General features: G+C 57.3%; 78 protein-coding genes and 2 tRNA genes (2 of these 80 running past the window's edge). 65 read left to right on the forward strand and 15 right to left on the reverse strand.

What is annotated here, in order from left to right; all coding sequences use genetic code 11:
- The 20 genes from NO877_RS14210 to NO877_RS14305 all read left to right on the forward strand — a co-directional run.
- Window positions 1-713, forward strand: partial view of a LamG domain-containing protein gene (locus tag NO877_RS14210; RefSeq protein ID WP_256397011.1) — the 3' portion only. The gene continues 103 nt to the left of window position 1, outside the view; only the last 713 of its 816 coding nucleotides appear in the window; the start codon falls outside the window, past its left edge; the stop codon is at window positions 711-713.
- 5 nt (window positions 714-718) lie between these two features.
- Window positions 719-1,447, forward strand: coding sequence for a hypothetical protein (locus tag NO877_RS14215; RefSeq protein WP_256397012.1), 729 nt, complete (start codon window positions 719-721; stop codon window positions 1,445-1,447).
- A 94-nt stretch (window positions 1,448-1,541) separates the two neighbouring features.
- Window positions 1,542-1,817, forward strand: a complete 276-nt coding sequence (locus tag NO877_RS14220; RefSeq protein ID WP_048076010.1) for a hypothetical protein — start codon at window positions 1,542-1,544, stop codon at window positions 1,815-1,817.
- Window positions 1,818-1,854: 37 nt separating this feature from the next.
- Complete coding sequence (locus NO877_RS14225; RefSeq protein ID WP_048076009.1) at window positions 1,855-2,151, forward strand: hypothetical protein; 297 nt, start codon at window positions 1,855-1,857, stop codon at window positions 2,149-2,151.
- 4 nt (window positions 2,152-2,155) lie between these two features.
- On the forward strand, window positions 2,156-3,145 hold the full coding sequence (locus NO877_RS14230) for a hypothetical protein (RefSeq protein WP_256397013.1): 990 nt from the start codon (window positions 2,156-2,158) through the stop codon (window positions 3,143-3,145).
- 35 nt (window positions 3,146-3,180) lie between these two features.
- On the forward strand, window positions 3,181-3,435 hold the full coding sequence (locus NO877_RS14235) for a hypothetical protein (RefSeq protein WP_256397014.1): 255 nt from the start codon (window positions 3,181-3,183) through the stop codon (window positions 3,433-3,435).
- Between the two features lie 60 nt (window positions 3,436-3,495).
- A complete protein-coding gene (locus NO877_RS14240; protein WP_256397015.1) occupies window positions 3,496-3,993 on the forward strand; it encodes a hypothetical protein in 498 nt (165 codons plus the stop codon).
- Between the two features lie 53 nt (window positions 3,994-4,046).
- Window positions 4,047-4,808, forward strand: a complete 762-nt coding sequence (locus NO877_RS14245) for a hypothetical protein (protein ID WP_256397016.1) — start codon at window positions 4,047-4,049, stop codon at window positions 4,806-4,808.
- A 28-nt stretch (window positions 4,809-4,836) separates the two neighbouring features.
- Window positions 4,837-5,328 carry a hypothetical protein gene (locus NO877_RS14250; RefSeq protein ID WP_256397017.1) on the forward strand — a complete coding sequence of 164 codons (492 nt, stop codon included), beginning with the start codon at window positions 4,837-4,839 and terminating at the stop codon, window positions 5,326-5,328.
- 122 nt (window positions 5,329-5,450) lie between these two features.
- Window positions 5,451-5,720, forward strand: a complete 270-nt coding sequence (locus NO877_RS14255) for a hypothetical protein (RefSeq protein WP_256397018.1) — start codon at window positions 5,451-5,453, stop codon at window positions 5,718-5,720.
- 92 nt (window positions 5,721-5,812) lie between these two features.
- Entirely contained in the window at window positions 5,813-6,013 is a 201-nt protein-coding gene (locus tag NO877_RS14260; RefSeq protein WP_256397019.1) for a hypothetical protein, read from the forward strand.
- Between the two features lie 112 nt (window positions 6,014-6,125).
- Window positions 6,126-6,527, forward strand: coding sequence for a nucleotidyltransferase domain-containing protein (locus NO877_RS14265; protein ID WP_256397020.1), 402 nt, complete (start codon window positions 6,126-6,128; stop codon window positions 6,525-6,527).
- 69 nt (window positions 6,528-6,596) lie between these two features.
- On the forward strand, window positions 6,597-7,376 hold the full coding sequence (locus tag NO877_RS14270; RefSeq protein ID WP_256397021.1) for a transcriptional regulator TbsP domain-containing protein: 780 nt from the start codon (window positions 6,597-6,599) through the stop codon (window positions 7,374-7,376).
- A 2-nt stretch (window positions 7,377-7,378) separates the two neighbouring features.
- Entirely contained in the window at window positions 7,379-7,543 is a 165-nt protein-coding gene (locus NO877_RS14275) for a hypothetical protein (protein ID WP_256397022.1), read from the forward strand.
- The gene (locus tag NO877_RS14280; protein WP_256397023.1) at window positions 7,543-7,812 is read left to right on the forward strand and encodes a hypothetical protein; all 270 of its coding nucleotides are present in this window, start codon (window positions 7,543-7,545) and stop codon (window positions 7,810-7,812) included. Before NO877_RS14275 ends, NO877_RS14280 begins: the two co-directional genes overlap by 1 nt.
- A gap of 199 nt (window positions 7,813-8,011) precedes the next feature.
- Window positions 8,012-8,635 carry a hypothetical protein gene (locus tag NO877_RS14285; RefSeq protein WP_256397024.1) on the forward strand — a complete coding sequence of 208 codons (624 nt, stop codon included), beginning with the start codon at window positions 8,012-8,014 and terminating at the stop codon, window positions 8,633-8,635.
- A gap of 315 nt (window positions 8,636-8,950) precedes the next feature.
- Window positions 8,951-9,241, forward strand: coding sequence for a hypothetical protein (locus NO877_RS14290; RefSeq protein ID WP_256397025.1), 291 nt, complete (start codon window positions 8,951-8,953; stop codon window positions 9,239-9,241).
- A 131-nt stretch (window positions 9,242-9,372) separates the two neighbouring features.
- The gene (locus NO877_RS14295; RefSeq protein ID WP_256397026.1) at window positions 9,373-9,993 is read left to right on the forward strand and encodes a hypothetical protein; all 621 of its coding nucleotides are present in this window, start codon (window positions 9,373-9,375) and stop codon (window positions 9,991-9,993) included.
- 2 nt (window positions 9,994-9,995) lie between these two features.
- Window positions 9,996-11,093 carry a hypothetical protein gene (locus tag NO877_RS14300; protein ID WP_256397027.1) on the forward strand — a complete coding sequence of 366 codons (1,098 nt, stop codon included), beginning with the start codon at window positions 9,996-9,998 and terminating at the stop codon, window positions 11,091-11,093.
- 46 nt (window positions 11,094-11,139) lie between these two features.
- Entirely contained in the window at window positions 11,140-11,583 is a 444-nt protein-coding gene (locus tag NO877_RS14305; RefSeq protein ID WP_256397028.1) for a hypothetical protein, read from the forward strand.
- A 43-nt stretch (window positions 11,584-11,626) separates the two neighbouring features.
- On the opposite strand, the gene NO877_RS14310 is transcribed toward NO877_RS14305, so the two are convergent.
- Window positions 11,627-12,040: a hypothetical protein gene (locus NO877_RS14310; protein WP_256397029.1), complete on the reverse strand. Its 414-nt coding sequence runs from the start codon at window positions 12,038-12,040 to the stop codon at window positions 11,627-11,629.
- A 147-nt stretch (window positions 12,041-12,187) separates the two neighbouring features.
- On the opposite strand from NO877_RS14310, the gene NO877_RS14315 reads away from it, so the two are divergent.
- The 6 genes from NO877_RS14315 to NO877_RS14340 all read left to right on the forward strand — a co-directional run bounded on the left by NO877_RS14315 (window position 12,188) and on the right by NO877_RS14340 (window position 16,578).
- Window positions 12,188-13,435, forward strand: a complete 1,248-nt coding sequence (locus tag NO877_RS14315; protein WP_256397030.1) for a phosphoadenosine phosphosulfate reductase domain-containing protein — start codon at window positions 12,188-12,190, stop codon at window positions 13,433-13,435.
- 129 nt (window positions 13,436-13,564) lie between these two features.
- Window positions 13,565-13,915 carry a DUF5658 family protein gene (locus NO877_RS14320; RefSeq protein WP_052334883.1) on the forward strand — a complete coding sequence of 117 codons (351 nt, stop codon included), beginning with the start codon at window positions 13,565-13,567 and terminating at the stop codon, window positions 13,913-13,915.
- A gap of 43 nt (window positions 13,916-13,958) precedes the next feature.
- Window positions 13,959-14,759 carry a LamG domain-containing protein gene (locus NO877_RS14325; RefSeq protein ID WP_256397031.1) on the forward strand — a complete coding sequence of 267 codons (801 nt, stop codon included), beginning with the start codon at window positions 13,959-13,961 and terminating at the stop codon, window positions 14,757-14,759.
- 52 nt (window positions 14,760-14,811) lie between these two features.
- The gene (locus tag NO877_RS14330) at window positions 14,812-15,063 is read left to right on the forward strand and encodes a hypothetical protein (protein WP_256397032.1); all 252 of its coding nucleotides are present in this window, start codon (window positions 14,812-14,814) and stop codon (window positions 15,061-15,063) included.
- 83 nt (window positions 15,064-15,146) lie between these two features.
- A complete protein-coding gene (locus NO877_RS14335; protein WP_256397033.1) occupies window positions 15,147-15,821 on the forward strand; it encodes a hypothetical protein in 675 nt (224 codons plus the stop codon).
- 25 nt (window positions 15,822-15,846) lie between these two features.
- Window positions 15,847-16,578 (forward strand): hypothetical protein, encoded by a 732-nt coding sequence (locus tag NO877_RS14340; RefSeq protein ID WP_256397034.1) that lies wholly within the window; start codon window positions 15,847-15,849, stop codon window positions 16,576-16,578.
- Window positions 16,579-16,615: 37 nt separating this feature from the next.
- On the opposite strand, the gene NO877_RS14345 is transcribed toward NO877_RS14340, so the two are convergent.
- From NO877_RS14345 to NO877_RS14380, 8 genes are all read right to left on the reverse strand, one after another.
- Window positions 16,616-17,254 carry a hypothetical protein gene (locus NO877_RS14345; protein ID WP_256397035.1) on the reverse strand — a complete coding sequence of 213 codons (639 nt, stop codon included), beginning with the start codon at window positions 17,252-17,254 and terminating at the stop codon, window positions 16,616-16,618.
- Between the two features lie 95 nt (window positions 17,255-17,349).
- Window positions 17,350-19,893, reverse strand: a complete 2,544-nt coding sequence (locus NO877_RS14350) for an ATP-dependent DNA helicase (RefSeq protein ID WP_256397036.1) — start codon at window positions 19,891-19,893, stop codon at window positions 17,350-17,352.
- Between the two features lie 116 nt (window positions 19,894-20,009).
- Window positions 20,010-20,813 (reverse strand): LamG domain-containing protein, encoded by an 804-nt coding sequence (locus tag NO877_RS14355; RefSeq protein WP_256397037.1) that lies wholly within the window; start codon window positions 20,811-20,813, stop codon window positions 20,010-20,012.
- Window positions 20,814-20,923: 110 nt separating this feature from the next.
- Window positions 20,924-21,664, reverse strand: a complete 741-nt coding sequence (locus NO877_RS14360) for a hypothetical protein (RefSeq protein ID WP_256397038.1) — start codon at window positions 21,662-21,664, stop codon at window positions 20,924-20,926.
- Between the two features lie 79 nt (window positions 21,665-21,743).
- On the reverse strand, window positions 21,744-22,535 hold the full coding sequence (locus NO877_RS14365) for a LamG domain-containing protein (protein WP_256397039.1): 792 nt from the start codon (window positions 22,533-22,535) through the stop codon (window positions 21,744-21,746).
- A 68-nt stretch (window positions 22,536-22,603) separates the two neighbouring features.
- The gene (locus NO877_RS14370) at window positions 22,604-23,431 is read right to left on the reverse strand and encodes a hypothetical protein (protein ID WP_256397040.1); all 828 of its coding nucleotides are present in this window, start codon (window positions 23,429-23,431) and stop codon (window positions 22,604-22,606) included.
- Between the two features lie 75 nt (window positions 23,432-23,506).
- Complete coding sequence (locus tag NO877_RS14375) at window positions 23,507-24,244, reverse strand: hypothetical protein (RefSeq protein WP_256397041.1); 738 nt, start codon at window positions 24,242-24,244, stop codon at window positions 23,507-23,509.
- A gap of 91 nt (window positions 24,245-24,335) precedes the next feature.
- Window positions 24,336-24,770, reverse strand: a complete 435-nt coding sequence (locus tag NO877_RS14380) for a TRAM domain-containing protein (RefSeq protein ID WP_256397042.1) — start codon at window positions 24,768-24,770, stop codon at window positions 24,336-24,338.
- Window positions 24,771-24,909: 139 nt separating this feature from the next.
- Here NO877_RS14380 and NO877_RS14385 point away from each other — a divergent pair, with 139 nt between their 5' ends.
- From NO877_RS14385 to tmk, 4 genes are all read left to right on the forward strand, one after another.
- Complete coding sequence (locus NO877_RS14385) at window positions 24,910-25,452, forward strand: hypothetical protein (protein ID WP_256397043.1); 543 nt, start codon at window positions 24,910-24,912, stop codon at window positions 25,450-25,452.
- 166 nt (window positions 25,453-25,618) lie between these two features.
- Entirely contained in the window at window positions 25,619-26,452 is an 834-nt protein-coding gene (locus tag NO877_RS14390) for a class I SAM-dependent methyltransferase (protein WP_256397044.1), read from the forward strand.
- A complete protein-coding gene (locus NO877_RS14395; RefSeq protein WP_256397045.1) occupies window positions 26,449-27,675 on the forward strand; it encodes a hypothetical protein in 1,227 nt (408 codons plus the stop codon). Before NO877_RS14390 ends, NO877_RS14395 begins: the two co-directional genes overlap by 4 nt.
- 2 nt (window positions 27,676-27,677) lie before the next feature.
- A complete protein-coding gene (gene tmk / locus NO877_RS14400; RefSeq protein ID WP_256397046.1) occupies window positions 27,678-28,307 on the forward strand; it encodes a dTMP kinase in 630 nt (209 codons plus the stop codon).
- Between the two features lie 12 nt (window positions 28,308-28,319).
- Here the strand turns inward: tmk and NO877_RS14405 are convergent, their stop codons facing one another.
- Together NO877_RS14405 and NO877_RS14410 are read right to left on the reverse strand one after the other, a co-directional pair.
- The gene (locus NO877_RS14405) at window positions 28,320-28,850 is read right to left on the reverse strand and encodes a dihydrofolate reductase (RefSeq protein WP_256397047.1); all 531 of its coding nucleotides are present in this window, start codon (window positions 28,848-28,850) and stop codon (window positions 28,320-28,322) included.
- A gap of 55 nt (window positions 28,851-28,905) precedes the next feature.
- Window positions 28,906-30,180: an IS4 family transposase gene (locus NO877_RS14410; RefSeq protein WP_256397048.1), complete on the reverse strand. Its 1,275-nt coding sequence runs from the start codon at window positions 30,178-30,180 to the stop codon at window positions 28,906-28,908.
- A gap of 173 nt (window positions 30,181-30,353) precedes the next feature.
- Between NO877_RS14410 and NO877_RS14415 the strand changes: the two genes are divergently transcribed.
- The 9 genes from NO877_RS14415 to NO877_RS14455 all read left to right on the forward strand — a co-directional run bounded on the left by NO877_RS14415 (window position 30,354) and on the right by NO877_RS14455 (window position 36,605).
- Window positions 30,354-31,814, forward strand: a complete 1,461-nt coding sequence (locus NO877_RS14415; protein WP_256397049.1) for a DUF6610 family protein — start codon at window positions 30,354-30,356, stop codon at window positions 31,812-31,814.
- A gap of 79 nt (window positions 31,815-31,893) precedes the next feature.
- The gene (locus tag NO877_RS14420; protein WP_256397050.1) at window positions 31,894-32,361 is read left to right on the forward strand and encodes a hypothetical protein; all 468 of its coding nucleotides are present in this window, start codon (window positions 31,894-31,896) and stop codon (window positions 32,359-32,361) included.
- Between the two features lie 2 nt (window positions 32,362-32,363).
- Window positions 32,364-32,723, forward strand: a complete 360-nt coding sequence (locus tag NO877_RS14425) for a hypothetical protein (RefSeq protein ID WP_256397051.1) — start codon at window positions 32,364-32,366, stop codon at window positions 32,721-32,723.
- Window positions 32,720-32,986, forward strand: coding sequence for a hypothetical protein (locus NO877_RS14430; RefSeq protein ID WP_048075977.1), 267 nt, complete (start codon window positions 32,720-32,722; stop codon window positions 32,984-32,986). The genes NO877_RS14425 and NO877_RS14430 overlap by 4 nt, the downstream gene beginning before the upstream one ends.
- On the forward strand, window positions 32,979-33,347 hold the full coding sequence (locus NO877_RS14435; protein ID WP_256397052.1) for a hypothetical protein: 369 nt from the start codon (window positions 32,979-32,981) through the stop codon (window positions 33,345-33,347). Before NO877_RS14430 ends, NO877_RS14435 begins: the two co-directional genes overlap by 8 nt.
- A 13-nt stretch (window positions 33,348-33,360) precedes the next feature.
- Window positions 33,361-33,918, forward strand: a complete 558-nt coding sequence (locus NO877_RS14440) for a hypothetical protein (RefSeq protein ID WP_256397053.1) — start codon at window positions 33,361-33,363, stop codon at window positions 33,916-33,918.
- Window positions 33,919-33,956: 38 nt separating this feature from the next.
- Entirely contained in the window at window positions 33,957-34,826 is an 870-nt protein-coding gene (locus tag NO877_RS14445) for a DNA adenine methylase (protein WP_256397054.1), read from the forward strand.
- 85 nt (window positions 34,827-34,911) lie between these two features.
- On the forward strand, window positions 34,912-35,238 hold the full coding sequence (locus NO877_RS14450; protein ID WP_256397055.1) for a hypothetical protein: 327 nt from the start codon (window positions 34,912-34,914) through the stop codon (window positions 35,236-35,238).
- Window positions 35,235-36,605 (forward strand): hypothetical protein, encoded by a 1,371-nt coding sequence (locus NO877_RS14455; protein ID WP_256397056.1) that lies wholly within the window; start codon window positions 35,235-35,237, stop codon window positions 36,603-36,605. Before NO877_RS14450 ends, NO877_RS14455 begins: the two co-directional genes overlap by 4 nt.
- On the opposite strand, the gene NO877_RS14460 is transcribed toward NO877_RS14455, so the two are convergent.
- Window positions 36,602-36,904 carry a hypothetical protein gene (locus tag NO877_RS14460; protein ID WP_256397057.1) on the reverse strand — a complete coding sequence of 101 codons (303 nt, stop codon included), beginning with the start codon at window positions 36,902-36,904 and terminating at the stop codon, window positions 36,602-36,604. The genes NO877_RS14455 and NO877_RS14460 overlap by 4 nt on opposite strands.
- Window positions 36,905-37,014: 110 nt before the next feature.
- Between NO877_RS14460 and NO877_RS14465 the strand changes: the two genes are divergently transcribed.
- The 11 genes from NO877_RS14465 (at window position 37,015) to NO877_RS14515 (ending at window position 43,045) form a co-directional block, all read left to right on the forward strand.
- A complete protein-coding gene (locus NO877_RS14465) occupies window positions 37,015-37,260 on the forward strand; it encodes a hypothetical protein (RefSeq protein WP_256397058.1) in 246 nt (81 codons plus the stop codon).
- Between the two features lie 136 nt (window positions 37,261-37,396).
- A complete protein-coding gene (locus tag NO877_RS14470) occupies window positions 37,397-37,885 on the forward strand; it encodes a hypothetical protein (protein ID WP_256397059.1) in 489 nt (162 codons plus the stop codon).
- 62 nt (window positions 37,886-37,947) lie between these two features.
- On the forward strand, window positions 37,948-38,325 hold the full coding sequence (locus NO877_RS14475; protein WP_256397060.1) for a hypothetical protein: 378 nt from the start codon (window positions 37,948-37,950) through the stop codon (window positions 38,323-38,325).
- A 122-nt stretch (window positions 38,326-38,447) separates the two neighbouring features.
- Window positions 38,448-38,726 carry a hypothetical protein gene (locus NO877_RS14480; RefSeq protein WP_256397061.1) on the forward strand — a complete coding sequence of 93 codons (279 nt, stop codon included), beginning with the start codon at window positions 38,448-38,450 and terminating at the stop codon, window positions 38,724-38,726.
- A gap of 379 nt (window positions 38,727-39,105) precedes the next feature.
- Window positions 39,106-39,348 (forward strand): hypothetical protein, encoded by a 243-nt coding sequence (locus NO877_RS14485; protein WP_256397062.1) that lies wholly within the window; start codon window positions 39,106-39,108, stop codon window positions 39,346-39,348.
- On the forward strand, window positions 39,345-39,620 hold the full coding sequence (locus NO877_RS14490; protein WP_256397063.1) for a hypothetical protein: 276 nt from the start codon (window positions 39,345-39,347) through the stop codon (window positions 39,618-39,620). Before NO877_RS14485 ends, NO877_RS14490 begins: the two co-directional genes overlap by 4 nt.
- Window positions 39,621-39,628: 8 nt before the next feature.
- The gene (locus NO877_RS14495; RefSeq protein ID WP_256397064.1) at window positions 39,629-40,246 is read left to right on the forward strand and encodes a hypothetical protein; all 618 of its coding nucleotides are present in this window, start codon (window positions 39,629-39,631) and stop codon (window positions 40,244-40,246) included.
- Between the two features lie 68 nt (window positions 40,247-40,314).
- Window positions 40,315-40,584, forward strand: coding sequence for a hypothetical protein (locus tag NO877_RS14500; RefSeq protein WP_256397065.1), 270 nt, complete (start codon window positions 40,315-40,317; stop codon window positions 40,582-40,584).
- Window positions 40,585-40,602: 18 nt separating this feature from the next.
- Complete coding sequence (locus tag NO877_RS14505; RefSeq protein ID WP_256397066.1) at window positions 40,603-41,442, forward strand: GP88 family protein; 840 nt, start codon at window positions 40,603-40,605, stop codon at window positions 41,440-41,442.
- Complete coding sequence (locus NO877_RS14510; protein ID WP_256397067.1) at window positions 41,439-41,657, forward strand: hypothetical protein; 219 nt, start codon at window positions 41,439-41,441, stop codon at window positions 41,655-41,657. Before NO877_RS14505 ends, NO877_RS14510 begins: the two co-directional genes overlap by 4 nt.
- A 2-nt stretch (window positions 41,658-41,659) precedes the next feature.
- Complete coding sequence (locus tag NO877_RS14515; protein WP_256397068.1) at window positions 41,660-43,045, forward strand: DNA methyltransferase; 1,386 nt, start codon at window positions 41,660-41,662, stop codon at window positions 43,043-43,045.
- 4 nt (window positions 43,046-43,049) lie between these two features.
- On the opposite strand, the gene NO877_RS14520 is transcribed toward NO877_RS14515, so the two are convergent.
- Together NO877_RS14520 and NO877_RS14525 are read right to left on the reverse strand one after the other, a co-directional pair.
- Entirely contained in the window at window positions 43,050-43,265 is a 216-nt protein-coding gene (locus tag NO877_RS14520) for a hypothetical protein (protein WP_256397069.1), read from the reverse strand.
- Between the two features lie 49 nt (window positions 43,266-43,314).
- Entirely contained in the window at window positions 43,315-43,809 is a 495-nt protein-coding gene (locus NO877_RS14525) for a PPC domain-containing DNA-binding protein (protein ID WP_256397070.1), read from the reverse strand.
- Window positions 43,810-43,948: 139 nt separating this feature from the next.
- Here NO877_RS14525 and NO877_RS14530 point away from each other — a divergent pair, with 139 nt between their 5' ends.
- The 9 genes from NO877_RS14530 to NO877_RS14570 all read left to right on the forward strand — a co-directional run bounded on the left by NO877_RS14530 (window position 43,949) and on the right by NO877_RS14570 (window position 48,442).
- The gene (locus NO877_RS14530; protein WP_256397071.1) at window positions 43,949-44,446 is read left to right on the forward strand and encodes a hypothetical protein; all 498 of its coding nucleotides are present in this window, start codon (window positions 43,949-43,951) and stop codon (window positions 44,444-44,446) included.
- A gap of 189 nt (window positions 44,447-44,635) precedes the next feature.
- Window positions 44,636-45,646, forward strand: a complete 1,011-nt coding sequence (locus NO877_RS14535; RefSeq protein ID WP_256397072.1) for a replication factor A — start codon at window positions 44,636-44,638, stop codon at window positions 45,644-45,646.
- Window positions 45,647-45,681: 35 nt separating this feature from the next.
- Window positions 45,682-46,359: a DNA-binding protein gene (locus NO877_RS14540; protein ID WP_256397073.1), complete on the forward strand. Its 678-nt coding sequence runs from the start codon at window positions 45,682-45,684 to the stop codon at window positions 46,357-46,359.
- A 2-nt stretch (window positions 46,360-46,361) separates the two neighbouring features.
- On the forward strand, window positions 46,362-46,640 hold the full coding sequence (locus NO877_RS14545) for a hypothetical protein (protein WP_256397074.1): 279 nt from the start codon (window positions 46,362-46,364) through the stop codon (window positions 46,638-46,640).
- Window positions 46,641-46,747: 107 nt separating this feature from the next.
- Window positions 46,748-46,852: transfer RNA gene (locus tag NO877_RS14550), tRNA-Gln, on the forward strand.
- Between the two features lie 161 nt (window positions 46,853-47,013).
- Window positions 47,014-47,331: a hypothetical protein gene (locus NO877_RS14555; protein ID WP_256397075.1), complete on the forward strand. Its 318-nt coding sequence runs from the start codon at window positions 47,014-47,016 to the stop codon at window positions 47,329-47,331.
- 9 nt (window positions 47,332-47,340) lie between these two features.
- The gene (locus NO877_RS14560; RefSeq protein WP_256397076.1) at window positions 47,341-47,667 is read left to right on the forward strand and encodes a DUF7964 domain-containing protein; all 327 of its coding nucleotides are present in this window, start codon (window positions 47,341-47,343) and stop codon (window positions 47,665-47,667) included.
- A gap of 74 nt (window positions 47,668-47,741) precedes the next feature.
- Window positions 47,742-47,825: transfer RNA gene (locus tag NO877_RS14565), tRNA-Ser, on the forward strand.
- Window positions 47,826-47,896: 71 nt separating this feature from the next.
- Window positions 47,897-48,442, forward strand: coding sequence for a response regulator (locus NO877_RS14570; protein WP_256397077.1), 546 nt, complete (start codon window positions 47,897-47,899; stop codon window positions 48,440-48,442).
- A 37-nt stretch (window positions 48,443-48,479) separates the two neighbouring features.
- Here NO877_RS14570 and NO877_RS14575 read toward each other — a convergent pair whose 3' ends face one another.
- Window positions 48,480-48,644 (reverse strand): DUF5786 family protein, encoded by a 165-nt coding sequence (locus tag NO877_RS14575; protein ID WP_256397078.1) that lies wholly within the window; start codon window positions 48,642-48,644, stop codon window positions 48,480-48,482.
- Between the two features lie 112 nt (window positions 48,645-48,756).
- Between NO877_RS14575 and NO877_RS14580 the strand changes: the two genes are divergently transcribed.
- The 6 genes from NO877_RS14580 to NO877_RS14605 all read left to right on the forward strand — a co-directional run.
- Window positions 48,757-49,416, forward strand: a complete 660-nt coding sequence (locus NO877_RS14580; protein ID WP_256397079.1) for a hypothetical protein — start codon at window positions 48,757-48,759, stop codon at window positions 49,414-49,416.
- A complete protein-coding gene (locus NO877_RS14585; protein ID WP_256397080.1) occupies window positions 49,413-49,946 on the forward strand; it encodes a Lar family restriction alleviation protein in 534 nt (177 codons plus the stop codon). Before NO877_RS14580 ends, NO877_RS14585 begins: the two co-directional genes overlap by 4 nt.
- A 170-nt stretch (window positions 49,947-50,116) precedes the next feature.
- Window positions 50,117-50,458 (forward strand): hypothetical protein, encoded by a 342-nt coding sequence (locus tag NO877_RS14590; protein WP_256397081.1) that lies wholly within the window; start codon window positions 50,117-50,119, stop codon window positions 50,456-50,458.
- A 28-nt stretch (window positions 50,459-50,486) separates the two neighbouring features.
- Window positions 50,487-50,888 (forward strand): hypothetical protein, encoded by a 402-nt coding sequence (locus NO877_RS14595; RefSeq protein WP_256397082.1) that lies wholly within the window; start codon window positions 50,487-50,489, stop codon window positions 50,886-50,888.
- Window positions 50,889-50,934: 46 nt separating this feature from the next.
- Window positions 50,935-52,065, forward strand: a complete 1,131-nt coding sequence (locus NO877_RS14600; RefSeq protein ID WP_256397083.1) for a hypothetical protein — start codon at window positions 50,935-50,937, stop codon at window positions 52,063-52,065.
- Between the two features lie 30 nt (window positions 52,066-52,095).
- Window positions 52,096-52,243 carry the start of a hypothetical protein gene (locus tag NO877_RS14605; RefSeq protein ID WP_256397084.1) on the forward strand. It continues 185 nt past the right edge of the window, so the window shows 148 of its 333 coding nt (coding positions 1-148); its start codon is at window positions 52,096-52,098; its stop codon lies off the right edge, out of view.

A 52,243-nucleotide genomic window follows, 5' to 3' on the forward strand; every position in this document is an offset into this window, starting at 1 on the left:
AGTACGTCACCGTCGCGAACGGAACTATCACTGCGGATCGTATTCGAGGCCCGACAGAGGGGCTCGTCGCACAGTGGACGTTCGAAGACCCGACCACCCCCGACGCAATCGACACTGTCGGGACCAACGACGGAGCGATCGACGGGGCGACGTACGCGGGAGCTGGGCGAGTCGGTGCGAACTCACTGCTGGTCGATCCCGGAAGTCGAGGGTCGGTCACGTTCACCAGCAGTGAGTTAGACATCCAAGGCTCATTCACGATCGCCGCATACGCCCGGATGGACGGAAGTGCCCTCGAAGGGTGGCAGCGGATCTATCAGAAGGGGCGGGGGAAGGATGACCGAACTGTTGAACTCTACGTCGCTGACAATAACAACAAATCGACAGGCCTCACCGGCTTTCGCGTTAACGAGGAAACGCCCTCCAAAGCCACACGCATCCACCACGAGCGCCCCGGATTTTCTTTCGGTACGTACTACCACTACACTGCCGTGTACGATGCGGTAAACGAATATCTCCGAGTATACATCGATGGAACGCTCCTCGACTCGGTCACTCATACAGATGGTATTGACTCGAACACACGACATACGATTGGAAACTGGGCAACCAACGGATCGCGCCCATGGAACGGAGGGATCGACGATGTTCGGATATACAACCGGGCGTTACCCAGAGCAGACGTCGAGAGCCTCTACAGCGCAGTCAGGTAACCGATATGGCAGATAAAACGCACCGTTACACATCACAAGCAAAACAGACCCTGCGGAATGGCGAGTTGCGATGGGGTGGCACCGCCGGGTGGGAACCAGAACTGGACCAACAAGAGGGCATCAAACTACAGGGTGGGCAGATCCTTCCCTCGGAAGCCAGAGGAGATCATACGTTCTCAGAAGATTTCGAGTCTGGTGACCTAGATGATTGGGACGTTGAGCAAAGGTCAAGCGGTTTTAGCTGGCAGCTCGCTTCTGAGCCCACCCACTCAGGAAACTTCGCCGGGCGTCTCCATACTGATGGCAAAGGCTCCGTGCGAAGGCCAGTTCCGGAAACAACGGCATCTGGCCCCTACGTTGCTTGGATCCAGCAGACAGCTGACCCCTACGACGATGTGAAACTCTACTGGAAGTCCGCCGCTGAGGAGACACTGTTCAGACTGAACTTCAACCGGGAGACCACACAGAACGTCCACGTGAACCACACGAACAGAGGGTGGAGATTCCCGTCTAACACTTGGGTGCGAATCACCGTCTCCAATGTGGATTTCGGTAGTGGAACCTACAACTGGAAAATCGACCGCGAGGATGGTCATGTATACGACTCAGCTGAAGCAACGTTCGACCCATTAGTCGCTTCGGAAGTGGGGCAGTTCTGTATCCATGCCTCCCACTACGGCAAAGGGACCGGCAACTTCTACGTCGACGATATCAGCATCAGCGACACCGCATAACCCCAACATAGGTCCACAACGACAGGGGTGTTTTTACCTCTCGGGGGTGGGGAGAAGAGTTAGTAGAGAAAGGCGACTCTGAGAAACCACCACCATGTCCACTGAAGATACTCACCACGACAGCAGCCCGCAGCGAGAGCTCGAACCAAACGAAGTCCCCCTCTCCACGCTCGACGTTGGAGACGTCTTCTCGTTCAACGACGACGACCCACGATACGAGCTGATCGACATGAAGTTCCTCGGCGAACACCGCGATAATGTCTGGGCGTACGCCAACGCAGAAACTGGCGAGTTCGAAGGACTCATCCGCGACGGCGCGTGCCCCGCTCACTTCCCCGAACCTGTCGTTCCCCACGACACCGAGCAGTAACACTAGATCGCGTCTCTCCTCCCCGTAGCAAGACCCTATGAACGGAACTACCTACCAGCAGGCAGAACAAGACGTGTACTACGTACACGGTATCATCGAAATAAGCGACGACGCTGCTCAACGAGGCGGATTCATCGACGAATTCGACGACGCACACACCGTCGAGCAGTCTCGACCTCGCGTTTTCGACATCGGGTACCACGTAGTAGCTCCAACGAGCAACGAAGCCTACCGCCGGGCAGCCAACCTTATCCACGCGAAAGCCGCTGTGGGTGGCTACTCCGGCGAGTACAACCTCGGATCGCTCCTCCCCCGAATCGCGGCCACCGACTAACACCATGCCAGACACCCACGACGCCGATCACGAGTTCAAAGGCACCTGGCGGTGGCCCGCGCCGTTCGAAGCGTGGGTCGAATCGCTCATTGCCGACGTCGACGGACCGATAGCCAACATCGCGGCTGGGCTCTCCCCCCTCGGGACCGTCCGGATCGACATGAAGACGCCAGTCGAACTCATCGAGAACCTCCAAGCCGAGTCCAGCACTACACTCCAAGATGCTCGCGAGTATCTCGCCGATCTCATCGTCGGGAACCCGCCGATCGACGTCGTCGGATCACTGTATACAGCCGACAATCCTTCAGAACACCCGGCAGCAGAGTACATCCTGACGAACAACACCGTCCGAGCAGACGTGCTAAGCGATACGCTCCCGTTCGACGACGACACATTCGCTTTCGTCATCTGTGACCCCCCCTGGCTCAAGTTGAATACTGCCCGGAGGGCTCGCCTCTTCGACGAGTTGATCCGAATCACCGAGCCCGGCGGGAGGATACTCTTCAATGCGTATTGGACGCCGACCGCCGACGGCCCTGTCACCCTCGACCGCCTCGTACCGAGACAAGACACCGATCGCTGGTCAGTCGGAACGCCGAACGTCAGTTGGGCCTCTCTCTACACCGTCCACGACTCCGTCCACACAGCGCGACATCTCTCGGCACCCCTCACCCAACGTGAGTTCACTCCATCTCCGTCTACTCTCGAGGAATCCACCCGCGCCCACCGACACTACGAGCTTACCCAGATTCACGGACACGACCCCGACAGCTTCGATCTCGATATCGTCGACCCCGCGACGACCGATCAGTGCTGTCCACAGTGTGGCCACACCGATCTGTATCCCGTCTCTCAAAGCGAGGTCAACACCAGTTCTGAAGCCCGACTCTACGAATGTGCCAACTGCCAGTTCCGTTCGTTCCCCGACGAAACGGACCAATCTCCGGCCCAAGCCACCATCTCAAGTGCCGCTCCGAAGCGAAGCGTCGCCTGAGAAATTGTTTAATAATAGGGGTGAGAGCGGGTAGTATGGACGATTCGCTGCTCACCAGCTACCTCGCCGTATGGAGTAAAGCCAGAGCAACACTCGAAGAGCAAACCGCCCACGGAGCATCGCTCTTCTACAGTAGCATCCTTTTCGTTGCCTCTCTATCTACTCTCCTGTTCGTCCTCAATATCGCAGAACTCGTAACCGGAACGACAGTTACTCTCTGGATACACGGGCTCGCATACCTCCTCGCAGGCTGCGCCGGACTTGTCGGCTGGCGGTATGGGAAGCTCTAGTCCAATAACCGGCACACCGCGTGAGTTTTTGAGACCCGATGGGGGTAGAGGATATAGATAATGAGCCACACGAAGACTCTGACCGCACGTGAAGCGTACCATGATTCGCTCCAGTTTTTCGAAGAGATCAAACAGAACATCGGCCACGGCATCATCAACGGCAAGTCCACCGTTAGCTTCACCGAAAAGCTCGAGCCGGAGGAAGACTTCCAGATCCGCCTCAAGGCGACCCACGCCACCTTAGCGATGTTCGTCAAGCGGTATCGCGCAGCCGAATTCACCTTCCACACCGAGCGGGCTCCCATCGATGGATACCCCGAAACAGCCCGCCAGAACAACCCACTCGTCACCCACTACGCTGAGTTCACCGTCGACTTCACCCCGTACGGGACCATCTTCGGAGGCCACAGCGACGACAACGGCGGCAACGCCACGAAGCAGACCTGTTCGTCACACCGAGATGGAAACGCCCTCACCGGCCCCACTGGACCGGCAACACCGGACACACCAACCGGCCCCATGGCCGAACAGACATCCGCTGTACAGTCGTTAGTATAAAACGTGTTGATAAACGAATAATATAAGAACGTCAACCACCCAAAATTTCTCAGATGGACATTAATGATATCTTTGCGCCTAATCGGTACCCCCGCGGCAACTACATCGAACGGGATGAGAAAATCGACCACAGTAAGCTCGATGAAACCCTCCCGGATGGGAACACCCACATCGTTGGCCCCTCCGATTCCGGACGGTCAGCTATTGTTCAACACCACCTCTCAGGCAGTCATCCTCTCGTCGTCGACGGCGTCGAAGTGACGACTGTTGGAGACATGTTCAGTCACTTCCTCAACAACCTGATCAGCAAGCCCGTTCCGCCAAGGCACGAAATAACCGAGCCCGACCTCCAGTCAATCACGAGATCTGAAAAACTCGTCCGAGGGGCAGTCAAAGACCGGATCGAGACTGGCCACTACACGCTCGTTTTCGACGACTTTGGGGAGATGCCCAGCGGAATCCAAGAATACGTCGCCGACTGGATCGAGGACTACGTCGACACCGAGATCGGCACCGCCACGATCGTCAGCGACGACAACAAGGACGCCGTGTACGAAGCGAACCCCAACCTTCGCGACCAGCTCACCGTTACCCACATCCCCGAGTGGGACCAACCGAGCCTCAAACAGATCGGGAAAAGCGGGTTCGAGACGGTCGGTGCCCCGATGGACGACCCCACTCTGGACAGTCTCGCAGACATGGCAGAGGGTTCGCCCACCCGAATGCACGAACTCTGTTTAGCGACGTTCATCGACATCGCGACAGAGCGGGAATACGACGTCGGCCAAGAATACCTGCCCAACGGAGTCAAGTAGATAGCCTGAGAACCAGCAAATAAGGAAGATGACCACCTCAGAAAAACAAATCGCAGATGACCTCCTCGAGTATCTTCGAGAGCACCCGTCAGTCTGCGCTGACGTAAGCGCACAGGGATACCATAGGCCGTGGGTCAGATACCGCGACGGTGCGTACCAGCTCGCCGGCTACGGGGAGATCGACCGAATCCACGCCACCACGCTGGACGAAGACCAAGCGATCACCCTGTTCAAACATCACCCCGTCCAGTTACTCCCGGTCAGTAAGGCCTACCGCTGGAAGCCCGCCACCAAGACCGTGTGGGACGACGCCGCCGAACAGGACGCATTTACGTCGCTCACACGCTGCTGGTGGTGTGGCTTCAGCGAGCGAACGACCGATCTATCCCTCTACGAAACCGTCGAGGACGGTAACTGCTGGATCTGTACAGACTGCTACGACACGTGGGACGACCAGGACGAACTGGTGAGAGAGCTCGACCCAGATCGCGTTCCAGACAGCGAAATCAGCCGGGCCTGACCCCGTAGAAGGTGGGGCTGAAGATCAGCTATTAGTTTCTATCCCCTGTGGGGGTGAAGGGTCAGAGAAACCAGCGTGTTAGTCCACTCTCTTCGTGAACTCTGCCCCCAAGACCACACATCATGGAAAACTGGACTGAAATGCCGAGCGAGCACCTGACGGGCAACGGCTACCGAAACATCATCCGCGGCTGGAAGAACACAGAAGCGCGCCTCAACAACGAAGTCCTCGTCTACCGCACGGAAGGGACCGACGTCGAGGCCACCGCCGAAGGCGAGTTCGCCGTCCAACATCCGCTCGACGAAGAGGGGCTGAACACCCACTTCTTCGATGACGAGGACGCCGCGCTCGACTACGCGAAGGAATACATGAAAGACAACCCGACGGTATAGAGCTACCAAGAGGCCGACACCAGTATCGGAACTATTGATAGCTCAGAAACACATTCGAAAACATCAATACTCCCCACATCAACTGACGGGGTATGAACCAGACGCCCGAGCCCGACATGCTCACCACTCAGTACGATTCGATCACGAGGGCACTCGACTCGCTCATCAAAGCCGGGACCTACGACAACTCGCTAGACGGAGACGACGACGAGCACATCTCAAGCGAAGCGTACACTGATGCCAAGTTCCGGTTTATGACGGTCTGCGACAGGCTCGCAGATTCGGACGAGTGACTTTCTTCAAAACCACAGCCAACCGGGCATCGCGATCGCACCAGATGTCGCTAGTGTCGATACTGGCCTCCGCAAGCGAATACACGAGGATAACCTAACAGAAACCGTCCTGATGTCAGGGCGGCCCACCACTCTCATAACTACCACCGGAATGGAAGACCACAACAGCGGAGTTGGTGTCGACAGCCTTGACGAACGGGAACTCGACCGCCTTTGCCATCGCCTCGTCCATGTGACCCAAGACGAACTCTCGACCAGTGCCGACTCGATACATATCACCGGCTCATTCGCACGCGGTGTCGCCACTCCCAACGAAAGCGACCTCGACATCCGTATCGTCACAGCTGGCTACGTCTCATCAACCGAGCTCTCCGATCTAACCGAACGAATCGAGTCTGAAGAAGATCCAGAACGTACCCCCGCAGAATGCGATTCGCTGGACATCCACGCGACCCCCTTCGAGTTACTTCACTCGGAACCAAGCGTCGAGATCTGGAGCAACGGGAACCGATAACAGCCCATTTTCTCAATACAAGGCAGGCACCAAATCCATTAAGTGCCCCCTCAGCAAGAATACAGAAATATGAGCCAACATCAGATCATCTCACAGGCACTCCCGAAAGGCGATACCCCAGTGTTGTGTGTCAACCTCCATTCAGAGCAGATCGCCACGCTCGCCGAAGACATGATCGCCGATGGGGATGAGCAGGTGGTTCACCTTCTGGCTGATGAGAGTCAAATCAAGGATGCGCTCTTTGACTTCATCACGGCCTCGAAAATCGCCGAACTGGTCGATCAGGGGCGGCTCGACATTCGGATACTTGACGAACCCGTCCAAAATGCCATCCTCACAACCGAATCCGAGGTCGTTGTACCGCTCATGAGCGGCCACACCGTCACGGGATCAGACGAAGACACCGCAACCTCGCTGTATACAGAATTCGAGACCACCTTCGAAGCCGCCGAATCCTACCACCTCCGGACACCAGCACTTTCGGAGGTGAAGGCTACCCTTCGCGAAGAGATCGGTGACGACACTGCCGACGAGTTCGAAGAAGTGCTCGCCCACGCCGAAGAAATCTCCAACACGAACGAGTACCTCGATATCGTCGAGGTCGCACTTCTGCTCGCTGCCCGGAACGAAGTCCTCTTGTACGACATCTCCCGGTGGGGCGAAGACATCGGCGTCGCCTCGAAGGCCACCTTCTCACGGACGAAGTCGGCGCTTGAAGAGGCCGGCTTGATCACGACAGAGAAGGTCCCCATCGACGTCGGCCGCCCACGACTCCGGCTCGTCGCTACCGAACAAATAGCCAACGCGGACCTAACAACGCTCTCCGAAGACATCACATCCCAGATCTAACCATGTCCGACACCAACGACACCGCGGAAGCAGAAGCCGCCGTGGGGAACGCACGAGCGTTCCTCTCGGACTTCGAAGACGAATCACTCGAGGTTCAGCATGGCGCTATTGAACACGCCATCAGCGAGTTACAGAACGCAAAACGCGCACTCCCGGACGAGAACTAATGTCTGATCCATATCTCTCGCAGTTTTCGACGGGAGATATGATCGAGGTCTCCTGCCGGAAGACCAGCATGGAGGTCCAGAAGGCAGAACCCACCCCCGACTGGGATGGTCGCGTCTACAAGGTGATCGCTGAGAACCGCTACGGGCGCTACCGGGTTACTGAAAACGAAGACGGCGAGTTCACGTTCTACGTGAGTTCGAGTAACTACTGGGGGAAGACATGGTCACCAGAGGAATCCGGCATCAGCGTTTCACGACCTGACGAGTAGCCCGATGTCCAACTCACGCGCCGAGAGGTGTGTTTTTAGACACCGACTGTGGATAGAGTGATGATAGATGTCGAGAGATAAGTTCACCCACAAGAGGCACGGAGACAGCGTTACTCTCGAGACCCGAGAGCATACCGACCACCCCGTCCTCGATTATTACGTCGCTGATCACTGCCCACGGGACGACTGCCGGTTCCGTGTGCTAACAGAGTACCAAGTCGACCATGACGTCGCCCTCTCGTTCGACCTCGATGAACGACTCGACGCCCTCCAAGCAGAGATCAGCCTCCCCGTCATCGACACCTACCACTCAGCGGGCGGCCACCAAGAAGGGCGAAAAGCCTTCCAGACGCTCAGAGAGGCGAAACTCTACATCTTCGGCCGATACGGCGGAATTGGAAACAGAAACGCAATCGGGAATCAGATCCGGAGGACCCACAGCCTGACTAGCGGGACGCATTCGCAGAACGCCCGAGAAGTCGATCACCCGATGATCTGCGCGATCGTCGACACCCACCAGGACAAGCCGGTCTACACGAATCTCGTCCCTCGCGATGACGACATCCCCTCGAACGCCCCCAGCTGGCGGAACTCCATCGAATCCCGAGTCAAATACCACCTCAACCCCCCGGAACACATCATCGAAAGCAAGCTCGGCGAAGACGACCAGTTCGCTCGGATCCCAGATGGCTACGAACACGACGCGCTCGCTTGGCACGTCGAGCAGGTGAGCCACTGGGAGTTCCAAATCCAAACGCCTGAGCTACTGCTTGAACAGGCCGATTACGAAACCGGCGTGGACTCCCTCAAACAACCAGCGTGAGCAAACGCGAACCCACCCCGTCACAGGACACCGCCCAGCGGATGAAGAGTCTCACAGAACTGTGGCGAACGCGCTGTCCGAACGGGCACTCTTCGTTCACTCACCGGCCCCAGGAAGAATTTTGGTACTGCAAGTCATGTCACGACAACCCGGATATCGACACGCACCGCCACACGTACCTCATCGATACGAAAAACGGGACACGGATCACCAAGTGAGCCAGCCCAACCACAGAGAATTCCCCATAGAACCACCAATACGGTGACGAGTTTAACACCCCATTAATTTTTGCCGAGGCGACACCAACTGAGCGTCATGGCCACACCAAACTACATCATCGTCCCCAAAGAAGACGGAAGTTACGTGGTTGGGGGTCGCGCATATCCTACCGAAGGCACGATCGGAGCCACGATTCTCCGGGAGCTAACAGACATCCCAGAGCGAATCGCCAACATCAGCGGGTTCGAGCCTGATGAATATGTGTTTTACTTCGATGGCCCGAGTGAAGGCTACATCAACCCAAGCAGCGTAGAGACCGTCATAAACGTTGAAACCCTCCTCGAGGAGGAACTCAACAAGTTGGACAAGTCGATCGAACACCCTTGACATCCTCCTCGCGCTGAAAGGGCGAGGCTTTCTCCTCGATTCTCCGTAACCCCGGCCCGGATCCTCTGTAGTGACGGGCACAGCAACCAGGCCCATCGAGTGGAGTTTGTAGCTACCATCTGGGGTAGAGTATGGATTCAGAAGGTACGCAGAGACGCCTCATCGATCAGCCGAGGCCAGATGTTGAATCGTTCACCCCGAACACGACTACCATCTCGACGATCGTGGAGATCGAAGCAGGTAGCGAGGCGAGGGCCAAGCAGGTCCTCGAGAAACTCCCTGCCGAGGTCAACAAGCTCGCGTTCAACGGGTGGCCCGTCTACAAATCTGACATGGAGCCGAACGACGACCCCGCAGTTGTTTCCCACTTCGATCACTCGATAGCGTGCTATCACGGCCACCCGCTGTATGAGTCGTCTCGGGGGCCGGGCATCCCCGAGGACTTCCCGGTCGAAGACAAGTGCGGCGGCCTCGCGTTCCATGTGACGAAAGACTACGACACGGCCATCTACCGATTCTTCGGCCCGTCGGTGACCGTCGCAGGAAGGCCCACCCACGATCAAATCGCCGGGACGTACGAGCTCTCCATCTCCGTGAAGAAGGACACAGAACGGACGAACCACATGCGGGGGCCGGGCAGGACCACCCACGATGTCCAGCTTCACCTCAACGGGATGCGTACTCGTGGAAGCATCTCCTACGGCGAAACCGTCATCGAACCCGTCAACAACACCGACACCGCCAGCGCGTAATCATGCAAGCAAAACTACCGGGAACTGACGACGTGGAGCAACCAGACCAGCCGAGGCCGCCAACGATCGAGAACTCCGAACAGTACGCACTTCCGAAGAAGGCGGATCTCCCCGACATTCCCGGCATCGTCTGGGGACTGTTCGACACTGACGGCGAGACGCGATACGTCAAAGGCGATACGCTAACCTCGCCAGCCGGCGTCGATACGGAACAACCACCACACGGAGAGCTCCCCGCGAACGCAGTAGTGGAAGGCGTCGGTGCCTACATCGAGTCTTACGGCATCGAAGAGATCGAGATCCCCGACTACTACAGCCGGTTCTCGGACTTCGAGCCCGTCATCAACACCTGGACAACGACGGCGACCGGGATTGGGTACGGAATCGAGCAGAACATGCTCCGGGGACTCGTCCGACTTGCCAACGGTTCCGGGCGAATTGACCACGACAAGACCCACGTCATCCTCTGTGAGAACGATACCGTCCTCGTCACCGGCCCCCGCGGTGCGTTCATCAAGGACCTCTGGGGAATCAAAGGCGACAGGACGGACGAGGAACCGCCAGCAGACGTGTATCAGAACGTCCGAGGGTTCTCCATGCCCGAAGAGAACGAAACCGCTCTCGAGAAGACTGAGGCGGTTCTCGACGCTCTCGAAACCTACACCGACTACGAAGTCAGCGAGTACCAGTTCAACCGTGACCGGGGAAAGCACATATTCCACACCACATGTGGACGCGAGTTCTACCCCCGAGGTGGCCCAATACTCGAAGCAGGACCCGCCTCATCGGTCGTCGGTGAGCACACTTACGACTACCGTGGAACCACCTACTCAGCAACGGTTGAGCCAGAAGACATCGATCACGGCATCGGAGACACCATCGCTCCAATGATTCAGACGACGAAGACCGTCCTCGGCTACACCGTCGATTGGAAGATCCGCGACTACGTCTTCTCCGGCAACGCCCGCTGCGTCGACGCCATCCTCTGTTACGTCACCCTCACTCACACACCCGCCGAGAACTCGGAGGGGGACGTCTACCTTGATTACGCCGTGAACTCACAAGGAGAGATCATCGAATCGTACGACCTCGACGACTAGCAACCACCAGCAGAGACACCCACACAACCACCACCCCACCACAACCATGGGAGCATACATCAACTTCAAACTGATCGACGAATCGCAAGCCGAAGAAGCCAACGAGTGGCTCAAAGAGCAACCAGAGCAGCAGGAACTCATCGAGATCGGACGGGGACAGATCCACTTCTGGTGCGAGGCAGATCGACAGCACGAACTCGCCAAAGAGGAACGCGGAGTCCCTGACTTCCACGACATCGGCGAAGCGCAACTGAAAGCCAGCGGCCTCGGCTACCACCGGTCAGACCGAATAAAGGGGCTCTGGGTCGACCTCTTCGAAAAACTCCACAACCACGACGAGTTCGGCGTGAAGCTTCTCAGCAACAGCTGCGGACTGAGTCACCACTACTTCTCCCATACGGAACTGCTGACGATCACCGATAACAAGGAAGCACTCTCGGATACTGGCTTCGACGACTTCGAAGAAGAGCTCGCTCAAGCGGCGGCGTGAAACGCCCTTACCGCAGTTCAAGTTATCCAGGCAGACCCTATTATTAGGGTTGTGCCTCACCTGGGTGCCGTGGATCGGCACCATCCGGGGGCCATTTTTGCTCAGAGCCTTGGTAGGCGCTTGGATCGTCGTCGGGGTGAAGTTGGTGCTGCCCGATCCAAGCCTCAAACATGATGTCCGGCTCTTCACCCTCATACCCGTGAGTGTGATGAACTCGGAAGTTCGTTCCGTTTTGGCCAGCAGGGGTGACCCGATCGCTTCTGATGTATCGCACATCGTCCGCTCGAAGAGCGACGTACTCAAAATCCATCGAACCGTCTTCTCCATCATCCGACGGCTGGACGATTTCTGCTGTAAGCCACTCCGCACCAACCAGCCGAACTACAGCGTCAACGTTGAGTTCATCACCATTTGTGAAGCAGACCGTCACCTCGTTTAGCATGTCGTCATCAGACATACTCTGATCGTATCATCATAGGGTTAAATACCTTCCCCGTCTTCACATATATACCCCTATATAAAGAAACGCCAAATTAGCAATTTTAGTATATAAACCACCCCCGCCAAAAGTAGGTTTGTACGGCTCGCTTGGAGTAGAAGACTGATGATTGAAATGGAAGAATACGGGATTGCACCACCTCCCGAAGCAATCCACTCAGAAACGATCGCGAAGCCACAGCCACAGTCAGAGCCGCTCGACATCCTCGAATCGGACCGGATCCTCGAAGTCCCGAACGGACGGGGTGAAAAGACAGATGCGGTCCTCTTCAGCGGCGGCGACGATTCGCTTGCGCTTACCCACCTCGCGATGGAGGAGGGGTGGGCTGACTTCGTTATCCACCTCGAAACGAACTCCTCTATCCCGGAGAATCTCGATTACGTTCGTGAGGTCTGTGAGACCTTCTGTTGGCCGCTTCTCATAATCTCGTCTCCGATGCCGTTAGATACGTTCGCGTATCGCTATGGCTTTGCTGGCGCTCCCTCTCACACGATGGCGTATAATTATTTCAAAGGAAGGCAGCTCGGGCATTTCTACCGCAAGAAGCACGGCAACGTGAAGTACCTATCCGGTGTACGGAAGCTCGAATCGGATCGGCGGATGGAAAACATCGAAGCAGAGGTCCAATACGAGTCGACATCCCATTCTGGGAACTTCACCGGATGGTGGGTCTCGCCGCTGATCGAGAAGTCAGACGACTGGATAACCCGGTATCGCGAAGAACACAGCCTTCCCCAGAACCCGGTATCGGCGAAGATCCACCGGAGTGGGGATTGTCAGTGTCTCGCCTACGGGAACCGCCAGGAAGAGCTGATCATGATCGAATCGGAGTACCCCGATTTCGCGGCATGGCTACTGTCGGTCGAGAAGCGCGTTCAGGAGTATCGCGGCCGTGTGATGATTCTCGAAGAGACGCACCCGGAGATAGCCAAGCAAGTCGAGTCACTCCGGGAGGAGACCCGCCCGTACCCCATGCGCTTGTCGGTACTCAAAGAACACTTCCCGACCGTCTTTCGGGAAATCGTCGACGTCGACGCCGAGACGGCGATCCTCAAAGGGCAGACGGAGCCCACATCGTACATCGGCCACGGTGGGCTCTCGTCGAAAGAACTCCGCGATCTGACTGCGAGTGCTGACGCATCCCAGCAGACCCTCTGTGAATCGTGTGGCGACCCGTGCTACACGCTTTCGCCAGCAGTCCAAGCCAACGTCGAGGAAGCCAAAGAACGAGCCGCCCGAGCCACCCCTACTCAGCAAACGCTACCCGGAACCACCGACGATTACGCCTCATCGCCCGCGATCGCCAGCAACGAGTCAGCGGACCGAACCCACAGACAGCAGACATTCGAGTAGTCGTCTTGTCAACCATTCCAAGGATTGCGTTGTAACGATTGACAAGACGGCCAGTAGAGTCAAGGGAGAAGAGAGAGTCTGTCTGGAGAGGTGGGTTTGTAGCTCACGAGTGAGGTGAGTGAGATAGAAATGAGCACTGTCGTAGAAGTCAGCCGGGCGGGAGAGATGGACAAGCCGAAGATGGATCTCTGGTGGGGGCTCGCCGTCCTAACGGGCCTCGGCGACCTTGTGACCACCCGTATCGGCCTCCAGTTAGGGCTCGAAGAAGGCAACCACCTGATCGTGTTGCTCCTCGAGGCCGCGGGCTGGGCGGGGTTCACCCTGTTCAAGATCGCTATCCTCGCCGGGGCGCTCCTGTTTGCCGCCAAGCTATCAGCTGAAAAGCGGCCCGCCGTCCCGCTCGGCCTCGCAGCGACGTGGTCGCTTGTCACCGTGATAAACACGATTCACGTCGCGGCGCTCCTCCCGGTTACGCTGTAGGCAGAAGTATTATCACTACGAAGAGAGTCTCATACAGCAATTGATGAGCTCGAAGACGCCCTTCTTCCGGACCAAACGGAAGCGGGTCGGATCCGGGACGCCACCCCCTCAGTGGGATAACAGCAACTGGAGTGACGAGGCCCACTCCAAGTCGGGGGTCGTGATCCGAGATGGGGGGATCGTCGTTGATCCGTCGATGAAGCCGAAAGCCGGCGTAGCGCGGTGGACACTCTCACCAGAGGACACCGATGGAACGACCGCCCTCGACACATGGGGAGACAACGACGGTGCGATCTACGGCGGCGTTCAACCAGACGTCGAGACGGATGTGGGACCGGCGTACCAATTCGATGGGTCAACCGGTCATGTGGTACTCGGGTCAGTCGAGTCTCTCCAGCTCGATTCGGCGTACACCGTCTCGCAGTTGATCCGCTTCGAGAGCCAACAGGAGACCTGGTTCTTCGGCAATTACGACACTGAAGACCGAGGAGCTGGGATCACATACGATCGCGAGGGCAGCGGGCGGATACGGTGGTATGATGGAATCGAGTTCTTCACGCTCTCCAATCCGATCGAGACCCAGCGGTGGTATCTCGTGACGCTATCCAGATCCGGATCCACCTACACACTCTATCTGGACGGCGAATACGAAGGGAGTATCACGACTTCGCAGACCGGGTTCAGCGACTCGTCACGCCCTAACGTGACTATTGGCAGTTCCTGGGGAGAGACACGCACCGACCACCGAGCCCCACTACACGGCTTCATGAAGAACATCCAGATCTACGCGAAGGAGATCACCAGCGAAGAAGCAGCGAGGCTGTATTCACAGGGGGCGATCTGATGGTGGTTTTTAGCCGCCGAAGTGGATGCGGCGCGACTGAGTAAAATAACCCATGAGCGATTCAACACCCGACATCACCGACGTCAAAGCATGGCTCGACGACGAATACAATCAGTACATGTCCACGTACCTGTACGACAGCTACCTCCGCCTTACGAACGGCTCTGCGGCGCATTTCGTCGATATCCGTATCACCGACGACGAGGAGATCCAACTGTTCGGCGAGCGATACGGTGATCAGATCGACAAGAGGTGTGAAGCAACTCGCAAAAGCCTCCTCGAGACGCTATCGTCGACAATCTAGTGACATCCTCCCCGGCGTTCACGCCGGTGCTCCCCCTACGAAATGGCAGGAAGAACTAATACACCTCTCCGAAAATCACAATTGTGGAAAAAGTAACAAACGCCCTGCCAGACAGGGCGATCACCGTTGAAGAAACATTTGACCTGATGCGCCCACCTCGCCAATGTGGATTCGTTGCTCCATTACATCAGGATGAGGCAGGCCGCTGCACCAGCATCTACTTTGAGCATGAAGGGCAGATGAGCGCAGCGGCATTTGATGGAGCATCTTGGGCCCCCCTCACCCCCCACTGTGAAGACATCGATCAATACTTCCACAACGATCAGGTGATGGAACAGTTCACCGACGACATGGCAGCCGAGGCGGAAAGGCAAGTTCCGAATCCCCACTCCATGTTCGGTCACCAAGTCCAGTTCCAAGCGCCTCCAGGGTTCCAAACGAAACTCTGCATCCGGCACCGAGCACTCTCACCTGAGGATTACGACTCTCTCAAGGCTTGGCCGCAACTTGGGGACGCGACGGCGATCTGGGGAAACCCGGAGGCGGGAATTGTAGCGGTTGCTGTCATGGAGCTATCGCCTGATGGAGAACATTCCGTCATCTTCACCAATTTTAACCCCGAGATTGGAACCTGGCGAGTCGTAGACACCATCGGACTAGACAGTCTGCCTGAAGTAGCGGGCCACATCCACAAAGAAACTGGAAAGGCCGCTTCAGAGCATTACACTGAAATCGAAATGATCACTGGACCTCAGTGAAAACCTCAATCACCCGCAACCAACAATGATACACACTACACCATCACCGGTGGAATTCGAGTACCCAGAAGTCAATCTGAGCAACAGCGAACTCGGAATGTTAGAATGGGTACTCAAAAGCAACAGAGACAGTTGGCAGAATGCCCGAGGCGACCCGAACCAAGATTACAGAGAGAACGACATTCACGACACGGTGTCCGTTTTAAACGACCTCATCAGTCGTGTTACAGAGCTCCGGCTTACGGAAGTGGGTGGGGGGACCTTGTCGATCAACACGCCCCGAGAAATGGATGAGATTCTCTTTGGCACTCTGTTATGTCTTCAGGGCATTCAGGATGGTGAAGTCGAACTCGGAACGCAAGACAGTGACGCTGTGGCAGCCAGCTACAAGAGCTTGTTATCTCGCTTTACCGATGCCCACTGGGAGGACAACCCGTTGGCAGAATACTGGCACGAGTTCGGTGACCTCACCCCAGCCTCACCAAGCGACCCGATCATTAAAGCGATCGTCGAGCATGGAGAACGGACCCACGTCCTCCGCGAGTTGATGGCGCGGCGTAACATGGAATACACCGTTTCGGCGCTTGAAAATCCTGAGCGGCTGAATGCCGATCCAGATGATCCAGACGACGTCGCCCAGAAGTTCATCGCTGCGTGGGATGAGACACGTGGATCGATGGGCTCCCACCAATACCAGATGTGGCTTGATGCTGCTGAGGAAAGGGTCGGAGCAGGTGCCGACTTCCTCTACAAATAGTTCTTTCTAAGAGGTTTCTCAGGGCAGGACAACCGATTCAAATATTCAACCCGACGTAATAGAACTCACCCTCAGACCGACGTGAATCATCGTACCCATCACTACTAATCACGTTATCTCTAGCCATCAAATGGACGTAGTATTCATTAGAAACACCTGAGACATCGAGGGTTTCTGTTTTACGGGGGTACGGCCCGGAGTGATCATCTGAGCCACCAGTTCTATAGAATTCCTCAATGTCAACGTACTTTTTTGTGGAGAGAACAACCGCCACAAATCCCTCGTTTTCTTGAGAGGCTGACTCGACGACAATTTCGCGGTAGCCTCCGAAGTCGATTATGTCGTCATAGACCCACGAGACAGCATTAAAACCATCTGGGTTCGGATCCGCATCCGCGAACAGGTGGTCTGTTTCTTTCGTCAGTGTCCCGCCAAGAGGCGTATTTGGATCTCCCTCTGTACCGCCATACCTCCAATTATCCTCATTCGCACCTTCGTTGTACAATTCCACATCCCCAGATATTTGTCGAGATTGAGTTGGAGCTTGACCGACCAGTACACCATCAACAACAGCAACATTCTCAGCAGTGCCAGTGGCCCAATCAGCTTCACCCCCCCACGAAGCTTCCCTAGCCCCACGCCGATCGCTAATGAAATGGGATGGATTTTTTGACATGGATCAACGAACACGGCAGTATATCATATATCTATCGCCAAGGTGGCCCCAATCCAGAGATTCTACCCATCATCCCTCAGTGGTAGTATGCCGATCTACTCGCGTCGGCTCCTCCAGAACTCGGCCAGACGATCACCCAACTCTCCACCAGAGACCGACTCGAACTCATCGCGGGCGTGTTCCGGGAAGTGCCGCAGTACACTCGATCGGCCAGCCGACTCAGTATAGCGGCCATCTGCGAGGACGCGAACTCCGACGTCTTCCGTCCCTCGGATCACTCGCCCCAACGCCTGCCGCGTCTTCCGGACCGCAGGCACGGTGAACGCATAGTTGAAGCCGTTCCAGTTTCCGAAGCGTTCGGCGTATGCGTCTTGGATCGCCGTCGCCACCTCGCTCCCCGTATTCGTAATCGGTACTCCACAGATGACCGCTCCGTGGAGCTGATCGCCCGAGAAGTCGACGCCCTCCGTGAGCGTCCCCCGGAGGCTGGTGGTCAGCACCTTCGGCTCGCCAGCAACGAACTCCCGCTTGAGGGCTTCCGTTTCCGCGTCCGAACTGCTCTCGTCGACGAGGATCGGTTTCGTGACCGAGTCCATGTCGCGGAGTACCTCGGCCGCCCACTCACCCTCAGCGTACGAGGGCATGAACACGAGAACGTTCCCCGGCGTCGTGTTCACCACCGCCGAGATCGTGTCTCGATACTGCGCCCGAAGTTGTTCGTTCTGCTCAGGCGGCCACCGGTTCGAATACGTGAATTTCGGGAGTTCAACCGCGTAGCTCGCTCGGTTCTCAGCTGGGAAGTTCATGTCGAACACCGCGGTCGTCACCCGACGTTTCCGTCGTTCCGGATCCCAATCTGACGACTCATCTTTCTCATCGTCCTCGCTGTCTCCGTCATCACCCTCCTCTTCGTCATCGTCCTCGTCGAGACCGGCGTCGACGTCGCGTGCGCTTCCCTGATTACGCTGAACGTTCTTGAACCGGGACGCCGCTTTAGTGACGAGTGAGTCAAAGGGCTGGATGCCGTGTTCGATTTTCGAGATGCCAGTCACCTGCTGGTAGACATCAATCGGTTCCAGTGTGGCCGACATCACGATCGCGCCACCGAAGGCGTCGAGAGTCGCCGCAATCTCGTCCTGTGGGATGCAGTTATTCACGCGAATTTCCGTCTCATACTCCGCTTCCCACGGCCGGTCGCCCGAGTGCGAGGTGTCGCGAGTGTCCTTCGGGTGGAGGTTCACTTCGCGGTAGTATTCGGTGTGGTTCCCGAGCAGCCAGCGGTGGAGCATCTCACGGACCTGCTCGATGGCGAAGTCACCCTTCGGCGTCTCCTTGTCGATCTTTTTCTGGACCTTCTCGCGGAGATACGCGACAGAGAATCCGAGGTACAGTATCCGGTGCCAGTCATCCTCCGCGCCGTGTTCACCCATCCACTCGCGGAGGATGTCGCTCTCTTCTCCAGGGCGGACCTCCTCATGAGCCGAGATGGACACTTCAGACAGGGTACGATTAGAGAGGGACCGCTGCCACCCCTCTCCGAACTCGTCTTTCAGATACGAGACCGTCCGTCTCGTGAAGAGCTTCCGCGTTTTTTCGAGGAACCAGCGCAGCCTCTTGATGTCCTCCTGAGTATACTCTGCGTTCTCGACCGTACTCCGAACGAGAGCAGCCTTCCCACCGTGGCCCTTTCCATCGAGCCAGTTGAGAACCATATCGACGTCCTGTATAGCGTAATCAAGCGTCTCCATCGACACCGAGTACGACAGTTGATCGCGGGCCTGACTGACCAGTTCGTGTGCCTCGTCGATCACGACAAGCGTGTCCTTGGTGAACAGCTTGCCCGTGAACCCCTGGACGGTTAGCGTGTCTAAGATATGCTGGTAGTTGCCGATGAGGACCTCACACTCCTCGACGACGTGTTTCATAGCCGCATGGGGGCAGGTCCCCGCTTGAACGCCATTTCGTAGCGTCTCTTCCGGCGTGACCCCATCACCAGCGTCGAACGCTTTCTGATCCGTGAAGTCGTTGACGAAGTGCCTCGCGAAGAACGGACAGTACGCCTCACCGAGGAACTCGGGAACCTCACGCTGATATGGTGATTCGACGCCAGCGGCCTCAAGCGAGTCAGTCCGCGGATCATCTGCCTCGGCCCGAGACGCCAAGCCCGCACCGACGTCGGCTTTTCGCTCAGCCCCACCGTCGTTCACCACCTCAGACATCATCCGGTCGGTGTTATCCCGCAGCTCGTCACACCGATGGTACAGATCCGACCGGTCGATCTCGCCAGCATCGACATACGGACAGACGTCGGCCTTCCCAACGAGGGTCAGCCCCCGAAAATACGAGTTCCCGCTGTTGATGGCCGCTAAGTCATCCTCGAACGCCCGCAATTGCTGTTTCTTCGAGGTCACCACGAACACCCGCTTGAACCGTGTGTTGCGATCGCGGACGAGCGAGAGGCCGGCGGTGAGCGCAATCAGCGTCTTTCCCGTTCCACACTCTCCCTCAAGAAGGTAGACGCCATTATCTTGTAGGGTATCAACGGCCTCGTTGATCCCCACCGTCTGCTTCTGATACGGACTATCGAACGGAAAGATGTCTGCCCAGTAATCGCGTGGGCCAGTGAATTTAGTTGCCATTGTAGGTAGTGGAGGCGAATATCAGTAAATACGGGTACACAACAACCGACCATAATCCCTTGGGTCGACGACAGCCCGCAGCATGAACGACCCAGACGCCTTGACGTGTAACGGTATCAATCGATTCTCCCTGTGTTGTAAAGGTTGAAAATTTCCGTGTCGCTGAGAGCCTTGCTGTAGATACGAACGTCATCAGCATCCATCGGTATGTCACGAGACGAGTTGTACTTCTGATTCCCGATACAGAACGGGTCGTTGACGCTCGTCACTGTGATATCATTTGACACATCCGGTCCAGCCGCAAGAGTGCCATTGAGATACATCCTACCTTCGTTGTCATCGAATACACCAACCGCGTGATACCATTGACCAAGATTTATTGATACAGTCCTTGAGCTAGCATGTGAACCATTAGTTTCACACCGGAAGCGGATGCTAGAATTGTCACTGTGCGTGAACCCCCATCCATCATCATTCTGCGTGTGCATGGCGATGGATGAATTAAACGACCGTATTGAATCGTATTTTACCCACGCAGCGAGAGTCATGCTGTTCAAACCTTGAACTTCGGTAATAGTTCCACAGTTCACTTCCCCGTCACCGTTGAAATAATACGCCTCGTTTGTACCGTATGTCTGATTCGCGCCGCTGGTACCAGTCGAAACCCCTGTAGAGATAGAACCATCATTACCTCCCCAACTATCAATCGCGACCGAACCGCTCGTGTCTTCGTTGTCAAACGTCCATCGCGAGACACCGCTATCGGGTGCTTCACCGTCCTGTGTAGGAGCACGGCCCACCAACCCATCAGCAGTCACGCCAACGTTCTCGGGAGCCCCCGCATTCCAGTCCTCCTCATCCGCCCAAGATGCTTCCTCGCGACCGCGCCGATCGCTAATAAATCGGCTCTCCCCAGTCATACTCGAGGTACCTTCCACTGTGAGTTATACATTCCGGCCAACACCGGGTAAGCTCCAACCAGGCGCGACAGTATCCATCCCGACCAGATCCGATAGTAAGCCACGACAGGTCACCGGTCAAATCCTATCGAATCTATATTTATGCCTCCACTGAATTCGCGAGGTGCAAACCCCACAAACGGACATGGGGCTGTTGGAGAAAACGAATCCGAATGGGAAAGCACAGAGCTCCCATCGACGACGAGGTCGATAGTAAACGAGCTAAAGTCACCGTTGAAATCTATCTCGACTTGCCGCGCCCCGCTTCCAAAGTTGAACGGCACCTGCACTTCACGTCTGAACTCGGTCCCTTCCCTCATTTGGATGCGCCACTCCTGGGCATCCTGGCTGTAATGGACCTCAATCGAGTTTTCAGCAGTGGCATACTTTCCAACGGCTGTCCCATCCCAAAACAGCGCAATCACAATCTGCTGTCTGTCCCCCGCGAACTCAATCATAGCGTCGAGTGAACACGGATTCCCATTTTGGCCGTCTTGAACTTCATCCGCTGTTCGGAGATATGGCCTATTGTCACCTCGCCCGCCACCTCTGAGCTCAATTTGGTTGTTCCGTTCCGAGACGGATCCACCAGAGACTATCACTTTGCGCCAGATAGAGGTGTCAAAAACACCATCATCAAAATCGTCGAAGACAGTGTACTGTACATCACCCTCCGCAAAGTGTGGAGAAAGGCCCCCACCAGCTACAGCAACATTTTCACAGACACCAGCGTCCCAATCCCCTTCATCCGACCAAGTTGCGTCCCCGCGACCACGCCGATCGCTCGTGAACCGACTCGATTCATCTACCATACAGCCCACACCCCAGAGAGCGGCGTTAGATGCTCCGACCAACTCACTACCGAAAACCCACCCATCGAGTAGCACAGAGTCATCCGGCGATTCTCCCCGTGTTGTAGAGGTTATCAACTTCCGTGCTGGAGAGTTCTTTAAAGTAGACCCGCGGGTCGTCTATGTGACCCTCCCAGAACTGAATCCCAGCGCGCGAATAACTCGCGCCGATGTCGCCCTCTGCGTGTTTGTCGTTTGAAAACCCGTTAAAAATCGTATCCTGTGTTCTCCTGTTCCCGTTCTCATCGTAGAACCAAACACGGCAATACCCCTCCGCTTCGTTCCACGCCCCTGCTACAAACAGCCACTGACCAGCTGTACCAGTCATTACGTTATTTTTCCACCCGTCAACGGAATCGTGATACTGGACACCGAACTCTTCAGAGGCCTTTCTGAGGGCGGGCTGTCCGTATCCTTTCAGGTTGTTTATGAACTGCTGTCCCTCCAGATTGTCTGCTTTAAACCACGAGGTGAGTGTGAACTCAATCTCAGAGGGAATCTCGATTCCGTGGTTCTGGTAGGACGATCCATCGTAGTAGGTGCTGAAATCCCCCACGGCGGAATCCGAGGACCACGTTGCCCCGTGATTCGTTGCGTCATTATCATTCCAGCTGTCGATCGAGACAGAGACATCACCCTCACTGTCGAAGTTCCACCTCCCGACCCCGCTGTCGGGCACCTCACCAGCTTGAACAGGAGGATCAGCCACTAACCCACTAACCGTAACATCAACGTTCTCGACAGTGCCAGCATCCCAGTCTGCTTGGGCAGCCCAAGACGCCTCCTCTCGAGTACGCCGATCGCTCGTGAACCGACTCGATTCATCTACCATACACCAACCTCCAAGCACGCAGTATTAGCCATTCTGGTCACGTATGTAGGAGATCCCAGCATCAGGCATCAGACCTCGGGACGAACAGCTCTCAGTGCTTTTCTCTCAGATTCACCATATGGTTCATCTCGGAATTCGAAAAAGCCAGCATGGTAGTTCATGTGCCTACGAATACTCCCAAAGGAGTTTTCGGCGTAAAATGACATACCAGCTGTGACTGAATATTTCGTGTGGTCAAATCCTTGATCCCTTCTATTATTTTGCGAAGTCTCGTTCGTCATATCATCAACATAGAAGTCAATTTCCGATGCAGAATTCCCTCTCTTATTTATCACCACCAAATGGACGTCTCCGTCTACAATACCAGTCTTACACGCCACTTTGAGTTCATTGCCGTTACCATCTCTGACAAGGACGTTCGGTTCACCCAACCTGCCTACAGCATCATCTTGATACAACGCAAAACACCCACTGCCATCAGTCGACGCGAACCAAGTAGATAGGTCCGTTTTATCAGCAGTTTCAACCGTGAAGGCCACCCCGAACGTTTCATTTTCGGGGATAGTTTCTGGCCCATTCGCCAGCCCGTAATCATCCGAACCATTCCCGGCTACGGACTTGACCCCATTGCTAAATGTTGAGGAAGAGAGGCCATTGGCAGACATCCCAACCGATGAAACACCATCTGTCCATGGGATGGCAAAGTCATCAGCGGTCCATCGGTAGACTACGCTGTTGGATGTCTCATTATTTTGAGTGAATAGACGACCAACCAACCCATCTTCCGTCACATCAACGTTTTCCGCGGTACCAGCTTCCCAATCCGCCTGACCGGTCCAAGATGCTCCCCCGCGGCCGCGGCGATCGCTGGTGAACCGGCTCGATCCATCAGTCATACGCAAACGCTCAAGACACGCAATATTAGCCATTCCGGTCAGTCACACGAGAAAACTAGACACGGGAGTGGATCTTCATCCCCATACCTCGTCTACCCACTCGTATCCGGTTGGGTTAGCATTCCCACCCGTTTTGTCTCGCCGTCCACCACCGATGAAAACTTCACTTACTTCTGAGGATGTAGTTTTGAACGATTCGCCATTCGCGGTGAGGTCTGGCGTAGACCCTGTCAGATCTTCCCAGAGAACATCAAATTCGTTGCGACCCCAATCGATCGTCACAGTGAATCGACGCCACTCGTCGTAATTGGGAGACGGATCTGGAGTCAGTTCACGATGACCGAATCCAGACTCATATCCCACTTGTGGGTTTAGCGTATAGAGTTCAAAGATAGAATCTCCATTCTCGTTGAATAACTCGTATAAAATCCCACGCGAATCGGCTGTTTCTTTATATGCCCACGATACTTCGGTAGGTGTTGCAGACAATCCGGTTCGCCGGGCAACATACTCGTCATTGTTTGGGGAGTAGTGGTTACGTAGAGAATGTGAACCGTTGCTTGCGGTACTATCTATGACCTCCGCATCCCGAACTTCCCACCCGTCAGGCGATGAGCCAACAGAATCGTCCTCGAAACTATAGACCCCGCTGTCGGGTGCCACACCGGCTTGTAGAGTAGGACGGCCCACCAACCCATCGGCAGTTACATCAACGTTCTCAGGGGCTCCAGCCTCCCAGTCAGTTTGGTCAGCCCAAGACGCCTCTTCGCGAGTACGCCGATCGCTGGTGAACCGGCTCGATCCGTCTGCCATATACACTACCTTTCCTGAGTCGGGTAGATAGAGATACCGGTCAACACGCCGCATTAGAAGCACTACTGAAGCTGAACCCTCGAATCGCTACTCAGACGCCTGGGTTAACACGCTTTACAACATCAGCGAACCCTACTGATTCCAGCACCGTCTCGACTCTCACGACAACTCGCTCGCCGATATCTACATCAGAAACCATCAGCACAAACCCATCCACGTAGGCGATCCCGTCGCCTTTCTCACCAAGCGACTCAATTTCGACTTCATACGTCTCACCCTCAACGACAGGCTGCTGATCCGGGCCAGCGGACTGTTTAGCTTGACTGTCTCGCTCTCGGGTCTGGGTCTGCGTAGACTCCACATCTGTGGTCTCTTCAACCCCGATCAGGCCGACACGGTACGCTTCACTCACAGCCAGATCGCCCTGTTCAACTTCTGACGACGGGATCGAGACCACATAGTCACCATCTCGCTCCTCAACAACCCCCGTGAAAAGAGTACGAAGCGAATCTGAGATTTCAACCATACCCCCATTCAAAGGGACTTGGGTAAAATAACACATGGTCTGAGCACACAAAATGGCCACACGCAGGGATTCAGACGCCTATCGAGCAGTCGCCCTTCCTCCCCGAGTGGGTTTTTAGCCCCCGAAAAGTTGGTAGAGGATGAATTCAGAGACTCACGCGGATGATCCCGCAGAAGTAACGACGGCGCTTCGAAACATCAAGCGCCACACTGTGGGGTACGGGGAACGCTACCCACAGCCAGACACCGATCACTTCGTCACCGAAGACACGAACGCGAACGGCGGGGTCCATCACCAGAACCAATCGAACGAGTACGGGTACGACCTCACATCGTTCGGGAGCGGTCGCCAAGGCGTTCGGAACTTCGTTGCGGTCCTCGACGCAGGCAACCTCGATCCCGTCGACGACTACTACCGAGTCTTCAGAGACATGGGCCGGGGTGTCGATATCGACTATCGCGATCGCTTCGTGTTCGTGTGGGCCAACGGGGAAGCGATGGTCGTCTGTTCGAACAACCCAATCACTGGCGAGGCGAACAGCCCGAACATCAACAACGAGCAAGGCGGCGCAGGCTACGTGGGTGTCGCTGGCGACACGCCGGCCGTCGACGACATCATCGAAGCCATCGACCAGCACGGAACCACGAAGTCCGGGAGGCGAGATGATGGACTCTTCTCCTGAGCCGAGTGAAACAGCGTAAGGGCGTTCCTTTTCCAACCCGCCCTCAGAGAGTACAATTCGTGTGTTCACCACCGATAAAGCGGAGCTTCAGTCTCTGTAGAGTCGGTTTTGCTACGAAGCAAATCCGGATCTGCCTCAAACCAATCACCGAATCTGCCACGACCCAATGACAACCAGAATCGACTACCGAATCGCCGATTTCACCGAGATAGCCGACGAGTTTGCTGGCCAAGCCAGTCTCGTCCACCTAGACTCACCGTGGGCGGCCCCAGCTCGATATGGTGGACGTGGGGTGGATTATCGCACCTGGCCCATCACCGAAGATGCGCTCTCCGACTTCCCCGAAAGCGAGCTCGAGCGCGACGAGATCGACACGACGCGCTTCGTGAGCGAACTAATCAATGTCGCCATGGACTGTCTCGAAGACGGCGGCTGGCTCATCGCAGACGGTGACTCATACGCGGCCCCCCGGATCGAAGCGTACCTCCGAAGCGAATACGGCGAGGCGCGGATCAACGACCAGAACGGCCGTCCGTACACGGGCGGTGGGTTCAGGAAACAAGGCCGAGTCTGCTACCACACAAAATCCGGCGAACCAGACTGTTCCACGACCGGGAAGTACGGCATCGAGGCGGGCTATCCGATCATATTCGCGACGAAAGGCGAAACCGACCGGACGCTCCCTGAATCAGTCTGGCAACCCGCCCGGCACCCGCGGTGGAACGAACCCACAGAGGAATACGGACAAGGCACAGTCAAGCCAGTCTCACCGTACCGTGTCTGGATGGACGCTCTCGTCGAACCGGGTGAGCTTGTCCTCGCACCGTGTGCCGGCTCAGGCCCCGCCCTGATCGCCGCCGAGCAGCTGTGGGACACCCAAGCTCGCGCAGTCGGTATCGACGTCACCGAGACCGCCAAGCAAGCATACGAGACACGGCGAAACGCCGTCATCGCACCGGATCACCAGGAAACACTCGGAACTATCTCGGATCACGCATGAGTACAACCACTACCCAACCCACAGACGGACAGCACATCGAGGACCGCCCCGCGGAACTCGATGCCTATTGGCCGAGCCGAATCGAAAATGACCGAATCTGGTACGGCCACCACGCCCTCCCCGGTTCCCGATTCGTCTGCCACGAGACAGAGACCGTCTACACCGTCACCGACATCAAAAATGGCGGCGACACGTTCACACTCGCCCCTTGCCACAAAGCAAACGGACTCTCAGACGGATTCTCCGACCCGGACCTGCCCGACCATTTCGTCGACAACATCTGTGACCTCGCCGGAGCGATCGAAGCCGGCGACCTCACGCCGCTTCCAACTGGCGTCCTGAAAACCGTCGATGAAAGCACGTACTTCAGCGTGGGCGACCTGACCGTCGCGATCGACGTCGACGCCACAGAGACCACGCCGCTGTTAGAGCAACTGGACCCACCCAACGGACCGGTCGCGACCGACATCGCGAAGATCGCACCAACTCTCGAGAGTGTAGACGCAGAACCCACACTCTTTGGACCGCACGACGCCGCCACACCCCCGGACGAACCAATGAGTGGTTCTGGCCACGAATACACCGAAAGGCGACCACGCGGCGCACAGGCGGTTCCAACACATTTCGTCCCTGTACAGCCATTCAGTAAGTGGACCTTCGAGGACAAGACCATCCGAGACTGGGTCGAGAGTTCATTCGAGGAAGGCGAAATTATCCTCAACGCCTGTGCCGGGCAGACGGAGCTTACCCCACCCCCCGGAGGCAAAATCCTCCGTAACGACATCAGCGGCGAACGTCCCAACCTCGACTTCGAGATGGACGTCGCAGAGCTCGCAAGCCACCCCGACCTCGAACAGGGTAGCATCGACCGAGTCGTTTTCGACCCGCCTTGGTCACTTTATCAGGCAAATCTACGGTACGAAAAAAACATGGTATCGAAGGACGGCACACATGATATCGACCTCACAACCCTCCCGTTCGAAACCCCCGGCCCGGAGGAGAAGACACAGATTGGCCACTCACGACTCGCTAAGGAAGGCTTCAACTGGCTCCTAAAACCGGGTGGTGAGGTCCTGGAAATCACTTTTCACGGTAGTTCGATGTCAGCGAGGCTCGGATACGAACGTCAAGAACGACTCATATTCGACCCGGTAGGCGAGGGAAAATGCGTAATTGGGAGCCGAGATCAGAAAGTGCGAAGGCGTCTCGACGATTTCTTCTGAACATGACTGGACGATTCATTTCAATCGAGGGCGTGGACGGCGCTGGCACGACGACACAGGCCCAAGCTGTCGCCGACGAGCTCGTCGAGCGACACGACGGTCTCACCGAAGACGACATCCTCGTCACCGCAGAGCCAACAGACGGCGAAATCGGCAGGCTGATCCGAACGGGTCTCGCCGGAGACATCGAACTCAGCCAGCAGGCACTCGCACTTCTCTTCGCCGCTGATCGAGTAAACCACATCAAGACCACCATCGAACCGGCCCTCAACGACGGGAAGACCGTCATCACGGATCGCTACTACCTCTCCTCGTATGCGTACCAGCAGGAAGCGGGCTCGCCTCTCGATTGGCTTCAGACCATCAACAAGCACGCGCTCACACCCGACCTGACTGTCTATCTCGACGTCGACCTCAACGAGTGCTTCAACCGGATGGGCGACCGGGACTCGACGGACATCTTCGAAGAGCGTGAGTTCCTCGCCAAGATACAGGCGAACTACCACACGACGATCGAGACGCTCGCAGAGCAGGGAGAACCACTCTCCGTCGTCGAGGGAAACCACGCAGAAGAGACAGTTACAGACGCCATCATAGACGCGATCGCCGACGCGGACTCCACTTCACTGTAGGCCAGCCCCGCGTCACACGGTGCGATACTCGACAAAGTCGTACCGCCCGTGCCCCTGTCGGGATACCTCAGTCCAGTCCCCCGCAGTTATCTCAGGGAACCGGCTCTCACCGTCAACCTCCATGTGAACTTCGGTCAGCAACAGCGTATCTGCCATCGGGAGGAACTGTTCATAGACACTAGACCCACCAGCAACGAAGCATCGACTGACACCAGTCTCATCAGCTCGAGCTTCAGCAGCGGCGATCGCGGAATCCACATCGTGGACGGTAACTACGGACTCCGGGCCGCCGACATCGGAGGAACTCAACACAACGTTCAATCGCCCAGGTAGCGGCCCACCAAGGCCGTCAGCGATGTTCTCGTAGGTCTTCCGCCCGAGGACGACGGGGTGGCCCATCGTCTCGGCCTTGAACCGCTCCATGTCCTCCGGCAGGTCCCACGGGATACCGCCGTCGCTCCCGATGACTCCGTTTTCCGCGACTGCGGCGATATGGACCCATTCACACTCCGCCCTCCTCGCATTCGCTTTGTCAGTGGACATTCTACCTACTCTGATGACACAGAGCGCCTACAAATAGGTTCCCATCCGTCTTTAGTTAAGCCTCACACCTCGGTTGTGTAGCGGTAGCGAGCGTCTCTTGTAAGATTGGTCGTCGTTTGTGGATCTTTTGAGCGTCTTCGATCAGCCGGTCGAGCAGCGGCGGTGGTGAGTAGCCGAGGAACTCACCGAGTTCGTGGAGAATGAGCTGGGCGTGCGACCGGAAGGTCGCCGCCCAGCGCTCTGTCGGAAACACAAGCTCATCATCCGCCTGCTCAGTGACTAGATCCAACAGATCGCGGCTTACAAGCAGCGACAGCAGCGCTGCGTACAATAAGATCCTCACCACGTGTTCGTCACTCGTGTCGAACTCGTCCAGTTCGTACTGCGTCTTCAGCTCCCGGAACAGCAACTCAACTTCCCACCGACAGCGGTAGATCTCCGCTAAATCCGCCGGAAAGAACTCTTTTCTCGCTAAATTCGTCATGTACAGGTGGTAGTCGTCGGCGTCCTCGTCGCGGACGCCGACGACGCGAAATCGCTTCGTATCCAGCGACTGTGTCCCATTGTACGGCCCCCGTTTGAACTCGACTTCGACCTCCACATCGATGTATTTCCGGTCAAGATCATCGAGAACAGCTCGGAGCTGCTCGCCCTCTAAGGGAATGGCGCGGCCGCGCCATTCCCGTAACTCCGCCGTAATCAGCGGATTCGCGTTCTGCTTCAGCCGACTCACGAAGTAGCCGTCGTTTTCGTCGATCAGCGCAAACCGGCGGTACTTGAAGTAGGCGAGATCGAACAGTATGAGGCGATTCTCAAGCCACGGCCCCGTGTTGAACAAGGTGCTGTCGTGCGTTTTCTCGTTAGCGGTATCGAGCCGTTCAATCGTCTGCTCTGTGGCATTGTGGAGCAGGTGGAGCTTCGCTCCAGCCTGCTCCTCGTGGCGGGCTTCGAACTGATCTGAGAGAAATTCGTGTAACCGCAGCACCGTTCCATCAGCGATCATCACGTCTCTAAATCGGTCGAGATCAGCGTCAACAGCGTTAGGAACAGCGACCTCGTCGAGGCCGCGCTCGACGAGGTCGCGGAAGTACTCCGCAAGCGTCGGTGTCAACCGCTGATAGAATCCACCCGGAGAGATCGTCTCATCGGCAGTAGAGTTGTAACAGCGTCTAAACCCGGCGAGTGTTCGGCTTTCGCCTGCGGCGAAGCCGAACACGAACGCCCAAACGAAGGCAGGGATCTGGAGCTTGCGGTCACGTTCGACCACGCCGAGTTCCTCGGCGTGCTCTTCGAGGAACTCAGAGGGAAACAGTGTAGTGAGCCGACGCATAATCCGAGATGAGGAGCCGTTGGGCACAAACTCGGCTTCCTCATTCCTTCCGAAAGATGCCTCGATAAGCCGCCGCTATCACGCGATTTCTCGCTTAACTAAAGACGGATGAATAGGTTCCCGCCCCGCTCGAGGTTTTTAGCCTCCGAGGGCAGCTTGTAGAGTGATTGTAGATGAGTAGTAGCCAAGCAGGATTAGGTGATTACGGCGCGACCGTCCCCGAGTCGACCACCGAGTCTACCTACAACAGCACCCGACCAAAGCTTGGCTTGGAATCGACACCGACGAGTGAGCCGCTTCCAGAGACCATCCGCGAAGCTCGCAACGCCGACTGGGTCGTATTCACCGGACGCTACCCCTACGTATTCGACGCCGCCCGTCTCGGGTTTGGCATCGGCCACCGTGAAGATTCGTCGTATCAGTGGATCCCCGAGGAAGTCTCGCTCCCGGTCCACTTTCTCGATAACGAGTATCTCGACGCCGACCTCGACCGATTTATCGACCGCGTCTTCGAGTACGAACCTGAGATCGCGGTCGTCGGCGATATCTATGATCGGGCCTCCCTCCGGGAACACATCGATGCGGCCAACGAAATCTGGGGCTCATACCCAGATACGAACATCATTATCGTCCCCAAATGCGAGGGCATTCTCCCGGACATCCCAGATCAGTTCGTCCTTGGTTACCCGAACGGCTCATCGCCGATCCAAGCCACAGATATCGCGACGTACGACGAGTGGCGATCGGTCGAGAACAGGATCCACATCCTCGGGGGGACGCCGCTTACCACCCACGCTGAAATCGTCAATCTGACCCAAGAGAGCATCACCGGGAAGCCACCGGCCGACATCGGCGGCGTTGATTGGAACGGCTATCAGCGATACGCCGAAGACCACGGCGACTACGCCTCGGCCAACGGCGGGTGGCACCGTAACCTCAGAGACCAGTACCCGCCGAAGAGAGACCTCATCCGGTACTCACTCCTGAACGCGAAACACTACTGGATCACCCACGGCGTGTGGCCAGATACCGACCCGACAGACATCCAGACCCGAGACGAACTCCTCACGGCCGATGCTGGCGAGAGTATCAGACTCAACACGACCTCCGACGCGCGTGAACTCTTGCTTTCCCCGCCGCCACATACCGAGCGGAAAGCCCAACCCATCTACCGAACGGACGACACCCAAGCCACCATCATCGAACCGCTCTCACCGATCGCCGCGCTCTTCTCTAACCTCAACTGGACGCCCGATGGGGCACTCTCCGGCTCGACTGAGTACACGACGCCGAGAGCACACCACATCGAACCAATCTGCCCCGGATGCGGGAATCACATCTTTCACCGAGAGACCGAACGAGAGTCATCGACCGATACGGCACAGGTCGTCTCCTACGAACACCAGATACAGGACGACCCCCGAAACTACGACTCGGTCCCAAACAGCGGCGAACCAGCTCTCAAGACAGACCGGGTATTCCCAGCAATCCACTGCTACTGTTCAGATGCCTGCCGAACTCATACAGAAGGCCGTTCCCCGGACCTCCTCTTGGATTCAGCACACACTGGGGCATACGGCTGGCCCGACGGAAAACACATCTGTACGCTCAGACCTGCCGACGAGCGTCGTTGACCCAAACATCTCCAGCAGTCCGAACGACCCCCAGAGAGGTTTATATGACCCGAGAGGAGGTGAAGGAGTCTTAGAAAGAATGTCGACCGAATCCAGCAAACAGTACACTGTAGCAGTCGCAGAGAAGGTCAACGTCTCTGCGCCGAACCCGGAGAAAGCACTTCGGGAGGTAAGCCGGGTGACTGGCCTTTCAGAACAGCGCCTCTCCATCGAAGCCGTCGAGGACGTCGACAATATCGACGGCCCGTACGTAGAACTGAAGTTCACCCCCCAAGAGTGGATCCGGGGCCGCGCAGAACCGGTCGAAACGGAGGGGAAGCGTTCGTGGCTCGTCCCGGTCGAGGACGCGGTAAACGACGAAGGGGTGCTGATCAGCCCGACCGACTTCGAGGCGGACGAGCTCAAGGACCACGAGCGAGCGCCGTTCTGGGTCCAGAACTGGTCCGGGCCGTTCAGCATCAAGATCATCGACATCGGCGGTATCCCGACCGATCTCAAAGAACTCCTCTCGAACGGAGAGCCCGTAGACGACGTGCTTTACGAGTAACCATGTACCTCAAAATCCTCAAATCAGACGGATCGGGCTTCCTCGAAATATTCGGTGCGAACGACTTCCAAGCCGAAGGCGAGGGCAGCATCCGACTCTGGTTCGGAACCGACTCCGCAATCGATGGTGAGAAGCGACACAAAGATATCAGCGGATACGTCATCAGTGCCGTCGACGAAGCGTCGTACAACTACCAAGGCGCATACGAGACCATCGGGGATATCGGCGTCTCTGAAGAAACAGAGTTGCTCGTCGTCAGCTCGCCGAAGTACCCACAGATCAGCAAGGCCGCCCACACCCTCAAGAACGAAGCCGACTACATCGGGGACTTCGTCTTCGTCTCTGACCAAGCAAGCGCATGACCACCGACAAGGTGACGTACACGATCGAGTCCGGAAGCATCGCGATGCGCGAACACGTCGCCAACCTCATCACAGAGATAGGCAACAACACCCCCGTAAGCGTCGACACCAGCACAGGAGACACAGGGGTGACCGCAACAGTCATCGGAGATGGCTACGAACTCCCACTCATCGAAGACAGTATCCGAACGTCGCTACCAGCAAGTCTCCAGATAACCGACACCGATGTCACAATCGGAGCTGATCGCAGCGCCGATGTCTAACGACGAGACAGTAACCATCCGTGTGTGGAGAGGGCGACACCGCGACTTCGATCGCGACCCTGACGAAACACACGAAATCTCCTGTCACGATGGAGATCGGTGGAGCGCCGAGACAGTCCAGATAGACGGCACCAATAGCTGTGGCTGGCTCGCGTTCGACCTCGTCGATCTCCCGGAAGACATGGAGACGGCCACACTCTTCGTCCACGAGAACAACTCTGGACACGAACACCCACTCAACACCCGTGCGGTAGAGCGCGGTCTCGTTTTCGACGGGCGACCATACAAGCCCGGAATCGATCCGCCGTGTTTCCTCCTCGATGGGGAAGTCGTCGCTCACGTCGCCCGGGGTTCGCTATAACATCCACTCAGACATGACCGAATCAACCGAGAGAACAGAGGCTGGAAGCAATGGCCTATCGCCAACCGTCCAGAAAAGCCAGCGGTCGAGCAGAGACGAGATCGTCATCCCCGAACGGCCAGCCGACGGCCTCGTCGACGGCGAACCCATCCCAGAGACCTGGGCACAGTACGGCCAGCACATGTCGATGACGCGCTTCGATCAGCGCATGTATGCGGCGACTGTCAAGGAGGACGGCGACGAAATCCTCATCAAGTACATCCACCCGACCAACCCCGACCCGATGGTAGTCAGTTACGACGCCGTTGAGACGGAAGCCGGGAAGGTCGCCCCAGAAGAACTCGTCAACATCGTCGAGCTCGCACACCGGCTTGGGAAAGACCCCGAGGAGATTACGAAGTACAACCTCAAGCGCAACAACGTCGATCCGTTCCCCATCAGTTTCGGTGTGGGCTACGTGAACCGAGACGCCGAACTTGACGAACCGACCACCGCCGAACGCGAGCTCATCTGGTCGCTCCACGGAGATTACCTCCGGGACAAGACCCTCTACACCCCGCCGGCAGAGTAACGAATCCCCAGAAGATACAGTCCACTTCACAAGGCCAAATGACGGATCCAATTTTGAAGTGGGCAGGCGGGAAGCGTCAATTGTTATCGGAGATTACTGGCCTGTTCCCGACGACATACAACGAATATCACGAGCCATTCATTGGAGGCGGGGCGGTTTTCTTCTACCTCAATCCTAGCACAGGGACAGTCAACGATCTCAACTCCCACCTCACTACGCTCTACGAGATCACCCGCGACCACCCGGCAGCACTCATCGAAGAGAACAGGACCCACGACCACTCGAAAGACTACTACTACGAAATGCGGACGGAATTCAACGACTTTCTCTCAAAACAGAACCTGACTACACAGGACCGCATTCGAGAAGCAAGTCTCCTCATATACCTCAACCGAACGTGCTTCAACGGCCTCTACCGGGAGAATAACGACGGCGAATTCAACGTCGCATTTGGCGACTACACGAACCCCAACTGGGTACAAGAACAGCGGATTCGCAAAGCCTCCCGCAGACTCCAAGGAACAGCGATCTACAACACAGATTTCGAATACATCGTAGAGACCGCCGAAAGCGGCGATCTTGTATATTTTGACCCCCCGTATCAACCAGTCTCGAAGACAGCCGACTTCAATTCGTACCACGCAGAGGGGTTTGACCGAGATGACCAACGGCGATTACGGGATGTCGCTGTTAAACTCTCCAACCAAGATATCTCGGTTGTCATCTCGAATTCCCCGCCCGTCGCGGAATTATACGAAGACTTTGAGTCCTTCTCAACGACATATGTAGGAGCCACACGAGCGATTAATAGCGATGCCAGTGGTCGTGGTGAAGTCGATGAGGTCCTGATCACGAACGTCCAAAACGAGGACCGCCAGCGAAAAACACTCGCAGATTTCACCGGGTAACGACACACCGGAGCCTCGCTCAGACGGACACTAACCCCCACAGAGAGAGTTTCTGCCCTTCGAATAGAGTAGAAGGTGAATTGAAATGAGCAAGTCGTTCTCCGACGCAGATTGGGATCAAGGGACCCCCTTCAGGGTTCTCGCAGACCTCGGGTTCTTTCCGTACTCCGGGGCTGACGGAGACCTGTTCCGTAAGCAGGGCCTCGCAGGCTGGCGTGTCTCCGTATACACCCGATCACTCGTCAGGATCCAAAAGAAGGGCCGGAAGTTCCGCGGCCGCAACACGTGGAACACCCGCCGACAGTGGGACGCAGAAGACGATGAAGAGTTCAGTGAAGAAGCCATCTCCGAATTCAAAGACGAACTATCCCACCTCATCAACCACGGCGAACTGAGGCCAGAATCAGAATGAGCGATCGACACGCCAGCATCGACCAGCTGCTAACGGGAGACGGGATCACTACGGAATCCGAACTCCGGAGCGCAATCTGGTGTGGGGACCCGCGAGTATTCGAGAACCACGACGGCAAAACGATCACCCAAGCAGCCAAGCACCTCACGTGGGGCGGCTTCGATTTTACCCGCCTGGACGTCGACGATCTCTCCCGGCGTTCTCGGGTCCTTGAGGAGGTGAACAACACCGCCCTCGCAGTCCTAGGCCCAGACGGCAACGTCTACCAGTTAGGCGACACGGTGCGCGCAGAAGTCCAGAAGCCACGGCACGGTTGGGGGCGGAGGCCGGACCCCGACGAAACAGCCACTTACGAAACGGAGCTCACACGGGTGAGCGAACTCGGCGTCTCGCTTTCGTTTGACCCGACCTACAGCAACTCATCGGGGAAGAGCGCCTCTGCGAAGCCCGGACGGGACCCACTCGAACTGCTCTCGCGAAGTGATCTCGATGAGTACAGAGAGCGGCTAACAGAAGGGACCGACATCGACATCCCCAAGGAAGTCAACGGCTGGACGCTCTCGGAGACCGACGAATACGACCGCGACACGAATCACCTCCAGAACAACCTCATCACGAAGATACAGTGGTGTAACGGCGAGTCGACGTATATCACGGCAAAATGGCGAGGGGGGTACAACTGTTTTTATCTCACTGCCCCCATCCCCGGAACGCTCACCGACGCGAACCAAGGCGAGAACGACTACCTGTACGAGATTGACGTCCCGCAACGAGTCGTCACCAGCCGGGAGATCATCAGCCTCGCCGTCGAAGCCATGGAGTCGCTCAACCCGGCGCACTTCCAGTCCGCATACGACCTTCGAGACGCCGATGAGATCGACAGCCTGCGGGATCAGCGATACGGACCTGCGCCCGTCAACTTCCCAAGGCAGCTCGGCGACTGGACGCGAGAAAGCATCCACCCCTACGAGGTCGTCTACGCGAACAGTCGTGAGATGTGCCCGTGGGACGGCTATCAGGTCAAGATCGACATGCACGGCGGCGTCATCGTGAAGAACGAAGCAGACAACGTAGTCCACGATCGCCGGCTAGTAGAGCGTTACTTCCCGAACGGCGAGCCGTACCCAGCGAACATCGACACCCACGACTACGTCGGCGAGAGTCGCGATATGTTCGACGAGAACTGGTACTATGGGGTCGCGTTCATGGCCCAATCCTCGAAAGCACGGCCGGATCACACCACGCTCGAAACGCTCGAAGAGCACACCCCGGCTAGTGTCTCACTCATGACGTTCGATCACGGGCTTTCAACGAACGCTACAGCGTCACAGGACAGGGAAAACGGGAACCTCTTCGCGTACAGTTAGTTCGGCTCGATGATGACGATGGGGTCAGACTCGACGAGGCCACCAAGGCCAGCCTCCGATAGCGTTGTCGCCAGAAGCCGGGAGTTCTGCATGTCCAGCCCCTGAATGGTCACGGACGGCGACTGCGTCTCCTGGTCGATAGTGGTGAAGCCCACATTGTTGACTTTTACTCCCGCAAGCCCGATACCCTCTCGAAGCTCCTCGACAGCCTGTTCGCTGAATCCAAAGAACACGAGCTCGCACGCATTGTCTGGCCCCAGACTATCCACAGCAGCACTATCCGCGCTCGATTCGCTCATACAACTACCGCCGTCACAGCAATCAGGTATAGCAATTCCGGTCAGATCGACATCCAGAACCCATCCAGAAGAGTTTGTGACCTCCGATGGGTGGTGAGAGGTATCCAAAAATGACCCTAGTAGAACCAGCAGAGACGTTCGAATTCGATTACTGGCGAAGCGTCGTCGACGAACTCAGTCTCGAAGACGAATTCGAGTCTGTCACCGGCACGCCGTTTAACGAGGACTACACGATCGAGATCTCAGAAGGTATCCTGATCGAAGATCTCCTCGAAGCAGCTGAACAGCGGTTCGTCCTCAACATAGTCCAGCATAACCCCAACCCCTACACCATACTCCTGTTAGACGACGACTGAGTGCCCGAGCGCAGGTGGGCACCACGAGTCAGTTCCAACCAGCAATCACCATAGGCGTTCCCGTCAACTACCACGCGAATCCCCCAGAGACAGGAAGGGACGGGAAAGCCTACATATAGTAGTGGTCGGAATCAGTATGCAGATGGAAGACGCCGAAGCAGAAGCGGAGACAAAAACCAAACCAAAGGGTGGCCGAGATCGCGTCTCGCACAAGCAGTTAGAACGCTGTAGTTGTGGGCCAAGCCAAGTCGAATCTGTTAGCTACGGCCTCCCAGACGACTCCTTTATCAGCCTCACACGGTGCCTCAGTTGTGAAGGACTAACCGACTGGACGATCCGCAAGCACGAAACGAAGTTTAACCGGGACTCTGACGAGTCTCAAGACACACCAAGTGACGATTCCGAGCCAAAGACAGACGAAAACACCACCGACGCACCTGATGCCGGCGGCGTCTCTGGATTCATTTCTTTCCTCGGTCGAGAGACGATCGCGCTTGTGATCGTAGGTATCGGCGTCACGATTTTCGCGGTCCAGTGGGGCTTTACGATGCTCACCGGAGCAATTGCGTTGCTCTCATTTCTCGTCATCCTCCCACTGCTCTATTTTACCAACAGCGAATACTGAACCGACCGTTGCCTGCCTAAGAGGTGGTTTTCTATCCATCGAACGGGGTGGATTATAGAAAAATGTCCGCAAGAGACACCCCCGAACCAGAGTGTATCGAAACGAGTGAAACCACCAGTCCACACCAAACTGACATTCAGCTGGTCGCCGATCGACTCGCTCGAAACGGCATCGAAGTGATCAACACCGAGCCGGAATCCAACCCGCACCTCGAGGTCGCTACCTCAAAGAACCAGATCGAATCGATACAGACCCTCCTCGAAGACACGGAGACAGATCAGCAGTACCGAATCATCACCCCCACAGATACGAACACCCTCCCCGAGTGGCCCACATCTAATACCGGACGAGAACAGCTCCGAACCGTCTTCATCACCCCTCAAAGTGAGGTCAGGTTCACCCCGAAACAGAAGGGCATATTACGTGCTTCCTATCTTTAGATGACGACAGCAATTTGCTGGAAAACTCTAACAATTTCTCTCTTTTTGAGTGCTTGTGCGTTGATATACCAACCAATTCGATAGTAAACTTTAAGTCGGGTGCTTGTGTATAGTTATACGCAATGGCAGGGGAGAAATTGTCCATTGAGGAGAACAGATTCCTGCGACTCGGGACGCTCCCGGCGTTCTGTCCGAGCAAGCAGTGTGACGAGTACCTGACGTTAGAGAACGCGACGGTCAAGACCGAAGGTGGGAGCGCCTTCCGGCTCCAGTGCCCCGAATGCGAAGAGCTCATCGACCAAGCGTGTCCTGACTGCGGTAGCAAAGACTTCCAGATCGAAAGCGGGGTCGAAGAGTGCCTCCTGTGCGGTCATCTGGTCAAGATGGAGTACCAGGTCTAACAGCGGCCACCCCACTTCTTCTCCCCTGTGGGGTCTGGCCGACACCCATCATCCCCTGCCATCCTTCCTCCCTGCCCCAGTCCCGATACAGAACTCACAGTTAGTGCGGGGGGTGTTCGGGACCAATCAACCCGACTGTATCGAAGCAAGCCATACTGAATCGAACTCAATTCGACTCAGTCGATCCATACCCGATTCAATCGAATCTGCCACACCCCAATCGGCTGGATCGAAGCCAGCCATACTGAATCGAAGTCAACTCGACTCAGTTGAACTCTATTCGACTCAGTCGATCTGCGCTCGATTCAGTCGAACCTCCACGGCGAGCGACCCGGTTGGAGAGTTTGTAGCTCCCGAGGATGGTGGAGGAGACTGAAATTTGCCGTTCCCATCACACATCAATCCGAACAGTTCGCGAGCGCCGTGGAACGCCCCACCGGCTCCGGAGTGTCCAGACTGCGAGCGAGTCATCCACGACGGTCGCGACCACGAGGCCGACTGCCCACTTGCTGGCGTCGACGACGAGGAACTCCACCGTCAGCTCGTCGAAGACGCCGAGGCCGATACCGCAGAGCAGCGATTCGAACAACAGCGCGTCGACAACCACCGTCCCAACCAATGAGTGCCGAATTCATCCACGATCCCGAAGGGATCCTCGTCTTTGCGGAACCGACCACGCTCCAGGTCTCGTCTGGATGCGCCGAATCCACCGTCACCGCGACTGTCCTTCCGTTCTCCAAACGGAACGACGACAGCGTCTGGGCCGGCCCGGACACGTACATGATCCCCGAGGATGCTGACTTCACGGTCCTCGACGGGCTCGCCTCGCTGGCGGCGACCGACGCCGAGACCGTCGACGTCGGCGACCGGCTTGGGTCGGCCGAGCCCAACTGAGCAGATCGATGGCCAGTTCCGCGTTTGAGTCGCTCGCTGAGTCACTCGACGACCGACCCGCGTACGCCACGACACTCGCAGACATCCTCGATACGATCGCGGACCGAGAGACCGTCATCTGGACCGACGTTCGCGAGATGTTTCCCGACGGCACCGAGTTCCTCGGCGCGGGTGCTGGCCGGCTCGTCGTCGCGATCCCGTCGCTGCCGGACACCACCGTCGCCAAGTTGGCGATCCCCCAATGGGGGACTGGCTTCACGAGCGGGACGCTCCAGAACGCGCTCGAACACCACATTTCAACGACGCCCACAGCACTCTCGACAGTCACATTGCCCTGTCTCGCCACGCCGGAGGACGGGCATCGATGGGGGGTATACCCGCGGGCCGCCCCGGAAAACGAGACGACGGTGGCAGGCCCGGCTATCCAACGTGCCTGGCAGGAGCTTGACCAGCTCGGGTTCACGACCTCCGACATCTACGCTCATGAAAACTGGGGGGTGTATCGAGGCCAATCGTACCTCATCGACTACGGCTACGCGCACCCGGACGACGACTGTCGACTCGCGACGACGATCGCCCCCCAGTGCGAGCAGTGGCGGTCCAAGCGGGCGGCCCAGTCAGAGTAGCCACACCGGTCAGCAGCACCGCCATAGGGAGTTTTTGTGCTCCGAAGAAACCGAGAGAGAGAGTAGAAATGGAAGCCAACACCGCCACCGAAGCATCCCCGAATAGCACCGACGACGAGGACGAAGACCCGCGTATCTGGACCGAAATCAAGCGCGGTACCGAAGGCGTCTCCGCAACCGTCTACAAGCGAGAGAACGGCCAGACAACGACTGTCGATGAGACGTGGTGGACCTGGGCCGAGTTCACCGGCATCTCGACACAGGACCTCCCGATCAGCCGCGGCGGGACGACTCGTCTCGAGGCAGCTGGCCCCGACGACCTCACGTCGGCCAACTAGACACACTTCCCGAGTCCCATGCAAGCGCGTATTAACTCCTTCCAGAACGGCCAGAACCGCGCCCAGCGGATTGCCGAGGCCCGACCCGCGCCCCCGGCGGACGACGAGCTGGCGGAGTATATCGCGCCGAACTGGGCGTACAGTTTCGACGTCGACGCCGTCGAGGGGATCGATCGGTTCCGCCGCCGGATCCGCGAGGCCGAGTACGCCGTCGATCGGGCGAAAGCGTGGTCACATATCCTCGGCACCTACACGAGCTACAGAAACGCGAAGATTGCCCCACATGTTGCGATCGTCAACATGAGCGCGGCCACGGATTGCGTCAATCTCGGGACTGAGTTCTGTCAAGTAGATGAAATGACTTGTTTCGCCGCGAGAAACGAACGAGATTTTCCCATGCCGCTCCACTTCCGGCGAAAACAGGAGATAATCTGGTCGTATCTCGATCCGGTCACCTGGGCGGATGCGTTCAGGCTTCACGTCGAACGAAAAGAGAATCCGGTTACGACGATTCGGCTGAACGAGGCCGGGGATTTTTCGAGCCGACACGACATCCTCAAAGTTACGGAGATCGCAAGACAACTCCCCGAATTCGACATCTACACCTATTCTGCCTCGTCGTGGCTCAACTGGGATGAGGCAGACGGCTTTACTGTGAACCGGTCCAACGACGGCGACTACGGTCATCGGCGGTACAAGGTGGTCGACGACGTCGAAGAGATACCAGCCGGCCCAGAACACGTCCTCTGCCCGTACGACGCGACGGACGGCGAGATCCAATGCGGCGACTGCAAACTCTGTATCAACGAAAACGGCCCAGACATCTACGTTACCACGTTTTCAGGCTCAAACCAATGACTCTACAGACCAACCACGAAACGACGAACAGCCCCGAATGTAACCGATGCGACCACGGCTTCTCGAAAGAAGACAACGCCTGCGAGGTCCTCAGCGGCCGCTCAGACGACGGGCTTGGAACAGCGGTCGTCTGTACCTCGTGTGCGAAGAAAGCCGGCGTCGACGTCGGAGCGTTCGCGAGGCCCGCTCCAGAGGTCCTCCCCGAACTCGCCTAACCATGCAATCGACCCTAACAGCCACCACCGACTATCGCCCCGGCCTCGAGGACCGAGACTGGTCGTTCAAGGGTGCGACGACCGACTACGGCACCCACGACCTCCACAAGTACCCCGCCCGGATGATCCCCCAGATTCCGGACGCGCTGTTCGAACATTGGACGCACACAGGGACGCTCTCCGAAGGCGATCTGGTGTTCGATCCATTCTCCGGGAGCGGCACGACAGCGGCTGAAGCCCGGCGACACGGCCTGAACGCTATCGCGACCGATATTAACCCGTTCGCGTGTCTCCTCTCGCGAACCAAATCAACGGTTCCCGATCTCGATACACTCGAGTCCGCAATTCGCCAGTGTCTCGGGACAGACTGGGCGACTCGCGAACAGTTCATCGAGGAGAATTACCAGTCCGCAGCGAGCCAACACCGGACCAAACACGGCGGCGACATCTACACGGAAGACTCGGGAGACCAGAATTACAACGCATACGGAGTCCGAAAGGGTTGGTTCCCTGAACCGCAACTAGCGAAGATCACGGCCATGAGCCGGCAGTTAAGTGAACTGCGAGCAGAATACGACCACGAGGTAATCCGGTTCATCCGGATCGCTCTCGCACAGGCCGCGCGGAACATTAGCTATCAGCGAGATTCCGAGTTTAAGCGCCACCGGATCCCAGAGGCCGACCGCGAAAGCCACGATCCGAAGTTCACGGAGACGTTCATTGAGACTCTCAGGGAGAACTTCTACGGGCTTGTTGACTACGCTACGCAGGTTTCAGATGAAACGACCGCGACAATCAAGTACGCGGACTGTCGCGATACAAGCGTTCTCGCACCAGATTCTGCCGATGCTGTTGTCTCTAGCCCCCCCTATGGTGACCATTCCACCACCGTTGCGTACGGCGGTTTCAGCACCGACCCCGCAGCCGTCGCGACGCCGCTCAAGCTCGACCAGATGACGGACGTCGACCCGAGTGGCCTCGGTGGGAGCAAAACCACCTCAGACATCGAGTTCGCCACGGTCAGCGAGTGGTCGCCAACGCTTCGGGCCACCGTCGACGCGCTGAAAGACGTAGATGGGAGAGACGACGACGTGCTCCACTTCTTCGCAGACTACGCCGAGACGCTCGAACAGATGGCCCGCGTCGTGAAGCCAGGACAGCCCGTTGCGATCGTCTTAGGCAATCGGACGGTCTCGCGAGTCCCCATTCCGATGAACGTCATCACCATCGAAATTGCCCAGCAGTTCCAGCTCGACCTCGAACACAGTCTTCCGCGGTCCATCCCCTCGAAGACACTCCCATACGAGAACGCCCCGGAGAACATTCCCGGCCAGACAGGCGGGTTGATCGCCGACGAGTACGTGCTCATCTTCCGCGCCGGCCAGTAGCCGGTCACCGAACGACGAGAAATCCATCGTCGTACTCCACGCTCAGGTCCCCCAGGTGAAGACACTCGTCGCATGTAACCGTGGGTGCGAGAAGGTCGAGCCAGCAGGGATCGTTCGCAATCGTGAACTGGTGATACAGGCCGTGTTTCGTCTGTTTTGTCTCAAGGACATCTCCCTCGACCGTCCGGACAACAGCGATCCCGTTGTGGAGCTCGACCATCTCCGAATCGGGCAGCCACCCCTCGACTCGCCGGACGTATTCCTCCAAGTCACACATCGGTGTGATTCAGGTTGAAGCCAGTCTCGGGGTGCGTCTCCGGGCTCGCTTCGATATCGGCACTCAACCACTGTCGAGTATCCAGCACGGGCGTTGCGCTGCTCTCTCGGTCGACGGGTTCGTCGAACAGGTCCGCATACACCTCGCCGACGAACACCTCTGCGGACTCGAGGTGGCCACCGATCGAATTGCCCTCCATGTCCGCGACCGTGACGTGAGTGTGAGCGAACATCGACCCGTCGACGCACGCGAAGTTTCCGACACAGAAGGTCAGCTCCAGCGGTTCCTCGAAGTGAATACTGTCGTAGTGCCGCTCCTGTTGGTCGAAAAACCAGAGAGTCGCGTTGCGAAGCCCACCGAACCCGATGAACCAGCCCCCTTCTGCGCCAACATCCGACGCAGCTTGTTCGATTCCCGCACGAAGCTCCTCTCCATCCTGTAGCCGTACGAATAGACGCTCGTCTACACCGACGGTCGAATACTCCATACAGCCCGCTCACAACCACTTTACAAAAGCCTGCTCCCGTTAACAATAGTGGAGATCTGGAGGTTAGTTTGTATCCGGCGAGGTGGGTGACCCGGCGGGGAAGATTAATCACATCCAGCACCGACGGGAAAATCACACCATGTCCGACACTAGCGATGACACCGACAACACGCCCGACGGCTTTCGTGCTGTCGACCCAGAACCGGGAAGAACCTCGCCGATAGGCGAACCAGTCGAACTGATATACGAACCGGAAGGATGCGTGTTAGACTTCGAGGGGTCCGATTACACCTGTACCGTGGTAGTTCTCCAAACACCATCTCTGTACTTGACCGAACTAAGTATAGAAACAGAGGCTGGCGATACCAAGTTCGAAAAGGGCTATGCGGCGAACGAAGCTCGTGCACTTGCCGAACAACTTCTCGGAGGCAACGCTCCAAAACTCACGCAGTTCGTGGGTGGAGTACAAAACGCCGAAACGCTCGGGCAGTATCTCAAGTACGGCGCGTCCATGGCTGGTACGCTCGCCATTGGAGAGGTCGCAGGCGACGACACCATCGATGCGTTCAAAGAAGGAAAAATCACGACCGAAGAATTCCTCCACGAATACGGGCGGAACGTCGACAAGATGTTCTGAATTGCTCTTAAAAGAAAATCAGAAGACAAACACCACCCCCCGCCACGTCCGCAATTCGAAGAGTGGAGAAAAGAGCGCGCCCCGCAGAGAGGTTTTGTATGTCCCGAGAGGGGGTGAGGAGAGAGAAAAAGGGGAGAAGCAGCCTCCGCTCAAGCCTCTCTCGGAAGATCGGACTAGAAACCAACAGACATGAGCAACGTAGCAAGCAACGCGGCAGACCTCGTGGAAACGTACGGCGACCAAGCAGACCTGAACGTCGAACAGATCGAAGCGCAGATCCAGAATCTCGTCGACGAGTACCTCCTGCCCGTCGGCGAAGCAACCCGGAGCGTCGAGAACACGATCTGCGACAACGCCGGCATCGAGCGGTCCGAGACGCCGACGAACGACACGGAAGCAGAGACGAACTACGACGCCTTCGACCCGACCCCTGTCGAAGAGATCACCGAGGAGGGCACCTGGCACGATCTCGCCGTCGAGGTCGTCCAGCTGTGGTCGCCCAACAGCGACAGCATGGCGCAGGTCGGCCTGCTCGGGGACGAGACCGATAAAATCAAGTTCACAATCTGGGAGGGAACGGAGGGCATCCCCGAACTCGAGGAGGGACAGACCTACCACATTCAGAACGTCGTCGCCGACGAGTACGAAGGCCGGTACTCGGTGAAGTTCACGAAGAACAGCCAGGTCACCGTCGCGGAAGACGAAGAGATCGACATCCAGAGCAGCGAGACGGCTCACGAAGGAGCCATCGTCGCCATCAACACGGGCTCGGGACTGATCAAGCGGTGTCCCGACGACGACTGTACGCGCGTCGTCCAGAACGGACGGTGTGCCGAACACGGCCCCGTCGAGGGCGAGTTCGACCTTCGGATCAAGGCGGTCATCGACAACGGCGAGACGGCACAGGATGTCGTCTTCGATCAGGAAGCGACCGAGGCAGCGACGAGCATGGACCTCGAGAAAGCCAAGGAGATGGCGATGGACGCGCTCGATACGACCGTCGTCGCCGACGAGATTCGCGCGGAGGTCCTCGGCAAGTACGTCGAGATTCGCGGTCCCGTCTTCGGACAGTACCTCCTCGTCAACGACGCCACCTTCTGTACGGGCGCAGACGACGATGTGGTCGCCGCACTCGAAGACCTCGTGAGCGACGACGCCGACATCAGCGCCGACGCAACGCCCGCCGAGACCGCCGCGTAACGACCGACAACCACCCACCAGACAACACTACACCCATGAGTGACAACGACACCAACAACAGCAACGGCAGCCAGCGCGAACGGAACAAAGCGACCCGGATGTTCGCAACGGAGTTCAACGAGTCCAACACCGAGTTCAAAATGCCCGCAGACATCGAGTCCGACGGCGACCGCGCACCGAACTACTACTTGACGCCGACCGGCGCAGGCGTCCACCGCGTCCTGATGATGGGGACGTTGATGGAAGTCGCGAAGGTCAACGACAGCCCGACCACCTACCGGGCGAAGATCCGCGACGCGACGGGCGTCTTCTACGTGTACGCCGGCCAGTACGACCCGGAGACGGTCAGCGTGCTCGAAGAGCTCGCCCCCGACGGCGATCGCGAGGAGCTGACGGCGTCCGAAGTCGAACACGTGATGGTGATGGGCAAGCCGAACAGCTACACCACCGACCGTGGACAGACCTACGTCTCGGTCGAGCCCGAATTCCTCCTCGTCTCCGACGCAGGCACTCGCGAGCGGTGGACGGCCGAGGCGGCGAAGTTCACGCTCGAACGGGTACAGGCGTACGAGAACGGTACAGCCCCGTTCGACAGCGAGGCTGACCAACAGTACGAGTTCGACGTAAGCATCATCCGTGACGACGTCGAGCCCATCGCCGAGGACTTCATCTCGGCCGACGAGGAACCCGACGCAGCGCCCGCCCCGGTGTGACCATGAGCGACTCCTCATCCGATCGACCACTCGAAGACGACGTCAACCGACTCAACAACCGCTACAGCGACGACCTCGCCGACAGCGAAATCGTCCTCCGAGAGATCCCCGGCACGCCGCGGTATCGGCTGGTGATTGAGCCAGTCGATCCGAGCGAACACGACCACGACTTCCAGAAAGACCTCGGCGAGACGTTCGATGAAGCCGGGATGCGAGCGTTCATCGCCGGCCTCGAAGCCGCTCCGCTCATCGCCCAAAAGGCAGAATCGGCCACGGAATAGAGTTTCTAGCTCCCGAGAGATGGTGTGAGGGCGGAAGAGCGCCCTCTCTACTCACCGAAAAGTAGATACTCCCCGTCCCCAACGTTGGAACACAGACCAACCAACGAAGTTCCGTGGTGTAGACGGCCAATCATAATGGCCTTTGGGCGTCGTTCGTCCCCTCGGACGGCGGAAGTTAGCCATTGACGGCGGTTCGAATCCGCCCGGAACTATCACGATGCCAGAAGAGCATGGGTGGTTCATGCACTCGACTTGTAACCGAGATTCACCGGGGTTCAAATCCCTGTTCTGGCTCTTGCGGCCTTCTCTCCTCTCTTTAGCTCACTACGCAGTAACAACACCACCGATGACACCACCACCCAACACCCAAACGATGAACGAATTCGAGACCACACTCAAAAACACCGATCACCTGACCGAGGAAACGGCACAGAACCTGCGTGAGGAACTGCTTGCGGCTCTCGAGTGCGACAACTCGTGGATACTGGACGGAGACTCCGCCGAACCGTGCGTCGACGAGACCGGTGACTGGCATCTGTTCACGCTGATCCACGAAGACAGCCACGACCGGAGTGTCACCGTACTCATACACGCGGTAACGCTCTCCATCCAGACCTATCTCGAACCGGCGGGCGTCTACACGGAACCCTCTCAGAGTATCGAGCACATCCAGACTGCACTTTCAGATTAACCAACCACCATGAACATCAGCTCACTTCCTAACCGAAAGTTGTCGTTTAACGAAAAAGAACAACTAGCCGCCACCGCTCTCGAGGCCGTGACGGTCTCTCCCACGAGGATGGGCGACCCGAAAGACGCTCCAACCATTTCCGATTTCGTCCTTATCACCGAGGATTCGATCCACGGGGTCCACTTTAATGGAGACTCGTGGGAGCGTCTGGCAACGAGAAACAAGCCGGATGGTGCATTCGAAGGAGAATTCTTCACAAACACAGACCACGACCACGACGAATACAGGGATGTAGTTGAAACCCTCGAGAACGCCAGATCAGGCCCCGAAGAATGAGCCACTGGAACATGACGTTCGTTCCGAACAGCCGACCGAAACGGCCTTAACAGGCTGTACTCACTACGCAGCAGGGGAGGGTGGCAGAGCGGCCTATTGCGCCGGTCTTGAAAACCGGTGTCCGAGAGGACTCCTGGGTTCGAATCCCAGCCCTCCCGTCAACAATATAACAACCATCAATGGTAACTCAGAAGACAACAGTTATTATAATGTACAATTTGGTTCAGACATGACAGAGTCGGTAGATCGAGTTCAGAAGGTCCTTATTATTGACGACAATGACGATCTCCGCGAACTACAAAAGCTCCTTCTGAAGCCCACATACTCGGTAGAAACTGCTGAGTGTGGGATGTCAGGTCTAGAAACCTTAGACCACAGCACCGATGTCGTATTGCTTGATCGGAACATGCCTGGCCTCTCAGGAACCGAGACAGCCGTCGCGATCCGAGAAAGCGAGTACAATCCGGCAGTCGCGATCGTCTCCGCCAACCCTGCCGACACTGACATTTTCAAAATTCCGTGTGACGCCTACCTCGAAAAGCCAGTCAAACAACCCGATCTGATCAGCACTGTCGAAGAGTTGCTCTCGAGAGCATTACACGACTCAACCCTGCGCGAATTCCTTGCTCTCGAATCCAAGCACCGCGCCCTCCGAAAATCCACATTCGGGAACTGCCACACTGACGAGTTTAAAGAATCAGTCCGCAAGTTAAAATCGTTAGAGAAGCAGCTCGCTGGTAATGCGGTTACGGGCAACTCGGCCGTTTCAGATTAAGGGACTACCCACAGAGAACGAACAACTCCAGCACCGGTCACCGCATCTCGTCCAACCTCTCGATCAGCGCGGTCGTGTCCTCTCCGCCTTCCGTGCGAAGCTGTCCATTGTGTTGGCCGGCAATGGGCTCCTCATCAGTTTCGAACGAGGCCATCTCTTCGAACCGTGCGTACTCGTCTTCGTCGTACTCTCCGTATCCCATGGCTTACACTTCAACCTCCACAGCCTAGTGTTATATCTGTTTGGGTGTTGCTGTCAACTGACACAACGATACGGCCAGTAGAAGGTTTGTAAATCCCGTTTGGGAGTGGAAGATGACGTATATTGACGCTGAAGATCACGAGCACGCTCCCCTGATCGAAACCCGACACGACCGTCTCGCAACTGAACATGGCCGCGATAACGTCTTCATCACCGAGGTCGACGGCGAGGTCGTCACGCTGATCGGCGACGGAGTGGGCACCATCGATCCACTCGACGTGTCGGTCACGGCGCTGACGGAGGGCGTCGAACACGACGGCTACCGCGTCGAACCCGCACTCGTCCCGCTGTTCGAAGAGCCGGTTCCGTGGTTCGAAGGCCACCACGATCTCTTCGAGCTGGCGGCCGGTGGAACGGGTCGCGTGTGTTCGCTCTCGCCGACCGGTATCGTCTTTCTCGATTTCGGCGCACGGCGCTTCTACGAAGATCACATTCAGCGGTACGAGACCGCCGAGGCCGTCGACGGCGTTCCAGTCGTCGCCAGCGAGGATGACGCCCTCGCCAGCGGCGAGCACTCCACGTGGCTTTCGACCGACGACACGAGTGTCTGGACGTACGAGTACGTCCCCTTCACCGATCCCGTCCAGACGGCGGCACAGCTCCAAGCCCAACTGAACCGGATTCTCGAGACGCCCCCGGAGTGGGACGCCCTCTTCGAGTCAACGACCGACATCTTCGAGCGAGAACTCGCAAGCGAACACGCCTCGGCATGAACGACTCGTTCAAGCAGCTCCTCCACACCAGCCCCACGTGCCCGTTCTGTGGCTGTGCGCCAGTCGATGCGAGACTCGTCGGGCTCAACGCCATCGTCTGTGTGCCCTGTGCGGAAACCATCCACCTCCACAGCGCAGCGTATGCGACCATCTTCGCCGATGGGACCGCGATCGAACTCTGGGACTACCCAGCGCAAACGAAGTCGTGGCGACAGGCGGGGGCCACGAACGCCGTGTTCACGGAGCCGAACTACGGTTGGTCCGAACTCACCGACAGCCAGCAGACCGCCATCGCCGCGTTCGTGACGAACACCCACCGAGACGTACTCAGCCGGCGGCCGCTCGATGAGATCGAATCGAAGTACCTCAAAGCGATTCGGCGCGACCAGACGTACGGGAACGGCGGCTCGACGGAAGCAACACTGAAACGGTCCATCGACGGGCCGGTGATCCTGACGAGCCAACACCTGTACGCGCCCGATCCGGCGGCGTTTACGGCGACACAGGAAACGCAGGCAACGTTGTTTTGAGGACGGGAGGGGGAACACCCGCCCCCGTGCCCCTGACGACTGGTTCTAGAAGGTTGCCCCATATTTGTGTGTCGAATCAATCGGATGACCGACTACAACCCGCCTCTGTAGCGCAATTCACACACATCGTTTAGTTGATGGTTTGTATCTTCCGGGAGTGAGTAGAGAAGATGTCCAAAGAGAAAGTGCCGACAGACGGCTTCACGACGGCCCAGCGACGGCGAATCCAACGTGACCTCGGTCGCTGGAAACTCGAACTAGAGCTCCCGAATCGATTTTCGGACGAGGACCTCGACGAATACCTCCAAGAACTCCAAACACTGGACGACGAAACGCTTGCGTGCTGGTGGACCGACAACGTCGGCGAGTGGGTCGCCTCGCGAGGCGATCTCGACATTCCGCTCGACGTCGACTTCGACGAGTGGCTCGACGCGCAGTTCGATACGCTCGTTCGCGGCGACACGACGGCGTACGGCTTCGTCGTGGATGTTCGTCTCCCCCCGGCGGCGTAGAACTCACAGAGTGAACCACGACACAACCATGAATTCCGATAACACCCCAGCAAGCAGCACCGACCTGTACTTCGAGGACGCCCAAACACTCCACGACGAGTACAGCGAACAGCGAGCGGCAATCCGGCGGAAGCAGGCGGCACTCGAAGCTCTCTGTGAACGCCTCGCGCACATCGATTGTGACCACGGATCTGCCAGTCTCGAGATCGACAACGACGGCACCATCACCGTGGGGATTTCGACGCCGAAATTCCCCGACGAGGTCAAGTCGATCCTCCACGACTTCCAGTGGCCACGAAAGTTCGCCACTGGATATGACACGATGTCCGAGTGCTTAACATGGAGTCTGAAAACCGACATCGAGACGCTGATCGAAGACCACGAGCGGAACCAGCAGACGCACGCTGGCGCGACCGAACAGGCCGCCTAAGAGCGTTTCTAGCCTCCGAAGGGAAGTAGAGAGGAAGATTTGAGCCATGCAAGAAGACGTGAAACAGCGGATTCTGGCGAACCGGAGCGCCGTCGTCGATATCTACCTTTCAGGCGGGAACGGCCGGCTCTACTGGCCGTGTCGACTCCAGCCGGTCGATGAGTCGATCCCGACCGTCCGCCGCAGCTCCTCAAAGTACATTATCGACTCCGGGTTCCAGGAGGCGGAATCGAACACAGACACCCCCGTCAACGCCACGCTCGGTGATTTCACCGGAGAGGCCACCGCGACAACCGAGCCAGCCAGTGAACCGTCGCTGTCCGGAGCGAAGATCAACGAGCTCGTCGACGCCGCCTACGAGCGCCGACCTGACTATATCATCCCGAACGACACGGTGAACACGCCCAACGTCGAGATGCGAACGGCAATCGAAGAGACCGCCGAGAAGGTTGCGGCGTTTCTCGATCACGTCGATGAGACCACCTTCCCGGCGACCGTGATCGTGCCTCTACAGCCGAATCACGCCCTCCACTTCGCGTATCTTGCTGAGAACTACCCCCGACAGGCCAAACGGGGACATTTCGCGCTCGGTGGGATGAAGAATCTCACGCCGACTGAGCAAGTGGCCTGTATCAAGTCCTTCCGCGAAGTCGCAGGATACGCACCGTACGTCCACGCTTTCGGTGTGGGCTCTTCGAGAGTGCTCATTCAGGCCCTGCGAGAGGACCCGGCGCTGCTCCAGTCGGTGGACTTCTCGACACCACAACACCACGCTTCGTCAGGCCGGATCGCCGGCACCTCGCGAATCCCCATCTATGTGGGGACCGCACAGGGGACCGACAGCGCCAGCACCTCGGCGCAGTTGATGTCGGCCGAGTTGGTAGACATCGCCCGGATGCTCTCGCCGACGATGACGAGCGACGAGGACGTTCGCGTCCGTTGGGACCAGTTCGAGAAGTACCACAAGCGGCTCGAAAACAACATCCTCGACGCAAATCCTGACTTCGAGTGGGAGTTGCTCGAGTCGCGCTATAATTCTCTCGACGAACTGCTCGCGACGAGTGACGCCGACGACATCGACACCGACCTCCTTGTGGACTTTCGCGACAAGCTGACTGACCACCTCGATCAGGAGACGTTCGGCGGTAGAGCCAACGCGGCTCTCGGCTCCGCTTGAGGGGGTTTATAGCCTCCAAGGGGAGGTGAGATGGAGACAAAAGAGAACGAAGAAGTCGGCGTGAGAACGCGAGTCCGAACTGAGGGCCGCGTGGAAGGCATCCTCGAGCCCGCGTTGTTCGAAAGTCAGATCGACCCCGAGACGGGGCTGTTCTGGGGCCTCCCAAGAGAGTTTTTCA

The sequence above is a fragment of the Halohasta litorea genome (genome assembly GCF_024494645.1).
GTDB classification, from domain to species: Archaea; Halobacteriota; Halobacteria; order Halobacteriales; family Haloferacaceae; genus Halohasta; species Halohasta litorea.

Coding starts and splice junctions, on each gene's coding strand:
- NO877_RS14215 (WP_256397012.1), top strand. CDS start 719: ATGGCAGATAAAACGCACCGTTACACATCACAAGCAAAACAGACCCTG.
- NO877_RS14220 (WP_048076010.1), top strand. CDS start 1,542: ATGTCCACTGAAGATACTCACCACGACAGCAGCCCGCAGCGAGAGCTC.
- NO877_RS14225 (WP_048076009.1), top strand. CDS start 1,855: ATGAACGGAACTACCTACCAGCAGGCAGAACAAGACGTGTACTACGTA.
- NO877_RS14230 (WP_256397013.1), top strand. CDS start 2,156: ATGCCAGACACCCACGACGCCGATCACGAGTTCAAAGGCACCTGGCGG.
- NO877_RS14235 (WP_256397014.1), top strand. CDS start 3,181: ATGGACGATTCGCTGCTCACCAGCTACCTCGCCGTATGGAGTAAAGCC.
- NO877_RS14240 (WP_256397015.1), top strand. CDS start 3,496: ATGAGCCACACGAAGACTCTGACCGCACGTGAAGCGTACCATGATTCG.
- NO877_RS14245 (WP_256397016.1), top strand. CDS start 4,047: ATGGACATTAATGATATCTTTGCGCCTAATCGGTACCCCCGCGGCAAC.
- NO877_RS14250 (WP_256397017.1), top strand. CDS start 4,837: ATGACCACCTCAGAAAAACAAATCGCAGATGACCTCCTCGAGTATCTT.
- NO877_RS14255 (WP_256397018.1), top strand. CDS start 5,451: ATGGAAAACTGGACTGAAATGCCGAGCGAGCACCTGACGGGCAACGGC.
- NO877_RS14260 (WP_256397019.1), top strand. CDS start 5,813: ATGAACCAGACGCCCGAGCCCGACATGCTCACCACTCAGTACGATTCG.
- NO877_RS14265 (WP_256397020.1), top strand. CDS start 6,126: ATGTCAGGGCGGCCCACCACTCTCATAACTACCACCGGAATGGAAGAC.
- NO877_RS14270 (WP_256397021.1), top strand. CDS start 6,597: ATGAGCCAACATCAGATCATCTCACAGGCACTCCCGAAAGGCGATACC.
- NO877_RS14275 (WP_256397022.1), top strand. CDS start 7,379: ATGTCCGACACCAACGACACCGCGGAAGCAGAAGCCGCCGTGGGGAAC.
- NO877_RS14280 (WP_256397023.1), top strand. CDS start 7,543: ATGTCTGATCCATATCTCTCGCAGTTTTCGACGGGAGATATGATCGAG.
- NO877_RS14290 (WP_256397025.1), top strand. CDS start 8,951: ATGGCCACACCAAACTACATCATCGTCCCCAAAGAAGACGGAAGTTAC.
- NO877_RS14295 (WP_256397026.1), top strand. CDS start 9,373: ATGGATTCAGAAGGTACGCAGAGACGCCTCATCGATCAGCCGAGGCCA.
- NO877_RS14300 (WP_256397027.1), top strand. CDS start 9,996: ATGCAAGCAAAACTACCGGGAACTGACGACGTGGAGCAACCAGACCAG.
- NO877_RS14305 (WP_256397028.1), top strand. CDS start 11,140: ATGGGAGCATACATCAACTTCAAACTGATCGACGAATCGCAAGCCGAA.
- NO877_RS14310 (WP_256397029.1), bottom strand. CDS start 12,040: ATGTCTGATGACGACATGCTAAACGAGGTGACGGTCTGCTTCACAAAT.
- NO877_RS14315 (WP_256397030.1), top strand. CDS start 12,188: ATGATTGAAATGGAAGAATACGGGATTGCACCACCTCCCGAAGCAATC.
- NO877_RS14320 (WP_052334883.1), top strand. CDS start 13,565: ATGAGCACTGTCGTAGAAGTCAGCCGGGCGGGAGAGATGGACAAGCCG.
- NO877_RS14325 (WP_256397031.1), top strand. CDS start 13,959: ATGAGCTCGAAGACGCCCTTCTTCCGGACCAAACGGAAGCGGGTCGGA.
- NO877_RS14330 (WP_256397032.1), top strand. CDS start 14,812: ATGAGCGATTCAACACCCGACATCACCGACGTCAAAGCATGGCTCGAC.
- NO877_RS14340 (WP_256397034.1), top strand. CDS start 15,847: ATGATACACACTACACCATCACCGGTGGAATTCGAGTACCCAGAAGTC.
- NO877_RS14345 (WP_256397035.1), bottom strand. CDS start 17,254: ATGTCAAAAAATCCATCCCATTTCATTAGCGATCGGCGTGGGGCTAGG.
- NO877_RS14350 (WP_256397036.1), bottom strand. CDS start 19,893: ATGGCAACTAAATTCACTGGCCCACGCGATTACTGGGCAGACATCTTT.
- NO877_RS14355 (WP_256397037.1), bottom strand. CDS start 20,813: ATGACTGGGGAGAGCCGATTTATTAGCGATCGGCGCGGTCGCGAGGAA.
- NO877_RS14360 (WP_256397038.1), bottom strand. CDS start 21,664: ATGGTAGATGAATCGAGTCGGTTCACGAGCGATCGGCGTGGTCGCGGG.
- NO877_RS14365 (WP_256397039.1), bottom strand. CDS start 22,535: ATGGTAGATGAATCGAGTCGGTTCACGAGCGATCGGCGTACTCGAGAG.
- NO877_RS14370 (WP_256397040.1), bottom strand. CDS start 23,431: ATGACTGATGGATCGAGCCGGTTCACCAGCGATCGCCGCGGCCGCGGG.
- NO877_RS14375 (WP_256397041.1), bottom strand. CDS start 24,244: ATGGCAGACGGATCGAGCCGGTTCACCAGCGATCGGCGTACTCGCGAA.
- NO877_RS14380 (WP_256397042.1), bottom strand. CDS start 24,770: ATGGTTGAAATCTCAGATTCGCTTCGTACTCTTTTCACGGGGGTTGTT.
- NO877_RS14385 (WP_256397043.1), top strand. CDS start 24,910: ATGAATTCAGAGACTCACGCGGATGATCCCGCAGAAGTAACGACGGCG.
- NO877_RS14390 (WP_256397044.1), top strand. CDS start 25,619: ATGACAACCAGAATCGACTACCGAATCGCCGATTTCACCGAGATAGCC.
- NO877_RS14395 (WP_256397045.1), top strand. CDS start 26,449: ATGAGTACAACCACTACCCAACCCACAGACGGACAGCACATCGAGGAC.
- tmk (WP_256397046.1), top strand. CDS start 27,678: ATGACTGGACGATTCATTTCAATCGAGGGCGTGGACGGCGCTGGCACG.
- NO877_RS14405 (WP_256397047.1), bottom strand. CDS start 28,850: ATGTCCACTGACAAAGCGAATGCGAGGAGGGCGGAGTGTGAATGGGTC.
- NO877_RS14410 (WP_256397048.1), bottom strand. CDS start 30,180: ATGCGTCGGCTCACTACACTGTTTCCCTCTGAGTTCCTCGAAGAGCAC.
- NO877_RS14415 (WP_256397049.1), top strand. CDS start 30,354: ATGAGTAGTAGCCAAGCAGGATTAGGTGATTACGGCGCGACCGTCCCC.
- NO877_RS14420 (WP_256397050.1), top strand. CDS start 31,894: ATGTCGACCGAATCCAGCAAACAGTACACTGTAGCAGTCGCAGAGAAG.
- NO877_RS14425 (WP_256397051.1), top strand. CDS start 32,364: ATGTACCTCAAAATCCTCAAATCAGACGGATCGGGCTTCCTCGAAATA.
- NO877_RS14430 (WP_048075977.1), top strand. CDS start 32,720: ATGACCACCGACAAGGTGACGTACACGATCGAGTCCGGAAGCATCGCG.
- NO877_RS14435 (WP_256397052.1), top strand. CDS start 32,979: ATGTCTAACGACGAGACAGTAACCATCCGTGTGTGGAGAGGGCGACAC.
- NO877_RS14440 (WP_256397053.1), top strand. CDS start 33,361: ATGACCGAATCAACCGAGAGAACAGAGGCTGGAAGCAATGGCCTATCG.
- NO877_RS14445 (WP_256397054.1), top strand. CDS start 33,957: ATGACGGATCCAATTTTGAAGTGGGCAGGCGGGAAGCGTCAATTGTTA.
- NO877_RS14450 (WP_256397055.1), top strand. CDS start 34,912: ATGAGCAAGTCGTTCTCCGACGCAGATTGGGATCAAGGGACCCCCTTC.
- NO877_RS14455 (WP_256397056.1), top strand. CDS start 35,235: ATGAGCGATCGACACGCCAGCATCGACCAGCTGCTAACGGGAGACGGG.
- NO877_RS14460 (WP_256397057.1), bottom strand. CDS start 36,904: ATGAGCGAATCGAGCGCGGATAGTGCTGCTGTGGATAGTCTGGGGCCA.
- NO877_RS14465 (WP_256397058.1), top strand. CDS start 37,015: ATGACCCTAGTAGAACCAGCAGAGACGTTCGAATTCGATTACTGGCGA.
- NO877_RS14470 (WP_256397059.1), top strand. CDS start 37,397: ATGCAGATGGAAGACGCCGAAGCAGAAGCGGAGACAAAAACCAAACCA.
- NO877_RS14475 (WP_256397060.1), top strand. CDS start 37,948: ATGTCCGCAAGAGACACCCCCGAACCAGAGTGTATCGAAACGAGTGAA.
- NO877_RS14480 (WP_256397061.1), top strand. CDS start 38,448: ATGGCAGGGGAGAAATTGTCCATTGAGGAGAACAGATTCCTGCGACTC.
- NO877_RS14490 (WP_256397063.1), top strand. CDS start 39,345: ATGAGTGCCGAATTCATCCACGATCCCGAAGGGATCCTCGTCTTTGCG.
- NO877_RS14495 (WP_256397064.1), top strand. CDS start 39,629: ATGGCCAGTTCCGCGTTTGAGTCGCTCGCTGAGTCACTCGACGACCGA.
- NO877_RS14500 (WP_256397065.1), top strand. CDS start 40,315: ATGGAAGCCAACACCGCCACCGAAGCATCCCCGAATAGCACCGACGAC.
- NO877_RS14505 (WP_256397066.1), top strand. CDS start 40,603: ATGCAAGCGCGTATTAACTCCTTCCAGAACGGCCAGAACCGCGCCCAG.
- NO877_RS14510 (WP_256397067.1), top strand. CDS start 41,439: ATGACTCTACAGACCAACCACGAAACGACGAACAGCCCCGAATGTAAC.
- NO877_RS14515 (WP_256397068.1), top strand. CDS start 41,660: ATGCAATCGACCCTAACAGCCACCACCGACTATCGCCCCGGCCTCGAG.
- NO877_RS14520 (WP_256397069.1), bottom strand. CDS start 43,265: ATGGTCGAGCTCCACAACGGGATCGCTGTTGTCCGGACGGTCGAGGGA.
- NO877_RS14525 (WP_256397070.1), bottom strand. CDS start 43,809: ATGGAGTATTCGACCGTCGGTGTAGACGAGCGTCTATTCGTACGGCTA.
- NO877_RS14530 (WP_256397071.1), top strand. CDS start 43,949: ATGTCCGACACTAGCGATGACACCGACAACACGCCCGACGGCTTTCGT.
- NO877_RS14535 (WP_256397072.1), top strand. CDS start 44,636: ATGAGCAACGTAGCAAGCAACGCGGCAGACCTCGTGGAAACGTACGGC.
- NO877_RS14540 (WP_256397073.1), top strand. CDS start 45,682: ATGAGTGACAACGACACCAACAACAGCAACGGCAGCCAGCGCGAACGG.
- NO877_RS14545 (WP_256397074.1), top strand. CDS start 46,362: ATGAGCGACTCCTCATCCGATCGACCACTCGAAGACGACGTCAACCGA.
- NO877_RS14555 (WP_256397075.1), top strand. CDS start 47,014: ATGAACGAATTCGAGACCACACTCAAAAACACCGATCACCTGACCGAG.
- NO877_RS14560 (WP_256397076.1), top strand. CDS start 47,341: ATGAACATCAGCTCACTTCCTAACCGAAAGTTGTCGTTTAACGAAAAA.
- NO877_RS14570 (WP_256397077.1), top strand. CDS start 47,897: ATGACAGAGTCGGTAGATCGAGTTCAGAAGGTCCTTATTATTGACGAC.
- NO877_RS14575 (WP_256397078.1), bottom strand. CDS start 48,644: ATGGGATACGGAGAGTACGACGAAGACGAGTACGCACGGTTCGAAGAG.
- NO877_RS14580 (WP_256397079.1), top strand. CDS start 48,757: ATGACGTATATTGACGCTGAAGATCACGAGCACGCTCCCCTGATCGAA.
- NO877_RS14585 (WP_256397080.1), top strand. CDS start 49,413: ATGAACGACTCGTTCAAGCAGCTCCTCCACACCAGCCCCACGTGCCCG.
- NO877_RS14590 (WP_256397081.1), top strand. CDS start 50,117: ATGTCCAAAGAGAAAGTGCCGACAGACGGCTTCACGACGGCCCAGCGA.
- NO877_RS14595 (WP_256397082.1), top strand. CDS start 50,487: ATGAATTCCGATAACACCCCAGCAAGCAGCACCGACCTGTACTTCGAG.
- NO877_RS14600 (WP_256397083.1), top strand. CDS start 50,935: ATGCAAGAAGACGTGAAACAGCGGATTCTGGCGAACCGGAGCGCCGTC.